The 57,671-nt window shown below is 42.5% G+C and carries 55 protein-coding genes (1 of these 55 running past the window's edge); 21 read left to right on the top strand and 34 right to left on the bottom strand.

Annotation, left to right across the window (positions count from 1 at the left end; all coding sequences use genetic code 11):
* The 10 genes from atpH to mioC all read right to left on the bottom strand — a co-directional run.
* Positions 1-232: the start of a F0F1 ATP synthase subunit delta gene (gene atpH / locus L2747_RS19155; protein ID WP_220782134.1), read on the bottom strand. The gene continues 302 nt to the left of window position 1, outside the view; the window shows 232 of its 534 coding nt (coding positions 1-232); the start codon lies at positions 230-232; the stop codon falls past the left edge of the window.
* Positions 233-248: 16 nt separating this feature from the next.
* Entirely contained in the window at positions 249-719 is a 471-nt protein-coding gene (atpF, locus tag L2747_RS19150; RefSeq protein WP_220764201.1) for a F0F1 ATP synthase subunit B, read from the bottom strand.
* 27 nt (positions 720-746) lie between these two features.
* Positions 747-1,004, bottom strand: a complete 258-nt coding sequence (atpE, locus tag L2747_RS19145) for a F0F1 ATP synthase subunit C (RefSeq protein ID WP_012157432.1) — start codon at positions 1,002-1,004, stop codon at positions 747-749.
* Between the two features lie 32 nt (positions 1,005-1,036).
* The gene (gene atpB, locus L2747_RS19140; RefSeq protein ID WP_220764198.1) at positions 1,037-1,867 is read right to left on the bottom strand and encodes a F0F1 ATP synthase subunit A; all 831 of its coding nucleotides are present in this window, start codon (positions 1,865-1,867) and stop codon (positions 1,037-1,039) included.
* 12 nt (positions 1,868-1,879) lie between these two features.
* Complete coding sequence (locus tag L2747_RS19135) at positions 1,880-2,263, bottom strand: ATP synthase subunit I (protein WP_249000596.1); 384 nt, start codon at positions 2,261-2,263, stop codon at positions 1,880-1,882.
* Between the two features lie 223 nt (positions 2,264-2,486).
* Positions 2,487-3,374, bottom strand: coding sequence for a ParB/RepB/Spo0J family partition protein (locus L2747_RS19130; RefSeq protein WP_249000595.1), 888 nt, complete (start codon positions 3,372-3,374; stop codon positions 2,487-2,489).
* A 9-nt stretch (positions 3,375-3,383) separates the two neighbouring features.
* Complete coding sequence (locus L2747_RS19125) at positions 3,384-4,172, bottom strand: ParA family protein (protein WP_249000594.1); 789 nt, start codon at positions 4,170-4,172, stop codon at positions 3,384-3,386.
* Between the two features lie 226 nt (positions 4,173-4,398).
* Entirely contained in the window at positions 4,399-5,022 is a 624-nt protein-coding gene (gene rsmG, locus L2747_RS19120; protein WP_249000593.1) for a 16S rRNA (guanine(527)-N(7))-methyltransferase RsmG, read from the bottom strand.
* Positions 5,023-5,139: 117 nt separating this feature from the next.
* Positions 5,140-7,029 (bottom strand): tRNA uridine-5-carboxymethylaminomethyl(34) synthesis enzyme MnmG, encoded by a 1,890-nt coding sequence (mnmG, locus tag L2747_RS19115; RefSeq protein ID WP_249000592.1) that lies wholly within the window; start codon positions 7,027-7,029, stop codon positions 5,140-5,142.
* Positions 7,030-7,487: 458 nt separating this feature from the next.
* Positions 7,488-7,928 (bottom strand): FMN-binding protein MioC, encoded by a 441-nt coding sequence (mioC, locus tag L2747_RS19110; RefSeq protein ID WP_249000591.1) that lies wholly within the window; start codon positions 7,926-7,928, stop codon positions 7,488-7,490.
* Between the two features lie 364 nt (positions 7,929-8,292).
* Here mioC and L2747_RS19105 point away from each other — a divergent pair, with 364 nt between their 5' ends.
* Positions 8,293-9,261 (top strand): nucleoside hydrolase, encoded by a 969-nt coding sequence (locus L2747_RS19105; protein WP_249000590.1) that lies wholly within the window; start codon positions 8,293-8,295, stop codon positions 9,259-9,261.
* Between the two features lie 77 nt (positions 9,262-9,338).
* On the opposite strand, the gene L2747_RS19100 is transcribed toward L2747_RS19105, so the two are convergent.
* Positions 9,339-9,983, bottom strand: coding sequence for a LysE family translocator (locus L2747_RS19100; RefSeq protein ID WP_249000589.1), 645 nt, complete (start codon positions 9,981-9,983; stop codon positions 9,339-9,341).
* Between the two features lie 281 nt (positions 9,984-10,264).
* Here L2747_RS19100 and L2747_RS21450 point away from each other — a divergent pair, with 281 nt between their 5' ends.
* On the top strand, positions 10,265-10,780 hold the full coding sequence (locus L2747_RS21450) for a type II secretion system protein (protein ID WP_283107356.1): 516 nt from the start codon (positions 10,265-10,267) through the stop codon (positions 10,778-10,780).
* A gap of 698 nt (positions 10,781-11,478) precedes the next feature.
* On the opposite strand, the gene mnmE is transcribed toward L2747_RS21450, so the two are convergent.
* From mnmE to rpmH, 5 genes are all read right to left on the bottom strand, one after another.
* A complete protein-coding gene (gene mnmE, locus L2747_RS19090) occupies positions 11,479-12,840 on the bottom strand; it encodes a tRNA uridine-5-carboxymethylaminomethyl(34) synthesis GTPase MnmE (protein WP_249000588.1) in 1,362 nt (453 codons plus the stop codon).
* A 178-nt stretch (positions 12,841-13,018) separates the two neighbouring features.
* Positions 13,019-14,656: a membrane protein insertase YidC gene (gene yidC, locus L2747_RS19085; protein ID WP_249000587.1), complete on the bottom strand. Its 1,638-nt coding sequence runs from the start codon at positions 14,654-14,656 to the stop codon at positions 13,019-13,021.
* Positions 14,657-14,659: 3 nt separating this feature from the next.
* Positions 14,660-14,914, bottom strand: coding sequence for a membrane protein insertion efficiency factor YidD (gene yidD / locus L2747_RS19080; RefSeq protein WP_249000586.1), 255 nt, complete (start codon positions 14,912-14,914; stop codon positions 14,660-14,662).
* Complete coding sequence (rnpA, locus tag L2747_RS19075) at positions 14,881-15,237, bottom strand: ribonuclease P protein component (RefSeq protein WP_249000585.1); 357 nt, start codon at positions 15,235-15,237, stop codon at positions 14,881-14,883. The genes yidD and rnpA overlap by 34 nt, the downstream gene beginning before the upstream one ends.
* Positions 15,238-15,251: 14 nt before the next feature.
* Entirely contained in the window at positions 15,252-15,389 is a 138-nt protein-coding gene (gene rpmH, locus L2747_RS19070; RefSeq protein ID WP_011867659.1) for a 50S ribosomal protein L34, read from the bottom strand.
* Positions 15,390-15,833: 444 nt separating this feature from the next.
* Between rpmH and dnaA the strand changes: the two genes are divergently transcribed.
* The 5 genes from dnaA to L2747_RS19045 all read left to right on the top strand — a co-directional run bounded on the left by dnaA (position 15,834) and on the right by L2747_RS19045 (position 23,115).
* Positions 15,834-17,219, top strand: a complete 1,386-nt coding sequence (gene dnaA, locus L2747_RS19065; protein WP_202723631.1) for a chromosomal replication initiator protein DnaA — start codon at positions 15,834-15,836, stop codon at positions 17,217-17,219.
* Between the two features lie 19 nt (positions 17,220-17,238).
* Positions 17,239-18,339, top strand: a complete 1,101-nt coding sequence (gene dnaN, locus L2747_RS19060) for a DNA polymerase III subunit beta (RefSeq protein ID WP_249000584.1) — start codon at positions 17,239-17,241, stop codon at positions 18,337-18,339.
* Between the two features lie 116 nt (positions 18,340-18,455).
* On the top strand, positions 18,456-19,538 hold the full coding sequence (gene recF, locus L2747_RS19055) for a DNA replication/repair protein RecF (RefSeq protein ID WP_249000583.1): 1,083 nt from the start codon (positions 18,456-18,458) through the stop codon (positions 19,536-19,538).
* 16 nt (positions 19,539-19,554) lie between these two features.
* On the top strand, positions 19,555-21,972 hold the full coding sequence (gene gyrB / locus L2747_RS19050; protein ID WP_249000582.1) for a DNA topoisomerase (ATP-hydrolyzing) subunit B: 2,418 nt from the start codon (positions 19,555-19,557) through the stop codon (positions 21,970-21,972).
* Between the two features lie 93 nt (positions 21,973-22,065).
* Positions 22,066-23,115, top strand: coding sequence for an HDOD domain-containing protein (locus L2747_RS19045; protein WP_283107354.1), 1,050 nt, complete (start codon positions 22,066-22,068; stop codon positions 23,113-23,115).
* 63 nt (positions 23,116-23,178) lie between these two features.
* Here the strand turns inward: L2747_RS19045 and glyS are convergent, their stop codons facing one another.
* Together glyS and glyQ are read right to left on the bottom strand one after the other, a co-directional pair.
* Complete coding sequence (gene glyS / locus L2747_RS19040) at positions 23,179-25,248, bottom strand: glycine--tRNA ligase subunit beta (protein WP_249000580.1); 2,070 nt, start codon at positions 25,246-25,248, stop codon at positions 23,179-23,181.
* An 11-nt stretch (positions 25,249-25,259) separates the two neighbouring features.
* A complete protein-coding gene (glyQ, locus tag L2747_RS19035) occupies positions 25,260-26,165 on the bottom strand; it encodes a glycine--tRNA ligase subunit alpha (RefSeq protein WP_249000579.1) in 906 nt (301 codons plus the stop codon).
* Between the two features lie 117 nt (positions 26,166-26,282).
* On the opposite strand from glyQ, the gene L2747_RS19030 reads away from it, so the two are divergent.
* Entirely contained in the window at positions 26,283-26,861 is a 579-nt protein-coding gene (locus L2747_RS19030; protein ID WP_249000578.1) for a DNA-3-methyladenine glycosylase I, read from the top strand.
* Positions 26,862-27,352: 491 nt separating this feature from the next.
* Here the strand turns inward: L2747_RS19030 and L2747_RS19025 are convergent, their stop codons facing one another.
* The 7 genes from L2747_RS19025 to fadB form a co-directional block, all read right to left on the bottom strand.
* Complete coding sequence (locus L2747_RS19025) at positions 27,353-30,568, bottom strand: amidohydrolase family protein (protein WP_249000577.1); 3,216 nt, start codon at positions 30,566-30,568, stop codon at positions 27,353-27,355.
* Positions 30,569-30,891: 323 nt separating this feature from the next.
* On the bottom strand, positions 30,892-31,329 hold the full coding sequence (locus L2747_RS19020) for an MOSC domain-containing protein (protein ID WP_249000576.1): 438 nt from the start codon (positions 31,327-31,329) through the stop codon (positions 30,892-30,894).
* Between the two features lie 36 nt (positions 31,330-31,365).
* Positions 31,366-31,611, bottom strand: coding sequence for a sulfurtransferase TusA (gene tusA, locus L2747_RS19015; protein WP_012153289.1), 246 nt, complete (start codon positions 31,609-31,611; stop codon positions 31,366-31,368).
* A 144-nt stretch (positions 31,612-31,755) separates the two neighbouring features.
* Positions 31,756-32,226: a Cys-tRNA(Pro) deacylase gene (gene ybaK / locus L2747_RS19010; protein ID WP_249000575.1), complete on the bottom strand. Its 471-nt coding sequence runs from the start codon at positions 32,224-32,226 to the stop codon at positions 31,756-31,758.
* 41 nt (positions 32,227-32,267) lie between these two features.
* Complete coding sequence (locus L2747_RS19005; protein WP_249000574.1) at positions 32,268-32,729, bottom strand: GNAT family N-acetyltransferase; 462 nt, start codon at positions 32,727-32,729, stop codon at positions 32,268-32,270.
* A 169-nt stretch (positions 32,730-32,898) separates the two neighbouring features.
* A complete protein-coding gene (gene fadA / locus L2747_RS19000; protein WP_249000573.1) occupies positions 32,899-34,062 on the bottom strand; it encodes an acetyl-CoA C-acyltransferase FadA in 1,164 nt (387 codons plus the stop codon).
* An 18-nt stretch (positions 34,063-34,080) separates the two neighbouring features.
* Positions 34,081-36,234 carry a fatty acid oxidation complex subunit alpha FadB gene (gene fadB, locus L2747_RS18995; protein WP_249000572.1) on the bottom strand — a complete coding sequence of 718 codons (2,154 nt, stop codon included), beginning with the start codon at positions 36,232-36,234 and terminating at the stop codon, positions 34,081-34,083.
* 364 nt (positions 36,235-36,598) lie between these two features.
* On the opposite strand from fadB, the gene pepQ reads away from it, so the two are divergent.
* From pepQ to hemG (L2747_RS18975), 4 genes are all read left to right on the top strand, one after another.
* Positions 36,599-37,921, top strand: coding sequence for a Xaa-Pro dipeptidase (gene pepQ, locus L2747_RS18990; RefSeq protein ID WP_249000571.1), 1,323 nt, complete (start codon positions 36,599-36,601; stop codon positions 37,919-37,921).
* Between the two features lie 55 nt (positions 37,922-37,976).
* Positions 37,977-38,591: a YigZ family protein gene (locus tag L2747_RS18985; protein ID WP_249000570.1), complete on the top strand. Its 615-nt coding sequence runs from the start codon at positions 37,977-37,979 to the stop codon at positions 38,589-38,591.
* Between the two features lie 135 nt (positions 38,592-38,726).
* The gene (locus L2747_RS18980; protein ID WP_249000569.1) at positions 38,727-40,184 is read left to right on the top strand and encodes a TrkH family potassium uptake protein; all 1,458 of its coding nucleotides are present in this window, start codon (positions 38,727-38,729) and stop codon (positions 40,182-40,184) included.
* A gap of 142 nt (positions 40,185-40,326) precedes the next feature.
* Complete coding sequence (gene hemG, locus L2747_RS18975) at positions 40,327-40,854, top strand: menaquinone-dependent protoporphyrinogen IX dehydrogenase (protein ID WP_249000568.1); 528 nt, start codon at positions 40,327-40,329, stop codon at positions 40,852-40,854.
* 57 nt (positions 40,855-40,911) lie between these two features.
* Here the strand turns inward: hemG (L2747_RS18975) and L2747_RS18970 are convergent, their stop codons facing one another.
* Positions 40,912-41,220, bottom strand: a complete 309-nt coding sequence (locus L2747_RS18970; protein WP_249000567.1) for an ArsR/SmtB family transcription factor — start codon at positions 41,218-41,220, stop codon at positions 40,912-40,914.
* A 200-nt stretch (positions 41,221-41,420) separates the two neighbouring features.
* Between L2747_RS18970 and hemG (L2747_RS18965) the strand changes: the two genes are divergently transcribed.
* Positions 41,421-41,960, top strand: a complete 540-nt coding sequence (gene hemG / locus L2747_RS18965; protein WP_249000566.1) for a menaquinone-dependent protoporphyrinogen IX dehydrogenase — start codon at positions 41,421-41,423, stop codon at positions 41,958-41,960.
* Positions 41,961-42,015: 55 nt separating this feature from the next.
* Here hemG (L2747_RS18965) and L2747_RS18960 read toward each other — a convergent pair whose 3' ends face one another.
* The 5 genes from L2747_RS18960 to def all read right to left on the bottom strand — a co-directional run bounded on the left by L2747_RS18960 (position 42,016) and on the right by def (position 47,795).
* Positions 42,016-43,458, bottom strand: a complete 1,443-nt coding sequence (locus L2747_RS18960; protein WP_249000565.1) for a TrkH family potassium uptake protein — start codon at positions 43,456-43,458, stop codon at positions 42,016-42,018.
* Between the two features lie 150 nt (positions 43,459-43,608).
* Complete coding sequence (gene trkA / locus L2747_RS18955; protein ID WP_249000564.1) at positions 43,609-45,018, bottom strand: Trk system potassium transporter TrkA; 1,410 nt, start codon at positions 45,016-45,018, stop codon at positions 43,609-43,611.
* A 7-nt stretch (positions 45,019-45,025) separates the two neighbouring features.
* Positions 45,026-46,306 carry a 16S rRNA (cytosine(967)-C(5))-methyltransferase RsmB gene (gene rsmB / locus L2747_RS18950; RefSeq protein WP_249000563.1) on the bottom strand — a complete coding sequence of 427 codons (1,281 nt, stop codon included), beginning with the start codon at positions 46,304-46,306 and terminating at the stop codon, positions 45,026-45,028.
* 6 nt (positions 46,307-46,312) lie between these two features.
* A complete protein-coding gene (gene fmt, locus L2747_RS18945) occupies positions 46,313-47,278 on the bottom strand; it encodes a methionyl-tRNA formyltransferase (RefSeq protein ID WP_249000562.1) in 966 nt (321 codons plus the stop codon).
* Positions 47,279-47,282: 4 nt separating this feature from the next.
* Positions 47,283-47,795 carry a peptide deformylase gene (gene def / locus L2747_RS18940; protein WP_249000561.1) on the bottom strand — a complete coding sequence of 171 codons (513 nt, stop codon included), beginning with the start codon at positions 47,793-47,795 and terminating at the stop codon, positions 47,283-47,285.
* A 136-nt stretch (positions 47,796-47,931) separates the two neighbouring features.
* Between def and L2747_RS18935 the strand changes: the two genes are divergently transcribed.
* The 3 genes from L2747_RS18935 to L2747_RS18925 all read left to right on the top strand — a co-directional run bounded on the left by L2747_RS18935 (position 47,932) and on the right by L2747_RS18925 (position 50,682).
* Positions 47,932-49,032, top strand: a complete 1,101-nt coding sequence (locus L2747_RS18935; RefSeq protein WP_249000560.1) for a LysM peptidoglycan-binding domain-containing protein — start codon at positions 47,932-47,934, stop codon at positions 49,030-49,032.
* Between the two features lie 154 nt (positions 49,033-49,186).
* Positions 49,187-50,206, top strand: coding sequence for a DNA-processing protein DprA (gene dprA, locus L2747_RS18930; RefSeq protein ID WP_249000559.1), 1,020 nt, complete (start codon positions 49,187-49,189; stop codon positions 50,204-50,206).
* A 2-nt stretch (positions 50,207-50,208) separates the two neighbouring features.
* A complete protein-coding gene (locus L2747_RS18925; protein ID WP_249000558.1) occupies positions 50,209-50,682 on the top strand; it encodes a DUF494 family protein in 474 nt (157 codons plus the stop codon).
* Between the two features lie 77 nt (positions 50,683-50,759).
* On the opposite strand, the gene L2747_RS18920 is transcribed toward L2747_RS18925, so the two are convergent.
* Complete coding sequence (locus tag L2747_RS18920; RefSeq protein WP_249000557.1) at positions 50,760-52,532, bottom strand: collagenase; 1,773 nt, start codon at positions 52,530-52,532, stop codon at positions 50,760-50,762.
* 134 nt (positions 52,533-52,666) lie between these two features.
* On the opposite strand from L2747_RS18920, the gene L2747_RS18915 reads away from it, so the two are divergent.
* The 3 genes from L2747_RS18915 (at position 52,667) to hemF (ending at position 54,820) form a co-directional block, all read left to right on the top strand.
* Entirely contained in the window at positions 52,667-53,230 is a 564-nt protein-coding gene (locus L2747_RS18915; protein ID WP_249000556.1) for a DNA topoisomerase family protein, read from the top strand.
* Positions 53,231-53,317: 87 nt separating this feature from the next.
* A complete protein-coding gene (gene tsaC, locus L2747_RS18910; RefSeq protein WP_249000555.1) occupies positions 53,318-53,881 on the top strand; it encodes an L-threonylcarbamoyladenylate synthase type 1 TsaC in 564 nt (187 codons plus the stop codon).
* A 24-nt stretch (positions 53,882-53,905) separates the two neighbouring features.
* A complete protein-coding gene (gene hemF, locus L2747_RS18905; RefSeq protein ID WP_249000554.1) occupies positions 53,906-54,820 on the top strand; it encodes an oxygen-dependent coproporphyrinogen oxidase in 915 nt (304 codons plus the stop codon).
* Between the two features lie 155 nt (positions 54,821-54,975).
* Here hemF and L2747_RS18900 read toward each other — a convergent pair whose 3' ends face one another.
* Positions 54,976-55,422, bottom strand: a complete 447-nt coding sequence (locus L2747_RS18900; protein ID WP_249000553.1) for a group II truncated hemoglobin — start codon at positions 55,420-55,422, stop codon at positions 54,976-54,978.
* Positions 55,423-55,605: 183 nt separating this feature from the next.
* On the opposite strand from L2747_RS18900, the gene aroE reads away from it, so the two are divergent.
* On the top strand, positions 55,606-56,421 hold the full coding sequence (aroE, locus tag L2747_RS18895) for a shikimate dehydrogenase (protein WP_249000552.1): 816 nt from the start codon (positions 55,606-55,608) through the stop codon (positions 56,419-56,421).
* Between the two features lie 23 nt (positions 56,422-56,444).
* Complete coding sequence (locus tag L2747_RS18890; protein WP_249000551.1) at positions 56,445-56,723, top strand: DUF1488 family protein; 279 nt, start codon at positions 56,445-56,447, stop codon at positions 56,721-56,723.
* Positions 56,724-56,744: 21 nt separating this feature from the next.
* Here the strand turns inward: L2747_RS18890 and L2747_RS18885 are convergent, their stop codons facing one another.
* Positions 56,745-57,299: a gamma carbonic anhydrase family protein gene (locus L2747_RS18885; protein ID WP_249000550.1), complete on the bottom strand. Its 555-nt coding sequence runs from the start codon at positions 57,297-57,299 to the stop codon at positions 56,745-56,747.
* Positions 57,300-57,671 lie beyond the last annotated feature (372 nt).

The raw sequence follows: 57,671 nt of genomic DNA, 5'->3' as shown, positions 1-57,671 counted from the left end.
TTAACAGGTTCTGAGCTTGCTCGTTGATTTGCTCGCCACAAACTCCAATAAAGAGTTCTGCAAGCTTATTGCTGGCCATAGCGCCAGACAGTAATGGCTGCATAGCTTCGTTTTCACTAACTAATGCGGCAAAGTTAAGCATTTCTGCCCAACTTTCTACTGCTTTCTGTTCAAGAGCGAACTCAAAAGCTGCCTTTGCGTAAGGACGAGCGATGGTGGTTATTTCAGCCATAACTCAAGCTCCTTATTTAAAGTTCAGCAACAAGTTTATTAACTATGTCACTGTGTGCGGCTTCATCAATCGAACGTTCAAGAATCTTCTCTGCGCCAGCAATAGCTAATACAGCTACTTGCTTACGTAGATCTTCTTTCACGCGATTACGTTCGTTTTCAATTTCAGCATGTCCCTGAGCGATGATTTTCGCACGCTCGGTATCAGCTTCAATTTTTGCTTCATCAACGATTTGAGCTTTGCGTTTATTTGCTTGCTCAATAATTTCGTTTGCTGTTGCTTTAGCGTCTTTCAGCTGCTCTGTGGCTTTCACCTGAGCTAGCTCTAAATCTTTTGCAGCACGTCCTGCATCAGCTAGCCCATCAGCAATTTTCTTCTGGCGTTCTTCGATAGCGTTCATCAATGGCGGCCATACAAACTTCATGCAAAACCACACAAAGAGAAGAAAAGAAATCGCTTGGCCTAGCAGGGTAGCGTTAATACTCATAACGACAACTCCTTCTAAGGGGGACGATTAGCCTGCCAATTGACCTAAGAACGGGTTAGCGAATACGAAGAATAATGCAACACCAACTGCAATCATAGAGATCGCATCAAGTAGACCAGCTACGATGAACATTTTAGTTTGAAGTGCAGGAGCAAGCTCTGGTTGACGAGCAGAAGCTTCTAGGAATTTACCACCTAGAATAGCAAAGCCAATACCAGTACCTAGCGCTGCTAAGCCGATCATAATTGCAACAGCGATTGCTGTAAAGCTAATTACAGTTTCCATTTTATCTCCGATAAGTATCTAATTTTAATAAATTAATGGTCTTCATGTGCCATGCTTAGATATACAATCGTAAGCATCATGAAGATAAACGCCTGTAGCACAATCACCAAAATATGGAAAATGGCCCAAGGCACTGATAATGCAAACTGAGCCCACCAAGGCATCAGTGCTATCAGAATAAAGATCAACTCACCTGCATACAGGTTACCAAACAGACGAAGCGATAATGAAATCGGCTTCGCAACCAAGGTTACTGTTTCCAAAACAAAGTTGATTGGAATTAGTGCCCAATGATTGAAAGGCTGCATAGTCAGTTCTTTAGTGAACCCACCAACACCTTTAACCTTGATACTGTAGAAAACAATTAACGCGAATACACTTAGAGCTAAGCCCAAAGTAACGTTCAAGTCAGTTGTAGGTACAATCTTTAGGTAAGGTACGCCTAATAATCTGTTTGCGGCCTCAGGTACAAAGTCAACAGGGATCAAGTCCATTAAGTTCATCAGGAAAACCCAGACGAAAATAGTAAGACCTAATGGTGCGATAACTGCATTTTTCCCATGGAATGAGTCTTTTACAATTTTATCTACACCTTCCACGCACATTTCAACGAAACATTGAAGCTTGCCTGGAACGCCAATTGTTGCCTTCTGTCCTACTTTGTAGAATAACCACAAAAATAGAACCCCTAGACCAACTGAAAACAAAAGTGAGTCAATGTGCCAAGTCCAAAATCCAGCATCTTGACATGCATAGTTAAAAGCAATCCCGCCATCAGCGGAACACATTTTCGCATTAGTCAGGTGATGCTGGATATAGTCGGAAGCCGTTATGGTTAACGTGTCATCCCCAGTTGTCGCCATGATTAATCTCACTTAATTTTGTTTGAAGTATAAAGGGGCTGTCCAAGGTACGATTAACACAAGCAAATAACTGGTGAATAACGGCATAAATGACGATTTCATCAAACCAAATGCAAGCGAAAATAACACAATGGTTAACAGCAACTTTACCGCTTCCCCCAGGAAAAAAGACCGTACGACTTTTCCTGATGCTTGTGCTCCCGCATGGGAAAAAGCTAGGGTTGCGAACACAAAATTAGGGAGTACAGCAATAGCACCACCTGCCAAAGCAGATAAGCCATACGGTCCCCCCCACATAGCGAAAAAGAAAACTGAAACACATCCAGTCATCGCTGCCTGTAGCAACACTAATTTATAGGCTGTCCACCGGCCACGACGTGCTAAAACCTTGCTCAATTTAACTTCTCCGCATTATAACTTCTTGTTTCGATGACCGGATTACAAATATCCGTAAAAACTCGAGGTACAAAAAGCTTGCGAAAGTATACCGTTTCAGGCTTTCAAAGCAAGTTTAAGTGTTAGAAAAAGGAGACTTTTAGCGTGATCTACGCCAAAAGTCTAAAAAGGTAAGATTAACGAATGTCACAAAATTACATAATATAGTGTTAACTTTGTTTATTTAGCGAATTTTGCTGATAATACCCTCTAATTCAGCCAGATCTTGGTAGTTTATTACCATTTTACCTTTACCCTTCTTGTTATGGGTTAACGTAACCTTGGCACCAAGTCTTTCAATTAGTTGGGTCTCTAAACGCACTACATCATGATCTTTAGCTGGTTTTTCGACGATTTCAGTTTCGTTTAAGGTTTTGTTGACTAATCGTTCTGTTTCGCGAACTGTTAATTCTTTAGAAACAACCAATCGAGCTAGATTTGTCTGCTCATCACCGCTAATTGCTAGTAGTGCGCGACCGTGTCCCATGTCGATATCACCATATTCAAGCATACGCTTAACAGGCTCATTTAATCCATTGAGTCGTAGTAAATTTGAGACAGTTGCACGAGATTTACCAACAGCATCAGCAATTTGCTGATGAGTTAACTCAAACTCTTCAATAAGACGGTTCAATGCAATCGCTTCTTCCATTGCATTTAAGTCTTCACGCTGAATATTTTCGATTAGCGCGATAGCAACAGCGGCTTCATCAGGCACTTGCTTAACAATACAAGGAATCGATGATAACCCAGCCAGTTGCGATGCACGCCAACGACGCTCACCAGCAATAATTTCATAGCTTTCAGGAGAGACTTTACGCACAACGATTGGCTGTATAACACCTTGGGCACGAATTGACTCAGCCAGCTCTTCCAGCGCTTCAGACGACATATCTTTACGCGGTTGATATTTACCAGGCTGCAGTCTATCTATATCTAAAGTAATTAGATCATCATTCTTGATATCTTGTTCTTCATTGGCAGCAATAGGATCTGCGCGCTTACTTGCAGCTTGGCTGGTACTTAACAGTGCATCAAGCCCTTTACCCAAGCCTCTTTTTTTCAATGTCATTTCTAATCCTTAAACTTGCTCAGCCTGAGTGAGCTGCTCTGCACGACGAATAATTTCGCCTGCGAGTGCTAGATAGGCTTTGGCCCCTGCGCTCGATTTATCATAATACATTGCTGGAGCTCCAAAACTTGGCGCTTCAGCTAAACGAACATTCCTTGGGATCACGGTGCGGTAAACTTTTTCACCAAAATGCTGTTTCAATTGATCAGAAACATCATTAGAAAGTCGGTTACGAGGATCATACATGGTACGTAAGATTCCTTCGATATGTAGACCAGGGTTAACCATAGCACCTAGTTTGCTAATGGTATCCATCAATGCTGTTAAACCTTCCAATGCGTAATATTCGCATTGCATAGGCACTAATACCGAGTCAGCAGCCGACATTGCATTTACGGTAAGCATGTTTAATGATGGTGGACAATCGATGAAAATAAAATCGTAGTCATCTTTAATTGGGGCGAGGGCATTGCGCAGTCGGATCTCGCGAGCAAAAAACTCCATTAACTTGATTTCAGCTGCCGTCACATCACCGTTACCGGCAATCAGATCGTATTTGCCGTTCGTATCTCGGCAGACAACATCTTCAAATGGCTTTTCTTCAACTAACAACTCATAAGCTGTGTTTTCGACAGTATATTTATCAATACCACTACCCATAGTTGCATTGCCTTGTGGATCAAGATCGATCAACAAAACACGGCGTTTAGTTGCAGCCAAGGAAGCAGCTAAATTTACACAAGTTGTTGTTTTTCCGACGCCACCTTTCTGGTTGGCCACGGCAATTACTTTACCCACAATATCACCCTGTAAGTCACTTTTATTATATTTCTAAACAAGCCTTCGCTTAGAAAATTAGCGCACAAATCTAACGGTTATTAGTAATAAGTTGCTTTAAGCACCGAAAGATTGCAACTTCCTAAGCGCTTTAATCACAATAGCTTACTCTATCTAGCCACGATTAATAGCGGCGAAGACAAACAAGCTTACAACCCAAAATTAGATAGGGCTGCATTTTAATGACTTAGTCTTGCTTTATAACGCGCAATAAATGGCGCTGCTCATCAAGCTTTGGCACGTTAAGTTCAATAGTGTCAGTTACCACAAAGCCTGCAGGTAACTGTGACATCTCATCTTCGCTCAATTGCCCCTTTAGTGCATAGAAGCAACCATCGTTTTTTGGTAAGTGATGGCACCAATGCAACATATCTTGAATTGACGCAAACGCACGGCTCAACACACCGTCAAACAACTCTTCTGGTTGGTAAGCCTCTACACGGCTTTCTACTGAAGAAATATTGTTGATCCCCAACTCAAACTGTACCTGCTTTTGAAAACGAATACGCTTACCTAAGCTATCTAGCAATACAAATTCCTTATCAGGATTTAAGATCGCTAACGGGATCCCCGGTAAACCAGGGCCTGTACCAACGTCGATAAAGCGCGATCCTTTTAGGTGCGGTGATACCACTAAGCTATCCATAATATGACGGATCAACATTTGCTCTGGATCGCGCACTGACGTTAAGTTAAACGCTTTATTCCATTTATTGAGCATGCCAACAAAATCTACCAGCTGCTGTTTTTGCTGCTCTGTAGCAGTTAAGCCGACTTCGGCTAAATAATCATTTAATTGGGCAGATAACACAGTGTATCCTCAAAATAAAGCGAATCAGAAATCAATAGGTATTATGAAGTGCTGAAAAGATGAAAGGAAGTCTTGAGACTTCCCTTTATCATGCAAAACTACCGAATATGTGGCGAACTATGCGCTTTTACGTAATAAACCACGTTTTTTAAGATGAACCAGCAAAATAGAAATCGCCGCTGGCGTCATACCTGAAATACGTGAGGCTTGGCCAATTGTTTCCGGTTTATGTTCGTTCATCTTGGCAATCACTTCGTTAGATAACCCAGGTACTTCTTGGTAATCCAGATCTAGCGGCAGTAAGGTGGTTTCATGACGAATAGCTTTGTCGATTTCACCTTGCTGACGTTGAATATAACCCGAATATTTAACTTGAATTTGAACCTGCTCTGCTGCGCGCTGATCTTCAAGTGAAGGACCAAAGCCTTCGATTGACATCAGTTTTGGATAATCCATTTCTGGACGACGTAACAGATCTTCAAACGTCGCTTCACGAGTGATAGGCGTATTCAAATGTGGATTTAATGCTTCGACCAAAGGTGAGTTCGGATGGATCCATTGACCACGAAGACGTTGTAATTCAGTCTCAATTGATTCCATTTTTTCACTGAACATTGCCCAGCGCTTATCATCAACCAAGCCTAATTCACGACCCTTCTCAGTTAAGCGTAAATCAGCGTTATCTTCACGCAGTAACAAACGATATTCAGCACGACTAGTAAACATACGGTACGGTTCTTTGGTACCTAATGTCGATAAATCATCAACCAATACACCAAGGTACGCTTGATCACGACGTGGACACCAAGCATCTTTACCTTGCACTTGTAGTGAAGCATTCATACCGGCCAATAAGCCTTGCGCGCCAGCTTCTTCGTAGCCAGTAGTACCGTTGATCTGTCCAGCAAAGAATAAACCTGCAATGGTTTTAGTTTCTAGTGAATTTTTAAGATCGCGCGGATCAAAATAATCATACTCAATCGCATAGCCAGGACGCATGATCTCTGCATGCTCCATACCTTTGATCGAACGAACTAAATTCAACTGCACATCAAATGGCAAACTGGTAGAAATACCATTTGGATAAATTTCAGTGGTATTTAGACCTTCAGGCTCAATAAAGATCTGATGCGATGTTTTATCGGCAAAACGATTAACTTTATCTTCGATAGAAGGGCAGTAGCGTGGACCAATACCTTCGATAATCCCTGAATACATAGGGCTTCTGTCTAATCCACCACGAATAATATCGTGAGTACGCTCGTTAGTATGCGTGATATGACAAGAAACTTGTTCAGGATGATCGTTTACATCCCCGATGAAAGACATAACAGGCAATGGATCATCACCTTTTTGCTCTGTCATCAATGAAAAATCAATGGTGTTAGCATCGATACGTGGTGGAGTTCCCGTTTTCAAACGGCCAACACGGATTGGTAGTTCTCTTAGTCTGTGAGCTAAGGCGATAGCTGGTGGATCACCGGCACGACCACCACTGTAGTTTTCTAGACCAATGTGGATCTTACCGCCTAGAAAAGTACCTGCAGTTAGTACAACAGCTGGTGCTTCAAACGCTAAACCCATTTGGGTTACTACTCCAACAACTTTTTCATTTTCAACAACAAGATCGTCTACAGCTTGTTGAAAAATACGTAAGTTAGGTTGGTTTTGTAAGATCGCTTGGATCTTATTGCGATACAAGGTTCTGTCCGCTTGTGCACGAGTAGCACGAACAGCTGGGCCTTTGCTTGAATTTAATGTACGAAATTGAATACCTGCAAAATCGGTAGCAACAGCCATTGCTCCACCAAGTGCATCAATTTCTTTAACTAAATGTCCTTTACCAATGCCGCCGATAGCAGGGTTACAGGACATTTGTCCTAAAGTGTCTATGTTATGGGTCAGTAAAAGTGTTTTCGAGCCCATTCTAGCAGAAGCTAAAGCTGCTTCAGTACCAGCATGACCACCACCAACAACGATTACATCAAACCGTTCATGAAATTGCATTTCGACAGCCTTCGATTTTTAAAAGGATAAATTGTTTCTGAGCAGATCATTTTAGCATTTGCTTCGCTGAAGGTGAACGATCTATTTCGCTTGTTTTGATCAGGGTGGATCGCCTTAATAGATCTTAAGATCTTTATATAGATCTCTTATTATGTTTACTATTAGGATCGCTGTTTTCGGTGGATAACTCTATAAATCTATTAAAATCAGTAGTTAGCGTTAAAAAGATCTTGTGATCTGATCGCGATCTAACTGACTTAAGCTTGTGGGTAGATCGCCTAGTTATCCACAAGGTGGATCATTGAGCAGATCGGATGTGAATTAATGCAGAAGTTGATCAGATCTAAATAATAGCTTATCCACATATTTATTAAATTAATAAGTTTTATGTGGATAAGTATGATCTAATCTGTGTGTTATTACTAAGAACCGCAATAATGATCGATTTTTATCGGATCTTAAAGTTGTTCTTGCCAGCCGCTAAGCCATGATAATGCAGGTTCTTCTGGGATCGGAGTATATTGAACATCTATTTGGATCTTATCCACATAGACTTTTGCGCCGCACTGACTTAGCTGCTCAATGAGCTTTTCTGGACCTTGGCAGAAAGTGTCGTAGCTTGAATCACCAATTGCACATAATGCGAATTTTACGTCACTTAGATCGGGGCTATTTAGACTTATTTCGTCGAAAAAAGGCACTATATTGTCTGGAAGATCTCCTGCACCATGGGTTGATGAAACGACAATCCATAATGAATTTAAGCTAAGATCACTTAAATTTGGTGCCAAATGCACCATGGTTTGATGGCCTAAATCACTTAATTGATCGGATATTTCATCAGCAACATATTCCGCACTGCCGAGTGTCGTACCCACTAAAATCTCTACTTTTGCCATTTTCTATCCTAATTATTGATATTAAATAACGCTAAATTGGCTCACTATATTTCAAAATATTGTCATATAGAGCTTAGCGCTTGTGTGCATCATAAGTGAAATTGGATTGCTAATCTTGTCACTTACGCTGATTTACATGCATTAATATCGGTGTATGAATGCCTGAAGTATTGTTAATTTGAGGCTTAGTTAGATTATATAAGCATTTAAACCGCCCCTTTTGGAGGTTGTTTTTTCAGCAAATAAGCTACCTCTATATATGGCTTTTATTAGCTTAAACCCTGCATCACGTTTATAAATCGGTGATAAAGGTATTTTAGTCTGCTACCCATACAAAAAGTAATGTACTGATAGGATTTGGAAAATGATAAATAAAATAATTCTGGATACTGACCCTGGAATAGATGATGCAATGGCTATCTTGTTTGCTGAAGCTCACCCAGCTATTGATTTGAAGGCTATAACTACCGTTTACGGTAATGCTACGATAGAAAATGGAACTAATAATGCTCTGTTTTTAAAACAGAAATATAATTTTAAAGCTGATGTTGCTCAGGGTGCTAGCCAGCCTCTGGTTCGTGAGCCTGTCGGTGCTACTGTGGTTGTACATGGTGAAACCGGATTTGGTGATGTTCATGCACCAAAGGTTACAGATTTACAAGCGGACTCGCGTTCTGCTTACCAATATATTATTGATGCAGTAAAAGCTGAGCCTGGTGAGATTACTTTAGTTGCAGTTGGCCCGTTAACAAACTTAGCGTTAGCACTTGAGGCTGCCCCTGAAATTGCTGATTTGGTTAAAGAAGTGGTTATTATGGGGGGCGCATTTGGTATGAACGGTCACCGTGGTAACGTAACACCGTTTGCTGAAGCCAATATTCACGATGATCCTCATGCTGCTGATATCGTTTTTACTGGGTCTTGGCCTGTTGTTGTTATTGGTCTAGATGTTACGGAAGAGAGCTTCTTTACCAAAGATTATCTTGATCAGTTACGAGATGATGCGGGTGAAGTGGGCCAGTTTATTTGGGATATTAGCCGCTATTATCTTAAATTTTATTCTGAGAAAGTAGGCTTAGAAGGTTGTCATGTACATGATCCATCTGCTATTGCTTATGTTATCGATCCGACTCTATTTACCCTTCGTGAAGGACCTATTCGGGTTGTTACTGATGGACCAGCAGAAGGGCTAACTATTCAAAAGTTTGATGGGCGTAAGCACTTACATGATGATTGGGAATCAAAGCGTGCTCAGCAAGTTGGTGTGGCTGTTAGAGATCAAGAGTTGCTAAAGCTTTACCGTGACACAATTGTCGATTATGGGACTATTTAGTCATTGATCGACTTAGTTTGCATAAAATAAAAAAGCGAGGATTATCCTCGCTTTTTTATGTCAATAATTTGTGTTAATCAGCTAATATTTTGTACTTGTGATGCCAGTAGCCATATTGCTAAAACAAAAAATATTATGCCCATAAACTTATTTTGATAAGTTCTAAACTTTTCATTTTTCAGTAGTGGTTTTCCTACTGAACCCACCAATGCTACTAGCAATAAATTAAATAATAAGCCCATTACGTTTAACAATAGACCGAGTGCCAGCATTTGTTCACCAGAGCTGGCTGTGAGCTGAGTTGAAACAAACTGAGGCAAAAATAATACGAAGAATATTAATGCCTTTGGATTAAGTAAATTGCTAAACACCGCGCGTCGGTATAATAGCTTAGCGAGATCTTTTTGTTGTGTTATTTCAGGCGCTTCGGCCGCAGAGCTGCGCATGCAGTCCCAGCCCATTTTTAATAGATAGGCTCCACCTAAGACTCTTAATATCTCTAATGCTATGGGGTTCATTGCTATTAAGGCTGAAACTCCCATTGCAGCCGCTAATGTCAATATCAACCCTGACGTGGCATTGCCAAAGCTGGCATAAATACCGACTTTCTTACCATAGCTTAAACTTGAGCTGGCTATTAACAGCATGTCTGGCCCAGGGATAAGTAGTAGCGCAACAACTGTTGTTAGGTAAAGTGGTAATAAGGCTAAGTCGATCATCATAAATATATAGGGTCAAAATTTGCGATTGAAACAAGGCGCGGATTCTACATTGATCGAATTGGAATGAAAGTGATACAGCTTGTAAAAGCAGGGACTAAATTGGCAGGCTTTGTTTACGCTAGGTCAAATACTCTAAATTGATTGCCTGACTTTGCTAGATTCTCATATCGTTTTTTGTTTTGGCGCAAGTAAGTGTGAAATAGAAGCGTTAATTAGTTTATAAAAACACGCTATTTTATATAATTATTGCTCCACGACTGTTAAAAAAAATTGTCATTTAAATGCTTAAAAATGGTTTTACTCTTATAGAGTTAGTTGTAACTATTATTATTTTGGCCATTCTTGGAGTGGTTGCAGCCCCTCGTTTTATGGATTTACAAGCAGATGCTCGAGCTTCGTCACTAAAAGGTTTAAAAGCTGAAATGCACGGAGTGATGAATGTACTCTATCCAAAGTCGGTTATACAAGGGCTAGCTGATAAACCTAAAGCTGATAAGAATAAAGGTGAAGAAAACTATATCGTTATTGATGGGGTAAAAGTTGATTTGGTTTATGGCTACCCTGCGGCTGATTCAGCTAATAGTTGGAGTAAGCTTATAATGGCTAAGTTTGAAGACTCACAATTTAACCCTGAACGACCTGCTGATTGGTATTTTCAAAATAACGGCAATGATGATTTCATTCAATTTATGACTCAATCCAAGAAGTTTGTAGGTGATAATTGTTACCTTAAATACACAGAGGCGAAGAGTCCCACAATTCCTCCTGTATTTGAAATTATCGATTCTGGGTGTTAATTAAAAATTGAAAGTGTCGGCTATCTACCAAAGATACTTTATTGTTATAGGTTTATGTTATTGAAAGTAAATAGTAATTTTATATAAGAGATAGGTAATAGGTTTCACGTGGAACTTACAGGGATATTTATCGAAAAAGACTTCGCTAATTTTTTGGGCTATTAGTAGCTCGTTTAATTCGCTGATGAGACACAGGTTTTTTATTTTATTTGGATTAAGCCTCTGCGCTTTTCTGAGGATTTGTTGTCGAGTTTTAGAGCAACAATTTTTGAGTAAAGTAAATCAAAAGTTTGATCAGACTTTAGCTGTCTAAATTATCTTTTGCTGGTTTTTAAATCCTGTGGATATCGAGGTTCGATCTTTTGCCGTTTTTTCTGAGTATAACTTATCTTGAAAGATCTATATTTTTAGTTTATCAAGTAGGTGAACATGTTTTTAATTAGAGTAATATTCCTTTTTAGACAAAGGGTTAGAGTTGTGAGGGCGTTTGGTTATAGATCTATCCACAGATCTATTTAGCTTGTTGATATCTCTGTTGATAGTTATCTATGATTTGGTGATCTCGATCATTATTTTCTGGCTTAGATCATTATTGATCGCACTAATTCAAAGGATCACTATTTAGTGAAACAAAAAGCCACAGTAGGTAACGCTACAGTGGCTTAGTATTTAGCTATATTGTGCTTGTTTTGTGCGCTTTATTTACCAATGCAGAATGAACTGAATATTTTGCCAAGGAGGTCATCTGATGTGAACTTACCAGTGATTTCTGATAATGCCATTTGGCACATGCGTAGCTCTTCAGCCAGTAACTCACCAGCTAGATAAACTTCTAACTGCTCTTTGCCTAGCATTAAGTGGCTGCTTGCTAAATCCAATGCCTCTAAATGACGACGACGGGCGATAAAGCCACCTTCAAGGTTACTTTGATAACCCATTAGTGATTTGAGGTGTTGCTTTAGTTCTTCAACGCCCAAACCTGTTTTAGCTGAAATGCGATAAACGCTATGGCCAGCTTCTTGGGTCACAGCAAGATCTTCACCTGTTAGATCCGCTTTATTGCGAACAACGGTTACGCCTAGATTATTTGGCAGACGATCGATAAAGTCTGGCCAAATTTCATGAGGATCTACGGCTGCGGTTGTGGTGCCATCCACCATAAACAGCACGCGATCGGCGGTTTTAATCTCGTCCCAAGCACGCTCGATACCAATTTTCTCTACGGTGTCGATGGTATCTCGTAAACCAGCAGTATCAATTATGTGTAATGGCATTCCATCTAAATGGATATGTTCACGTAATACATCACGTGTGGTACCGGCTATTTCGGTTACGATTGCCGATTCTTTACCTGCCAGCGCATTCAATAAGCTTGATTTACCAGCATTTGGACGACCCGCAATCACGACTTTCATGCCTTCTCGGATGATTGAACCTTGCTTAGCGCTGGCCTGTACTCCATCTAATTGGCCAATAATGCCATTTAAAGAAGCGGCAATTTTACCATCTGATAAGAAGTCGACTTCTTCATCTGGAAAATCAATGGCTGCTTCGACGTATAAACGTAGGTTAGTGACCTTTTCGACTAAGTCATGTACCTGAGTTGAAAATTCGCCCTGAAGCGAGTTAAGCGCGCTCTTAGCTGCTTGTTCACTGGTGGCGTCAATTAGGTCGGCAATCGCTTCGGCTTGAGTCAGATCGAGCTTATCATTCATAAAGGCTTGTTCACTGAACTCACCTGGCTTGGCGATACGTAAACCTTCGACTTCCATAACACGCTTAATCAGCATATCGAGAACTATTTGGCCGCCGTGACCTTGTAGCTCCAGTACGTCTTCACCGGTGAATGAGTTAGGCCCCTTAAAGAATAACGCGATACCTTGATCGATGACTTCACCGTTATCATCTTTAAAGTCACAGTAATCAGCATAACGAGTTTTAGGTATATGGCCTAAAACTGTCATTGCAACATTGGTGGCTAAGTCGCCTGATACACGAATAATACCTACACCACCGCGCCCTGGTGCGGTTGCTTGTGCCACGATAGTATCGGTTGTCATTACTGTTTTCCTAATCTGATTTTCAGTTATTTGCTTATACTAAGCAGCCACTATTGGTTTGTATCATCTTGGATAATGGTTTTATCAGCTAAGTATATAAAAATATTATGTCTACATAGAAAGCAAAAAAGCGGTCAATACTCAGTATTGACCGCTTTTTGTTAGTCTGAGCTAAGGGTTATTTTAACCCTTTTTTCTCTAGACCCGCATAGATAATTTTTTGCTGAGTAATCGCTACTAAGTTACCTACCAACCAATATAGAACCAGACCTGCTGGGAACCATAGGAAGAATACGGTAAAGATTACTGGCATCCACTGCATCATCTTAACTTGCATTGGGTCCATAGTCGGTGCCATTGGCTGCATTTTCTGCATAACGAACATCGAGATACCCATTAAGATTGGCATTACATAGTATGGATCTTGTACTGATAAGTCAGTAATCCAAAGCATGAACGGTGCGTGACGCAATTCAACACTTTCTAGTAATACCCAATACAGTGCGATGAAAATTGGCATCTGTAGCAAGATTGGAAGACAGCCACCCATAGGGTTAACTTTCTCTTTCTTGTACAGTTCCATCATAGCTTGACCCATCTTCTGACGGTCATCACCAAAACGCTCTTTCAGTTCAGCAAGCTTAGGCTGTAGATTACGCATTTTCGCCATAGAGGTGTATTGCGCTTTCGTTAGCGGGTATAACATACCGCGAACTGTAAGTGTGATTAGAATAATTGCAAGACCCCAGTTACCTACGATTGACTGGAAGAACATCAATAGTTTGTAAATAGGAACTGCTAGCCACCATAGGAAACCGTAATCAACTACGAGATTCAAAGAATCTGATAGCGCAGAAAGAGCTTCTTGATCTTTAGGACCTACATAGAATTCAGCTTTAATGCTTTGCTCTGTACCCGGTGCGATATCATATAGCGCACCACGGAAACCTATGTTAGCTAGGCCACCAGCACTCACACTTGAGAAGATAATGTTCTTATCATTCGCAGGTGGTACCCATGCAGATACGAAGTAATGTTGTAGCATCGCAACCCAGCCGCCAAGTGTTGACTTGTCGAGGTTTTTATCTGCCATATCATCGAAGCTATATTTCTCGTAGCGAGTATCCGCTGTAGAGAATGCACCACCACGATAAGTAGGCATCATCATGCTGCTTTCGCTCTTCTTAATGCTGTGCTTGATTTGTCCATACATTTGAACTTGAAGCTGAGCATCAGAAGTGTTGTTGATTTTATAATCAACAGCGATGTTGTACTTACCACGAGTGAAAACGAAAACTTTGGTATAAGTCACGCCTTTATCACTAACATAAGTTAGTGGCACGTTAAGTGTGTCTTGGCCATCAGCCAATTTGTACTCACGTGAAGCGCTATCAAAGTGAGCTCGACCTTTTACACTGCTGTCGATACCGTCACGACCAATAAGGCCACTTTGCGCGATGTAATAGATATCATTTGTTTGCTCTAGCAGGACGAATGGGTCGTCACCGTTTTCCTCAAGTTTATGAGAAAGTAGTGCAGAATAAACAATATCACCGCCAACTGGATCAATTTTGATTTCTAGTTGGTCAGTAAATACGGTGATTAGTTCTTTAGATGCTGGAGTCGCTTCAGGCACTGCTGAATCAGCGTCAGGTACGTCTGAACTATGGGCGTCAGCTACAGTAGAAGCTGGGATAGAAGATTGTGTTTGAGCTGCTGCCACTGGTTGAGGCGCTTGATCTGCTTGCCACTGTTGCCACAGTAGAAAGCTGACAAACAGCAAACCGATCAGCAATATATTGCGTTGAGATTCCATAACCTATTTATCGCACCTATGTTTTTTGTTAGGGACGGGGTCTTCACCGCCCGGATGTAAAGGGTGACATCTTAATATGCGTTTTGCTGCAAACCAACACCCTTTCACCACTCCATGCAAACGAATTGCTTCGATTGCGTAATGTGAACACGTTGGATTAAAGCGACAACGAGGCCCCAGCATGGGGCTTATGAGTAGTTGGTAACCACGAATAATCGTAGTTGCTAGCCATTGTAACGGCGAGAGAGTTTTCGCCATAGCTTTTCTACTAAGTTTTTAAGTTCTGCGTTTTCCATATCAAGCACGCCATTTCTGACAAGTACAACGATATCCACAGCGGGTAGATCATGCTGGTGTAAACGGAAATTATCTCTAATGACACGTTTAATACGGTTACGTTGATTTGCTTTTTTGACATAACGCTTGGCAACAGTTAGTCCTAAACGAGGATGTTGTTCAGAATTAGGAATTGCAAGTAAGGTTATTTCAGCGGAGGACGCTTTGATAGGTTTGGTAAATACAGATTTAAATTGCGCGGGAGTTAACAAACGTAACTCCCGCGTAAAGGTATAGCTAGTCACTTGCATTTCTACGATTACGCAGAAAGACGAGCGCGACCTTTAGCACGGCGACGTGCGATGACCTTACGGCCACCTACAGTAGCCATACGAGCGCGGAAGCCGTGAGAACGCTTGCGCTTCAGGTTGCTAGGTTGAAAAGTACGTTTACTCATTATGGCAATCCGTCTTTGTTAGGTTAATAATCCTTAAATCCTATAAAATAGAACTAAGGGCAAAAAAGAGGCCGAATTGTAATCACTTTAGTTATGCACGTCAACTATCAATCAGTGCAAGTGATTAAATATTAGTTCCTCAGGAAATACTTCGACTGTTTTACTCCACTATAATGTGTGGATAACTCTGTGAGTTACCACTACATCTTGTGGTTTTGTAGATCAAATAGCAGATCGAAAGCTATTTATTATAGATCGAACTGGATCGCTTTATAAAGCTGGATTTGCTGTGAAATTGATATTTTTTGATCGCAATGGATCTTTTAAGATCGTGATCTTAATGAATAGTTGATCTATCTGGGGATAAATCTATTTAAAGGATAGCGATCAGCGTGATCTCATTATAGAATAGGCCTCTTTTGTATGATCTTTTGGGGATAACTAGTGGCGGTTTCACTTTGGCAACAATGTATCGCAAGGCTGCAAGATGAGCTTTCTGCTCAGCAATTCAGTATGTGGATAAGACCGTTACAAGCAGAAATGGAAGGCGATACGCTCGTCATCTATGCGCCTAATCGTTTTGTGTTGGATTGGGTTAGGGATAAATACCTAAATATCATCAACCAATTTTTTACTGAACAAATGGGTAACGATGCGCCAAGTTTGCGTTTTGATATTGGTAGCCGTCCGTCGGCTAAACCAGTTGTTCAGGCCACTGCTGCAGTAAGAACTAGCAGACCTGCTAGTAGAGAAGTCGCTAAACCTTCTTTTAATACTCCGCACGCAGAGCCAATGGCTAATGCTAATCATCGCAGTAACATTAATCCGACTTACCAGTTTGATAACTTTGTTGAAGGTAAATCAAACCAATTAGGTAAAGCGGCTGCTTTGCAGGTGGCTGAAAATCCTGGTGGTGCTTATAACCCGTTGTTCCTTTATGGCGGCACGGGTCTAGGTAAGACTCACCTATTGCATGCTGTTGGTAATGGAATTATTAAAAATAAGCCAGATGCAAAAGTGGTTTACATGCATTCTGAGCGTTTTGTGCAAGACATGGTTAAGGCGTTACAAAATAACGCTATCGAAGAGTTTAAGCGTTACTACCGTAGCGTTGATGCTCTCTTTATTGATGACATCCAATTCTTCGCTAACAAAGATAGATCTCAAGAAGAGTTCTTCCATACCTTTAACGCATTGTTAGAAGGTAATCACCAGATCATTTTGACGTCGGATAAATACCCGAAAGAGATCGATGGTGTAGAAGATCGTCTTAAATCGCGTTTTGGCTGGGGTCTAACGGTTGCTATTGAGCCACCAGAGTTAGAAACCCGTGTGGCGATCTTGATGCGAAAAGCACAAGAGAGTGGCATTAACTTACCTGATGAAGTGGCTTTCTTTATTGCTAAGCGTTTACGTTCAAACGTACGTGAGCTTGAAGGGGCATTGAATCGTGTTATTGCCAACGCTAACTTTACTGGTCGTCCGATTACTATCGACTTTGTGCGTGAAGCACTACGTGACTTACTGGCTCTACAAGAGAAGTTAGTTACTATCGATAATATTCAAAAAACAGTCGCAGAATATTACAAGATTAAGATGGCTGACATGTTATCTAAGCGTCGTTCACGTAGTGTGGCACGACCAAGACAGATGGCAATGGCGTTATCTAAAGAGTTAACTAACCAAAGCTTACCTGAAATTGGTGATGCATTTGGTGGTCGTGACCACACAACTGTATTACACGCTTGTCGTAAAATTGCGCAGTTGCGTGAAGAAAGTCATGACATTAAAGAAGATTATGCTAACTTGATAAGAACTTTATCTTCTTAATATCAGGGATATTGAACCAATGAAATTTTCAATTGATAGGGACGCCTTACTAAAACCGTTACAACTTGTTAGTGGTGCGGTAGAAAGACGTCACAACTTGCCAATCCTGGCAAACCTTTTAGTTGAAGTGAGTAATCACTCACTTAAGTTGACCGGTACTGATTTAGAAGTTGAATTAGTCGGTGAAGTACAACTTGAAGGCAACATCGTTGAAGGTCGTACAACAGTTCCTGCGAAGAAGTTTTTGGATATTGTTAAGTCTTTACCCGATCAGGTTGAGCTTAAGGTTGAGCAGCAAGAAAACCGCTTATTATTACGCTCAGGTCGTAGTCGTTTTACATTAGCGACTTTGCCTGCTGAAGAATATCCAAATGTAGAAGCATTTGAAGCGGAAATTGAGTTTACGCTCAAGCAAGGTACGATGAAGTCGTTGATTGATTCAACGCAGTTCTCTATGGCTAACCAAGACGTACGTTACTACTTAAATGGTTTGTTACTTGAAACTGAAGGTAATGTACTGCGTGCAATCGCTACGGATGGTCATCGTTTGGCATTAAGCCATCGCCAAATCGAAGCTACGTTGCCTGAAAAGCAAGTGATTGTGCCGCGTAAAGGTGTGCTAGAACTAATGCGTTCATTTGAAGCTGACGATCTAGACGTAACGATTGCAATTGGTGACAATGCGATTAGAGCGACAACTGCTACAGCGGTATTTACCAGTAAGTTGGTTGATGGTCGTTTTCCTGATTACCGTCGAGTGCTACCCAAAGGTGGCGACAAGATAGTGATAGCCAGCCGACTACAGCTAAAGCAAGCATTACTGCGTGCTTCTATTCTGTCGAATGAGAAGTTCCGTGGTGTACGTGTCCAGCTGGAAAACAATTTAATTAAGATCACTGCTAATAACCCTGAACAGGAAGAGGCGGAAGAGATCTTAGATGTTGAATATGAAAACACACCATTAGAGATTGGTTTTAACGTTAGTTATTTACTCGACGTATTGAATAACCTGCCTTCTGATGATGTGCGTATTACCTTGATTGATGGTAACTCAAGTGCATTAATCGACAATCACATAGAACAAGATTCTATGTATGTTGTTATGCCAATGCGTTTGTAGTACTTACGCTGTTATATCTTCGTATATGGTTAACCAGATAAACGACTCTAATGTCTTTATCTGGTTAATTGTATTACTCCCCTTAGCTTTTCCCCCTCGCAGTCATAAGGTTATTAATGAGTCTTAACCGTCTTCATATTGAATCTTTTCGCAATATAACCTCTGCCAAACTAGAGCCGAGTGATGGTTTAAATCTTATTTATGGCCACAACGGTAGTGGCAAGACCAGTATCTTAGAAGCTATTTACTTTCTTGGTATGGGACGTTCTTTTCGCAGTCATTTATCGCAAAGGGTTATCAATAATGACTCAGATGCTTTAACGCTATTTGCTAATATGCAAAGCGGAGAAGAGCTGAGCAAAATTGGCTTACGTCGTTTTAGAAGTGGTGATATTGAAGTTAAAATTAATGGTGATAAAGTAAAACGTTTATCGACATTAGCTGAAACTTTACCTATTCAGGTGATCACCCCTGAAAGCTTTTCTTTACTTTTTGAAGGGCCAAAATCAAGACGGCAGTTTATTGATTGGGGGGCATTTCATTCTGATCCACGCTTTTATGCCGCTTGGGTCAATGTTCGCCGAATTTTAAAACAGCGAAATCAGCTACTAAGAGATGGTTCACCCTATAGTTCAATACAATTCTGGGATAAAGAATTTATTCGCTATGCTGAACTGGTAACTGACATAAGAAAGCAATATGTAGACTCGTTAAATGAGCTACTTAAGGGTATAATCGGAGAGTTTTTACCTCAGGTTGATGTTAAGGTTTCTTTTACCCGAGGATGGGATGCTAAAACCGAGTATGCACAGCTACTCGAGACGCAATATCCTAGAGATTTAGCCACAGGCTATACCGTCAGTGGGCCACATAAAGCCGATTTACGTTTGCGGGTAGGAACCCTACCGGCACAAGACGCTTTATCTCGTGGTCAGCTGAAATTATTAGTCTGTGCATTACGCATTGCACAGGGAAAGTTGCTAAAACAACAAATAGATAAAAAAAGTATTTATCTGGTGGATGACCTTCCATCGGAATTGGATGCAAAGCATAGAAAACTATTGTTACAGCAATTAGCTGATACCGGGGCACAAGTTTTTGTCACGGCTATTGAGCCTGCAGCGATAGTGGATTCGTTAATCACGCCGCCAAGTAAGATGTTCCATGTGGAACACGGTTGTGTAACGGTAATTGAATAACCGACGAGAGAATAATATGTCAGAGAATAGTTATGATTCTTCGAGTATTAAGGTTCTAAAGGGCCTTGATGCGGTACGTAAAAGACCAGGCATGTACATTGGTGATACTGATGATGGTACAGGTCTACATCACATGGTATTCGAAGTAGTCGATAACTCTATCGATGAAGCGTTAGCGGGCCACTGTAACGACGTTATTATCACAATCCATGCAGATGGTTCTGTATCGGTTCGCGATGACGGTCGTGGTATTCCGGTATCTATCCACGAAGAGGAAGGTATCTCTGCTGCTGAAGTTATTATGACCGTACTTCACGCCGGTGGTAAATTCGATGATAACTCTTATAAAGTATCGGGCGGTTTGCACGGTGTTGGTGTGTCAGTTGTAAACGCGCTATCTTCTAAGCTGCAGATGACTATTCGTCGTGACGGCAAGGTATATGAGCAGTTTTACACTCATGGTGTACCTGATGCGCCAATTACTGCTATTGGCGAAGCAACGAAGACGGGTACTGAAATCCGTTTTTGGCCAAGCGCAGAGACTTTCTCTGATGTCTTGTTCCACTTCGATATTTTAGCTAAACGTGTTCGTGAATTATCTTTCCTGAACTCAGGTGTTGGTATTCGTTTAGTTGATGAGCGTGATAACCGCGATGAATTCTTCAAGTATGAAGGTGGTATCAGTGCATTTGTTGACTACTTAAACGTTAATAAAACACCAGTAAACAAAGAAGTGTTTCACTTTATCCAAGAGCGTGACGATGGTATTACTGTTGAAGTCGCTATGCAGTGGAACGATGGCTTCCAAGAAAACATCTTCTGTTTTACTAACAACATTCCTCAGCGCGATGGTGGTACCCACTTAGCTGGCTTCCGTGGTGCGTTGACACGTAACTTGAACAACTACATGGAACGTGAAGGCTATAACAAGAAAGGTAAGACTGGTGCAACGGGTGACGATGCACGTGAAGGTCTAACTGCTGTTATCTCTGTTAAAGTTCCAGATCCTAAGTTCAGTTCTCAGACGAAAGACAAGCTTGTTTCAAGTGAAGTAAAGTCAGCTGTTGAGCAGACAATGGGTGAACAATTGGGTGATTACCTAATGGAACATCCAAACGAAGCTAAGATGATTGTTGGTAAGATTATCGATGCTGCGCGTGCTCGTGAAGCCGCACGTAAAGCACGTGAAATGACTCGCCGTAAAGGTGCATTAGATTTAGGTGGTTTGCCTGGTAAACTTGCTGACTGCCAAGAGAAAGATCCTGGTCTTTCTGAAATTTACATAGTGGAAGGGGACTCTGCTGGCGGTAGCGCCAAGCAGGGACGTAACCGTAAGAACCAAGCTATTCTGCCACTAAAAGGTAAGATCTTAAACGTTGAAAAAGCACGTTTTGATAAGATGCTATCTTCTCAAGAAGTTGCCACGCTAATTACTGCACTAGGTTGTGGTATTGGCCGTGACGAATACGACCCAGATAAGACTCGTTACCATAACATCGTTATCATGACTGATGCTGACGTCGACGGCTCGCACATTCGTACATTGCTGTTGACCTTCTTCTTCCGTCAAATGCCTGAGCTTATTGAGCGTGGTTATGTGTATATCGCACAGCCTCCGCTATATAAGGTTAAAAAGGGTAAGCAAGAGCAGTATCTGAAAGATGATCCTGCATTGACAGAGTACTTAACAACTCAAGCACTTGATAATGCCAATATCTACCCATCGCAAGGTGCACCAGGCATGTCTGGTCAGCCATTAGAGCGTTTGGTTAATCAGTATCGTGAAGTGGAAGCTATCATTGCTCGTTTAGAGCAACGTTACCCAACCAACATCACTGATCTAATGCTTTATCATCCAGCTATTACCAATGAAGTGTTAGCTGATGAAGCACAAGTTAAAGCTTGGGCTGACGTATTTGTTGCTGATCTTATAGATAAAGAAACTGGCGGTATTTTATATAGTGCTGAGCCAGTTCTAGATCCTGAGCGTCAAGTTTATCTGCCTAAGATTACGATTCGTAAGCATGGTATTGATACCCACTATATGTTCTCATACGACTTCTTCCAGTCTACTGATTACCAGCGCATCGTTAAGATGGGTGCTGAAATCAATGGCCTAATTGAAGACGGTGGTTATGTGCAACGTGGTGAGCGTACTAAAGATGTCGTGAGCTTCGTCGAAGCATTAGATTGGTTGATGAACGAGTCTAAGCGTGGCTTATACATCCAGCGTTATAAAGGATTGGGTGAAATGAACCCTGAGCAATTGTGGGAAACTACAATGGATCCAGAATCTCGCCGTATGTTGCAAGTAACAATTGAAGATGCGATTGGAGCTGATCAGCTGTTTACTTGTTTGATGGGTGATCAAGTTGAGCCGCGTCGCGACTTTATTGAAGCTAATGCGCTTAATGTGGCAAACCTCGACGTTTAAGTTTATTTTTGTAGGTAAACTTAACGATAGAGTAAAATCGGTGCTATAGGCACCGATTTTTTTGTTAACAACCCAGTACCCGGTCATAATAAATTGTTCAGTAAAGCGTTCAGAAAACTATTTAATATCAGAGAGCAGGTGGTAATAGAAAAGCCAAAGAGTTTTAGTGGCTCTATGGAGCATTTTCAGCCTATATCGAGTGAAACTCCCCGTGTAACAGTAGCAGCTCAATCTAAAGTTGATAATCCTGTTGTAGCTATCGACCTCTCTGCATTGTTTTATAGCTTACTATTTCCAAGCACACAGTTAAACGGTACCGCTAATGAGCTTGAAAAAAGCGTTTTTAGACGCGTAGAGGCTGCGTTAGCCTCGCCTAAGGCAATTGCTGAGCGCGTACTTAAAATGCCAACTCAGGTTGCCGCATTAGACAAGCAACTTGCGGATGAAAGTAGTGATACTAAAGCGCTATTGGCATTAATAGAGAAAGATCCTGTATTAAGTGTCGAAGTGCTTAAACTGTGCAACTCACCATTATTTAAACGCAGTGATAAAGAAGTCACTAGCCTGCAACTAGCATTGGTTCAGCTGGGAAGAGACCAGATCCGCCGTTTTGTCACTAGCGTTATGATGCGCAAGATTATTGAAGTTAAACCAATATACTTTAGGCGTTTTGGTAGCCAAATTTGGCGTCATTCAATGCAAGTGGCTTACCTCGCAAGTGAGTTAACAGACGAAGATCCTGATAGTGCATTTCTACTCGGCTTACTGCACGATGTGGGTAAGATAGCTATTTTTAAATTATTGTTAGAAGCCTTTAAACAGGCTGAACCTGGTGAACAGCCATGTTCTAGTTTGTTTAGACAGGTTATGACCACTAAGTCTTTAAGTTTGAGCGCCTTACTTGCCCGTTACTGGGAGCTACCATCGTTGTTTGAATCAGAGCTTAGTCGACTTGCAGTTGTTGATACCAAGCCTGCTGGGGGCCTTGCTGACGTGATTTGGCGTGCTAATCTAATTAGTGAATGCTCTATGTTAATTGAGGCGGGTAAGTTACAGCCAGAGCAATTAGATAGGTTGTTATATGATGCAGGTATAGACAGTGATACATTTAATCTATTGCATGAGAAGCTGGTACTATTTTGATAGTGTAACTTAGAACAATAAAAAAACGCGCCTTAGGCGCGTTTTTTTATATCTGCTTATTACTTATTGAAGTAACGAGATATCCGCGGCATGTAAGAACTGCTCGCGTAGGCTAGAAAGTAGTGCTAAACGGTTGTTCTTAAGTGCTTCATCATCAGCCATTACCATCACATCTTCAAAGAAGGTATCAACACTTTCACGTAGACTTGCTAGGAGTGCTAATGCTTCTTGGTAGTTAGCGGCAGCAAATAGCGGCGCCAATTGTGGGTGTAATTCTGCAAGCTTTTCAGCCAGTGCTTTTTCAGCAGATTCAACAAGTAGCTTGTCATCGATAGCAGCTGGTAGCTCACCTTCAACTTTAGCTAAAATGTTAGATACACGCTTGTTAGCAGCAGCTAGAGCAGAAGCTTGCTCAAGTGTTCTGAAGTGAGCAACAGCTTTAATGCGGCTTTCAAAATCTGCAGGAGCAGTAGGGCGACGAGCCAGTACGGCTAAGATCACATCTACACTTACACCCTGATCTTGATACCAAGCACGGAAGCGAGCCATAAAGAACTCAAGCACTTGCTCTGCAACATCATCGTTAGTTAGGTTTTCACCGTGTAGCTCTTGTGCCTTAGCAATTAGGTCTACAAGATCTAGTGGTAAATTGTTTTCTAAACAGATACGAAGCACACCAATTGCAGCACGACGCAGTGCAAATGGATCCGCAGCACCTTTTGGTGCTTGGCCAATACCAAAGATACCTACTAATGTATCTAGCTTTTCAGCTAATGCCACACAAATTGAGATTGGTGCAGTTGGTACGGTATCGCCAGAAAACTTAGGCTTATATTGTTCAGACAGTGCTACAGCTACCGCTTCAGTTTCACCGTTTAGGCGTGCGTAATGCATACCCATGGTGCCTTGAAGGTCAGTAAACTCCATTACCATGTTAGTCATCAAATCTGACTTTGATAATAGACCTGCACGTGCGGCTTCTTCGCTGTTAGCATCAATGCTAGTAGCAATGTAACCTGCCATAGCAGAGATACGCTCAACGCGTTGCTTAATTGTGCCAAGTTGCTTTTGGAAAATAACTGTTTCTAGGCTAGCAAGGCGAGCTTCTAGTGTGTCTTTCTTATCGGTTTCAAAGAAGAACTCAGCATCGGCAAGACGTGGACGAACCACTTTCTCGTTACCTGCAATAATCTGCTGTGGATCTTTAGATTCGATGTTAGTCACGAAGATAAAGTTAGGTAGCAGTTGGCCAGTCTTATCAAATACAGGGAAGTACTTTTGATCACCTTTCATGGTGTAAACCAAGGCTTCTGCTGGTACGTCTAAGAACTTTTCTTCGAAGCTTGCTGTAAGCACAACAGGCCACTCAACGAGTGAAGTCACTTCTTCCAGTAAATCATCTTCTAGATCAGCTACACCGCCAATTTTAGTGGCAGCCGCTTCAGCATCAGTTTTGATAATCGCTTTACGTGCTTCGTAATCTGCGAGTACTTTGCCTTTCTCTTTAAGTGCGATTAAATAGTTGTCTGCATGATCTAGCTCAAAGCTAGATTCACCCATAAAGCGGTGGCCACGAACAACGCGGTCAGATTTAATACCTAGTAATTCGCCATCAACCACTTCACTACCCAGTAGCATAGTTACAGTGTGAACAGGGCGGATAAACTGAGTTGTGTTGCTACCCCAGCGCATTGGCTTTGGGATCGGTAACTTGTCTAATGAGCGCTGCGCCATATCGGCGATTAGGCTTTTAGTTTCAACACCAACAACGCGAGCTTGGTGCAGTAGCCATTCGCCTTTATCCGTCTTTAAACGCTCAGCTTGCTCAACAGTAATACCGTTACCACGAGCCCAGCCCATAGCGGCTTTAGTCGGGTTACCGTCAGCATCAAAAGCTTGAGCTACCGCTGGACCGCGCTTTTCAACCACTTTGTCTGCTTGTGCTAGCGCAAGTTGGTTGATACAAATAGCTAAGCGACGTGGCGCAGCGTGCCATACTGCAGACTCAAAGCTCAATTCAGCTTTAGTTAGCTCTTCAGTAAAATTAGCTAGAAATGATTCAGCTAGTTTACGCAGTGACTTTGGAGGTAGTTCTTCTGTACCGACTTCAATCAGTAAGTTTTCAAAATTCATCAGTTAATCCTCTACTTACCGATAGGGAAGCCAAGTGCTTCACGAGATTGATAGTAAGCTTCAGCCACGCCTTTAGCCATGGTGCGAACGCGTAAAATGTAACGCTGGCGCTCAGTAACTGAGATTGCATGGCGAGCATCAAGTAGGTTGAATGCGTGAGAGGCTTTCATTACCTGCTCATAAGCAGGCAAGGCGAGAGGTTTTTCTAATGTGAGAAGGTGCTGACAAGCAACTTCACAGTCATCAAATGCTCTAAATAAGACTTCAACATTGGCATGTTCAAAGTTATAAGCAGATTGCTCAACTTCATTCTGATGGAAGATATCGCCATACATAACTTTGCCCATTGGGCCGTCAGTCCATACTAGATCATAAACGTTATCCACTTCTTGGATATACATAGCAAGACGCTCTAGACCGTATGTGATTTCACCCGTGACCGGTTTACACTCAAGTCCACCGACTTGCTGGAAGTAAGTAAACTGAGAGACTTCCATGCCGTTCAACCAAACTTCCCAGCCTAGACCCCAGGCACCAAGAGTTGGTGATTCCCAGTTGTCTTCAACAAAGCGAACATCATGGATGTCCATGTCGATGCCTGCAGCTTCTAACGATCCAAGATATAGCTCTTGGATGTTATCAGGAGAAGGTTTTAGTACTACTTGATACTGATAAAAGTGCTGTAGACGGTTTGGGTTGTCACCGTAGCGGCCATCGGTAGGACGACGACTTGGTTGTACATAGGCACAACTCATCGGCTCTGGGCCTAGCGCTCTAAGGAAAGTCATAGGGTGGAATGTGCCTGCACCGACTTCCATATCTAATGGTTGAACAATTGCGCAACCTTGCTGCGCCCAGTATTCCTGTAGGGTCATAATAAAACCCTGGAATGTTTTTACGTCGTGTTTGGTCGTCATATCCGCTTGTCTACTGCCTGGAAGCTTTAATAGAAAATGGTATCGATTATACCTTGTAGAATTACGCTTATGTAGGTTATTTTTTATCTGTTAGGTTAAAAAATTAGGGAAATAGCAATGGAAGTGACACGTTGTGCTTGGGTAGGACAAGATCCTATCTATCAAGAGTACCATGACAAAGTTTGGGGCAGGCCGGTTTATGACAGCCGAGAGCTGTTTGAAAAGCTGTGTTTAGATGGCCAACAAGCGGGATTATCTTGGATTACTATCCTCAAAAAACAGCAAAATTATGAGGCTGCATTTGCTAATTTCGAGCCTAAGATCATTGCGACTTTTGATGATGAGAAAGTTGAAGAGTTAATGCTCAATCCTGGAATTGTACGTAATCGCCTCAAAGTAAATTCAATCATTAAAAATGCTAAAGCCTATTTGGTTTATACCGAGCAGGGCAATGATTTTTCAAAATTCTTGTGGGAGTTTGTTGGTGGTAGTCCCAAGGTGAACCACTTTGAGTCGGTGCAACAAGTTCCAGCACAAACCACTGAATCAGAAGCTATGTCTAAAGCACTTAAAAATATGGGCTTCAATTTCGTAGGGCCAACAATTTGTTATGCCTTTATGCAGGCGGTCGGAATGGTGAATGACCACACCTCTGATTGTTTTTGTTATGGTGAAGAAGGTACTAGGAAAAGCTAAGAAAGATCCTAGGGACTAGGAAAGGCAAAGCAGAGGCGAATGCTTCGCTGACGGATAACTGAACGTTCGCAAACTCGCTAACGGTAAAGAATAAAAAGTTTTATTTTGTAGTTCGGGCTTTAGCCCTTCAATTAAGTGATATATAAATTTTCTCAGGGAATCAGAAAAGAGTCATAGTCCGCAGCACTTACACATTCTTAGAAATTCTAAAAATATAAATGAGTAATAAAGGTTAGGGCTGTTAGATTAATGCTAGAACCTAGAACCTAGAACCTAGAACCTAGAACCTAGAACCTAGAACCTAGAACCTAGAACCTAGAACCTAGAACCTAGAACCTAGAACCTAGAACCTAGAACCTAGAACCTAAATAAAAAAGGATGTTCCACGTGGAACATCCTTTTTCATTTTTAGCTAAAAAGCACATTTTTGAATCAAAAAATAATTTTCCTCAAATTTTAAAATCGTAGCTAAGTTAGCCAGATTTTAAATTTCAAAATGGATTTATTTTTTCGAAGAAGAAGGTTTCTCTTTGCTTACCTTTATTGTTGGAACCACCATTTAGCTGATCCATTGTCTCCGCATTAAATAGTTTGCCGTTAACCATGGTGTAAGTCACACGATCGGTGACGCGGATATCTTCCAGCGGATTACCATCGATAACAATTAGGTCGGCAAGTTTGCCTTGCTTGATTGAACCAATTTGGTGATCCATCGCAAAATGTTTAGCTGGGTTGATGGTTGCTGTTTTTAGTACTTCCAGATTGCTCATACCACCTTGAGCAAACATCCACATTTCCCAATGAGCCGCTAGACCTTCACGTTGACCATGAGCACCTATGTTAGCTTTAATGCCAACTTCATTTAGTTCATTTGCTACACGCGCGACGTTAAAGTGATTGTAATGTTCGTCTGGTGCTGTCGGGCGACGCATTGAGCGAGCATCTAAAATATCTGATGGTACGTACATAGACAAACGAGGGTGTGCCCACACATCGGTTTTGTCATACCAATAGTTTTCACCAGAGATACCACCATAAGCAACAACTAACGTTGGTGTATAGCCAACTTCAGTTTGGCTCCAGAACTGCTTAATGTCGCTATAGATATTCGCTGCCGGTAGCGAGTGTTCTATACCTGTGTGACCATCGGCAATCATGGTTAGGTTATGTTGCAGTAAACTTCCGCCTTCAGGCACTACCATCATTTCCAGCTCGCGTGCTGCTGCGATAACTTGCTGACGTTGGTTACGACGTGGTTGGTTATAACTCTTAACACTGAAAGCACCGACTTTTTTCAAGCGCTCTAAATGGAATTTGGCATCATCGAGTGAATCTATATGAGAGGTATAACCTGGTAGGTTCGCGCCATATAAAATAGTACCGGTAGAGAAAATACGTGGGCCAGCAATATTACCTGCTTTCTGTTGCTCTGCAGCTGCAAAGATTTCTGTGGTGTCATTTGATGGGTCGTGAATAGCTGTAACACCTAGAGACAGATTAGAGTAGAGCTCCCAGTTTTGCTGCGGGATGATTTCATTCTCACCTTGAGCACCATGAGCATGGGCATCGAATAAGCCTGGCATCAGAGTTTTACCCTTGATATCGATGACCTTAGCGTCACTTGGGATATCGATAACAGATGCAGAACCTACACTGACAATGTGATTATCTTTAACGATTACCGTGCCGTTTTCGATAACTTCATCATTTTCCATGGTAATGATTTTTCCACCAACAAAGGCGATTGTTCCACGTGGAACATCAGCTTTTTGGGTGAAGCCAAGATCGGTAATGGTTGGCTCAACTTTAGATACTTCAGCACCCTCTGCTTGCTGCTGGTATTGAGTATCAACACTAACTTGGTAAAGTTCAGGCCCGAGCGTCCAGTACAGTTGGTTACTATCAGTGTTCCAACTAATGCTTTCACCGGCGCGTACGCTTAATTGTTCAACTGGAAGATTACTGGCTTTAGGGCCTATTTGAATCGTTTCACCGTGTTTAGCAAATGGGGTGACAAACACTTTAAAACGTTCAGCAAAAGCGAGTTGATTACCATCAGGTGATACTCTGAATTCGGTGGCGTGTTTACTGGTGTAATGTACACGCTTTTCAAAACCATTGAGTCCAATAGATGCAAGCTGTGGTGTTTCACCACTTTCCATAAAGTAGACTCGGTCGTTGTCTGCGCCAAATTGAGGTTGGTAACCTGCAGCGGTGATCTTAGTATTTTTATCGCCATCAATATCTACTCGATAAAGGCCTGTTTCTTGTGACCATGTGCGTGGAGTGATATAACCACCTTTAGCTTTACGGTACACAACAGTCTCACCATCTGGTGAGAAGGTAGGTTCTACGTATTTACCAGGCTCATCAGTTAGTACTTTTACACGCTTATTGCGCACGGTAGCTAAACTAACAGTACCTTGCTTTTGGTCATCCCAAGTGGTGAATACAACGCGTTTTCCATCGCGTGACCATTGTGGAAACAGTTCACGTAGATCACTATCTAGCTTGGTGAGTCGAGACATCTTGCCGTCGGGTAAACTCTTAACCCAGATCTTACCTAGGGCTTCAAAAGCAACTTTCTTACCATCAGGAGATACTTGCGCCATACGTAGCATCTTTACGTTGAACACATCTTTATCGAGATCTTGGGTAAAACGAACGGCTGGTTGAACAGCTCGTTCGGTTTTAACTGTAAATGGAATTTGCTCTACTGATTTAGATTCAACATCAAGTTTGTTAATTTTACCGTTAGCCCAGAATACGATTTCATCGTTATCGGCTGTCCAACTCATGGTTGGATATACGCCGTGGATAGCCCAGGTTTCTTGCATGTCTCGGTCTAGTTCACCGTATAGTTTTTCTGTTTCACCAGACTTTAAATCGAGAAGATAAAGTGAAGACTGGAAACCATCACGTTTGATATAGGCTAGCTTATTGCCATCTGGGCTTGGCGTTGGTCGAATCGCGCCGCCAGTACCTTGGATCAATACTTCGATATCGCCGGTCTGGGTATCATAACGCTTGATCTTATAGATGCCTTTTACTGAGTCTTTTGAGTAATGGAAGGTCTTACCCGGCGTCGCATCTTGGCTAAAGTAGATATAACGGCCATCTGGCGAGTAGGCAGGTTCACCTAAATCTTTTTGCTCATTTGGGCGCTCAGTTAATTTCACACCGTCGCCGCCAGCAACGTGATACATCCATACTTCACCTGCACCTAGGCTGCGACTACCAGTAAAGTGTTTGCGTGCTACTAGATATTGGCCATCAGGGCTCCAAGCTGGACTATTCAATAAGCGGAATGTTTCTTTAGTGACAGGGCGAGGGTTGCTGCCATCAGCTTCCATTACCCAAATGTTGTCACCACCATCTTCATCAGAAGTGAAGGCGATGTATTTACCATCAGGGCTATATACCGGCTGCATTTGCCATGCAATGCCTTTAGCTAATGGCTTAGCTTCGCCGCCAGAAATTGGCATTTGATAAATGTCACCAAGTAAGTCGAACACCACGTGCTTGCCGTTAGGGCTAACGCTGACGTTCATCCAGGTACCTTCATCGACTTCAATTTTAATTTGTTCTAAAGGCGCGTTTGCTGGCGCATTAACTTGCCAAGACTTTTTGTCTTCTTCTGCCGCGACTGGAACACTAAGGCTTAATGCGATGGCCGCATATAGGGGAGTTAATTTGTTCTTTAACATGATAATCCTAATTATTGTTATCGTTTTAAAGGAGTGGTTTTCAATTTAATTTATTGATTGTTAGGGTTAGCGCTTAATTGGAGATTAATTTGTGCAACAGTTATCGCATAATTTAGTTAACAGTAAAACAAAAATTCTGTTTCAATTAGTTAAGTTAATAGTGGCTTTATACGAGTGAGAGCTAACTAAGGGATAGCTTGCAGGAAATCTTAAATTGCAGTGAAACTTGCGGTTGGTTGCTTGAGATGAATTGTCGCAAGTGAGTGGGTTATGGTGGTATTGAGCAGTTAGCTACTGCTCAAACTTTGGCAAAAATTAAAGCACTAAATTAAAGTGACATTGTCATCCATTTTAATATTTGCTCCAGTCATCACACGGCATGTCACACCACCGCGCCAGTCAGACAATAATGCTCGTTCGAGCCCCGGATAAGACATTTCCATGTTCTTGCAAGGATCTGTCTCACCAGTTATCTCTAAAACGAGTTCACCAATGATAAGTTGTTTACCTACATCTTGAGCAGAGAAACTCATTCCATCAATTAATAAATTTGCTCTACGGGTAAACCAAGGCAAGGTTTTACCGACATCATTACAGGCAAGCTGCCATTGCTGGATAGACATCACTGTAACTTGGCGCTTACCCGGACGGCCAAAGATGTCGTTTTCAACACCTTTAGCTTGGGTCACTTGAGCTTGTTCAACCGTAATCATTTGACCACGTTTTTCAGTTTTAAATGCAATACCAATAAGTGATGCCATGGTAATTCCTTTTATCCATTAGATTTGTACAAGTGGCTATAAGCCTTTTTTTATCAAGTATTGATAAGGTGTCGATTCTGTTTGGCTGGCAATTAAGGTGTGATCCATAAATTCGCAAAAACTAGGAATATCACGAGTGGTTGCTGGATCATCAGCAATAATCAATAAGGTCTCGCCATCGTTCATGCGTCGTACTGATTTGCGCACCATCATCACAGGTTCTGGGCAGCGTAAGCCTAAAGCGTCGAGTTGATGTTGTGCTGCATTAAATAGGTCGTTCATATTTCCTCAGCTGAACGATTAAACAGAAGTGGCTAATATTACTCCAGCAACCGGGTTTATCCAAGTTTGTCGCTTTAATTTGTGAGCTTGGAACATTTGCTTATTTACAGTGTTCCACGTGGAACACTGTAAATTAATAGACTGTTACTCTGCGGTGATTGGAGCAAACTGGGCTTTTAGTAATAACTTTATATCATCGGGTGCAAGTTCAATATCGAGCCCGCGGCGTCCGCCGCTGACGAACATTTTTTCAAGAGTAGCAGCAGACTGATCAATAACAGTTATTAACAGTCTTTTTTGTCCTAATGGACTGACACCGCCAAGCACATAACCAGAGCTACGCTGCACTTCCATTGCTTCGGCCATTACTGCTTTTTTGGCTTTGACTGCCTTTGCTATCAATTTCATACTGAGCTTTTCGGCTACAGGAATAATCGCGACCGCGAGTTGCTTACCATCAAGTTTCACTACTAAGGTTTTAAATACCAACTCAGGTGCCACCCCAATTTTCTCTGCGGCTTCTAAGCCGTATGCTTGGCAAGATGGATCATGCTGATATTCATGAACTTGATGAGCAATCTTGTGTTTAATGAGCAGGTCGATAGCGGGAGTCATTGTGTTACCTATATATGTGGTGCAGGCATTATTGGTGCTAGTTAAAGTAATTTTTCCATAACTTGCACTTCAATACCGTGATAAGTGACCTGTTCTACAGGTTGCCAGCCGAGGCGGGTATATAGACCGCCAGTAGAATCTTGGGTTTGTAAGTTAATACTGTTTACTCCGAGCTCCTTGGCCTTATCTATAATAGCGCTTACTAAGTTATTGGCTATGCCTTTACCTCTATGCTGGGAGGCAACATAAACTCCACCAAGCCAATGCTCTCTCTCGGGGTAGGTATCCATTTCATGGAAACGAAGTTGAGCTGCACCGAGTAGTTCATCACCATCTTGGGCTAAGATAATTAAAGGAAGCTTGTCGTGGTTAAGGTAAGCTTTGAGCTTAAGTTGCAGCTCTTGAGTGCTACGACCTTCACCAATAGAGCCCCATTCATCGTTATACCATTTAGCTATTTGAGGTATGGCTGAGTCATTGTCGGCAAGCAATACTAATTTCATCGCGCATCCTAATGGAGAACAGATGACTTCAGGTTAATGCAGTTGTTGGAAATAGGCTAGCCGGTTTGGACTTTGAGTGACTTATGATTTCTCGTTTGAGGTAAACGGCTTGAATCGAAAACAAAAAAAGCCAGCTTACGCTGGCTTTTTATCTATTTGAGCTGAAGCTTTACGGGCGCTCGAAGATAGTCGCGATGCCTTGGCCTAGACCAATACACATGGTCGCTAGACCATACTTAGCATCTTTAGCTTCCATAAGATTGATTAGCGTCGTTGAGATGCGCGTACCTGAACAACCGAGTGGATGACCGAGTGCAATCGCGCCGCCATTAAGGTTAATCTTGTCATCAACCACATCCATCAAACCTAAATCTTTTACACAAGGTAGAGACTGTGCGGCAAAGGCTTCGTTAAGCTCGATAACGTCTAAGTCATCAACGGTTAGACCTGCACGCTTAAGTGCTTTTTGAGTGGCAGGTACAGGCCCGTAACCCATAATCGCTGCATCACAACCGGCTATCGCCATTGAGCGAATACGAGCGCGAATAGGTAAGCCTAATGCTTTTGCTTTCTCTTCTTCCATCACGAGCATGGCTGAAGCGCCATCTGATAATGCAGAAGAGGTACCCGCGGTAACAGTACCGTTAGCTGGGTCAAAAGCGGGGCGTAGACCTGAAAGAGATTCCATTGATGTTTCTGGGCGGATCACTTCATCGTGCTCAACTTTAATCAAGGCACCGTCGGCATCATGACCTTCAATCGCTACTATTTCATTGGCGAAACGGCCTTCCACTGTGGCTGCATGAGCACGTTGATGTGAACGTACTGCAAAGGCATCTTGTTGTTCACGAGTAATGCCGTGCATCTTGCCGAGCATTTCTGCGGTTAGACCCATCATGCCTGAGGCTTTAGCAACATTGTTAGCAAGACCTGGGTGGAAGTCGACGCCATGGTTCATTGGTACATGACCCATATGCTCAACACCACCAACGATAAAGGTATCGCCTTGGCCTGTCATAATCGCACGAGCCGCTTGGTGGAGAGCATCCATAGATGAGCCACATAAACGGTTAACAGTAACTGCGCCAACTTGCTTAGGAATACCAGCTAGCAAAGCCGCGTTACGGGCAATATTAAAGCCTTGCTCAAGGGTTTGCTGTACACAACCCCACATCACATCTTCAATAGTGTTTGGATCAAGCTTTGGGTTGCGCTCAAGTAGCGCTTTCATCAATTCTGCAGATAAAGTTTCTGCACGTACATTTCTAAATACACCAGCCTTTGAGCGGCCCATTGGCGTACGGATACAATCTACGATAACGGCATTTTTCATTGTTCTAATCCTTCCTGCTTAAGCCTGCTGGTAGTAACTGCCATTATTGGCGGCAAGTTCGCGCATAGTATCGGTTACTTGGTATAGACCACCTAAGTGAGCGTATTTGTCTGCTAGAGCGACAAAGTTAGCTACACCCATAGTATCTAGGTAACGGAAGACACCGCCTCTAAATGGTGGGAAACCAAGACCGTAAACTAGACCCATATCCGCTTCAGCAGGCGAAGCGATAATTCCTTCTTCAAGACAGCGCACTGTTTCGATAATCATAGGGATCATAGTGCGAGCGATGATCTCATCTGATTCAAATGCTTTTTGTTCACCAAACTCAGCTTGTAGTAATTCATAGCTGGTTGGGTCTAAATCTTTCTTTGGCTTACCGCGGCGGTCAACCGAGTATTGGTAGAAACCTTTACTGTTCTTTTGGCCAAAGCGCTCAGCTTCAAACATCACATCAATAGCATCTTTACCTGATTTACCCATACGGTCTGGGAATCCTTCAGCCATTACCGCTTGTGCGTGATGACCAGTATCTAGGCCAACAACGTCAAGTAAGTAAGCTGGGCCCATTGGCCAACCAAACTGCTTCTCCATCACTTTATCAATAGCGGCGAAATCGGCGCCATCGGCAAGCAAGCCACTAAAGCCTGCAAAGTAAGGGAAGAGTACGCGGTTAACAAAGAAACCTGGGCAGTCATTTACCACGATAGGGGTTTTACCCATCTTGCTGGCATAGGCTACAACGGAAGCAACGGTTTCGTCTGAGCTGTTTTCACCACGAATGACTTCGACTAATGGCATTTTGTGCACTGGGTTAAAGAAGTGCATACCACAGAAGCGCTCAGGCTTTTTGAGGCTCTTAGCTAATAGGTTGATTGAAATCGTTGAGGTGTTAGAGGTGATGATGGCATCTTCGCTAACATGTTGTTCAACTTCAGCCAGTACCATTGATTTTACTTTTGGATGCTCAACAACGGCTTCAACCACCACGTCAGCATCTTTTACTGGAGCATAGTCGAGTGCCGGAGTGATGTTATTCAGTACTGCTGCCATCTTTGCTGGCGTTGAACGGCCGCGCTTCACTTGTGCAGTAAGCAGTTTTGCTGCTTCACCTAAGCCTAAATCGAGTGCCGGTTGGGCGATATCTTTCATCACGATAGGTGTGCCTTTGCTGGCACTTTGGTAAGCGATACCGCCACCCATGATACCGGCGCCAAGTACAGCTGCAGAGTCGACTTTCTTAGCGAGTTTGCCAGCTTTCTTAGCTTTACCTTTAACGAGTTGATCGTTTAAGAAGATACCAATCAGTGCTTGCGCAACTTCGGTTTTGGCTAGCTTTACAAACGCTTGATGTTCAATTTGTAAGGCTTCTGCTCGGCTACTTTGTGCTGCTTGCTCGACAACACTAATTACAGCCATTGGTGCAGGGTAATGTTTACCGGCAATTTTAAATACCATGCCTTTAGCTGTAGCAAAAGACATCATGGCTTCAAGCTTAGGTAGGGTTAGCGGCGCTTGTTTCTTAGCGCGGCGAGATTGCCAATCTAGCTTTTCTGCTAGGGCATCTTTAAGCATTTTTAATGCTGCTGGTTTTAATTGCTCTGGAGCGACAACGGCGTCAATAGCGCCAACTTTTAGTGCTGCTTCTGGGCGTTGATCTTTACCTGAGGTGATCCATTCAAGTGCGTTGTCGGCACCGATAACACGTGGTAAACGTACTGTGCCACCAAAGCCTGGGATAATACCTAATTTAGTTTCAGGTAGACCGATGCGAGCTGTTGTGTCTGCGATACGGAAGTCTGTTGCTAGGATGGTTTCACAACCACCACCTAATGCAAAGCCATTAATTGCTGAAATCGTGGGAAAAGGTAAGTCTTCTAGCTTATTGAAAACATCGTTAGCTTGTTCAAGCCATGAGTGCAGTACTGTGTCTTCTTCAGTGAACAGTCCCAGAAACTCAGTGATGTCAGCGCCAACGATAAAGGCATCTTTAGCTGAGCTCAGCATAAGACCCTTGATACTAGAATCTTGTTTGATGCTGTCGAGTGCAGCATTTAACGAATCGATGGTTGCTCTGTCTAACTTGTTCACTGAACCTTGTGCTTTAAAGCATAGGTGGGCGATATTATCTTCGAGTAACTCAACCTCAATTGTAGGGCTTTGGTAGATCATTGCTTGCTTCCTTATAGCTTAAGTTCACTATTCAGATCGTTAATGATTTTATTATCTGAATGTAACTTTCTTTGTCACAGCAGCCTCGGCCATCATTTGACCAGTTGCCATCCAGTGTGCGACTAATCACAAAAAATTACAACACCCAATTTAAACGATCGTTTGGTTTTTTGGTGTGTATAAATAATAACTTTTAATATTCATGGTTTTATTGATTTTTTGCAGGTTTTTTGATTTTAAGTTTATGGTTAGTAACTTGCCTGTAAATGCGAATAATGTGTTTGAAGAAAAATTTTAATTAACGATGTGTTAGACTGAGCCGTCGTCGAAAATTTGGCTAAATAATAACAATAGGGTAACCCTCATGGAACAGTTAGCACATCTCTATCATGACCATCTTCAAGTCTTAAATGGTCGTGTCGCCGAGATTATTTCTCGCGAAAATTTGTCGGGCTTAGTCATTCATTCAGGCCAAGCACACAGACAGTTTTTAGATGATCTAGATTACCCTTTTAAAGTTAATCCACATTTTAAAGCCTGGTTACCGGTGACCGACAATCCTAACTCATGGTTGATCGTAAATGGCACAGATAAGCCAGTGTTAATCTTTTATCGCCCTGTGGATTTTTGGCATAAAGTGGCTGCAGAGCCGACTGAATATTGGTCAGAGCACGTCGATATTAAGTTTTTGACCAAAGCCGATAAAGTTGCCGAGTATCTTCCTAAAGATATTGATAATTGGGCTTATATTGGTGAGCACTTAGATGTGGCTGATGTCTTGGGCTTTAAGGCGCGTAATCCAGATGCAGTGTTAAGCTTCCTTAATTACCACCGTGCAACAAAGACTGACTATGAGTTGGTTTGTATGCGTCAGTCCAACGCAATTGCTGTGACCGGGCATCAGGCGGCTAAAACAGCTTTCTATAATGGTGCGAGTGAGTTTGAGATCTTACAAGTTTACTTATCGGCGGTATCACAAGGTGAAAACCAAGTCCCTTACGGCAGTATTGTTGCGCTTAATGAAAACGCAGCGATTTTGCATTACACGGCACTCGAGCAAAAATCGCCAGCCCAGCGTCGTTCATTCTTAATTGACGCCGGAGCTAACTTTAACGGTTATGCATCTGATATCACCCGTAGCTATGCCTTTGAAAAGAATATTTTCGATGATTTGATTACTGCAATGGACAATTTACAGCTGCAGATCATCAATATGATGAAGCCAGGTGTGAGCTATGTGCAATTGCACGTCGAAACTCATTATAAGTTAGCGCAGATCTTGTTGGATTTTGATATTGTCAGCGGCGATGTACAGGGGCTGGTCGAACAGGGCATAACTAGCGTGTTCTTCCCCCATGGATTAGGTCATATGTTAGGTATTCAGGTGCACGACATGGGCGGTTTCCTTGGTGATGATAAAGGCACTCATATTGCCGCTCCTGATGCGCATCCGTTTTTACGTTGTACTCGAGAGTTAGATGTTAATCAGGTACTGACCATAGAGCCGGGTATTTATATTATTGACTCGCTATTAGCGCCGTTAAAACAAGATAAGCGTCAGTCTCAGATTAATTGGAATACGGTAGATACCCTAAGGCCATTTGGTGGTATTCGTATTGAAGACAACGTGATTGTTCATGGCGAGAGTATTGAGAATATGACCCGAGATTTAGGGTTGAATCGCTAATATTTTTCGCTAACTTGGCTGAGATAATCGCGAATAATCGATTGAGAGAACTATTTTGAGCGAGAGCTATCTCATTCCTGCCGCAGAGCTATTATTTGAAGAAGAGATAAAGCATAGTCGCTTTATCTCTTTTCTATTTCACTGCCAGTCTGCAGAAGAGTTGAAGTGTGTACTTACTAACTTAAAGGTTGAGTATCCGGGAGCAAACCATTATTGCTACGCTTTTGTTGGTGGTGCACCAACGGATAACGTCAATATGGGCTCTAGTGATGACGGTGAACCTTCAGGTAGTGCTGGTCGGCCGATGTTAGCGGCGCTACAGGGCGCTAATATTGGTGAAGTTGGGGCAGTTGTTATCCGCTATTTTGGCGGAACTAAACTAGGCGTGGGTGGATTGGTTAGAGCCTATAGTTCGGGGATTAAACAAGCGATTCCTCAGCTGCAAACTCAACTTAAGCAGATCCGTTATCCAGCGACTCTAGTGTGTGATTATCATCAACTCAAAGATGTTGAGCATATTTTTGCCCAATATGACGTGGTGATTGACGACAAACAGTTTAGCGACAATATCGTGATTCAATTTGCTATACCTAAAGCGTTTAAGGTGCAGCTAAACGTCGATCTAGCCACTATGAGTAAAGGCCAGTTGAAAGCCATATTTGCCGAGTAAGTTAGCCAGTTTTATGTTTGCTGATTTATCGGTAATAAGTGTAACAAGCGCTTTGTATTGCAATTGCTGCGGTACAAGGTCATTAATTATGTGTACAAAAATGCGCTGTAGCATTAGCGCGAGTGATGGGAATCAATGCAATATCGAACAATTATAAGAATTACAGGCCTGCTGATGGGGCTGTTTTCTTTATCTTTACTCCCACCTGCCGTGGTAGCCGTTATTTATAAAGATGGTGGCGGCATGGCATTTATTCAGGCGTTTGTATTGTGCCTGATTTTGGGTTTTAGCCTTTGGTATCCCAACCGTGCTCATCGTAAAGATCTGCGTACCCGCGAGGGCTTCTTGCTGGTGGTATTGTTCTGGGTAGTACTCGGCTCTATTGGTGCTGTGCCATTTATTTTCTCTGGCCAACCCTCACTAAGTTTAACCGACAGTTTTTTTGAGTCGTTCTCTGCGCTGACCACCACCGGAGCCACGGTGATTGTTGGCCTCGATAGCCTACCCAAAGCGATTTTGTTCTATCGCCACTTGCTGCAATGGCTTGGTGGTATGGGAATTATTGTACTGGCAGTGGCTATTTTGCCTGTACTTGGCGTTGGGGGGATGCAGCTATATCGTGCCGAAATGCCAGGACCAGTTAAAGACAGTAAGATGACGCCCAGAATTGCTGAAACCGCTAAAGCGCTTTGGTATATCTATTTAGCATTAACCGTCGCTTGTGCCTTTGCTTATTGGTTGGCGGGGATGGATGTGTTTGATGCGATTTGTCACTCATTCTCAACCATTGCCATTGGCGGTTTCTCTACTCACGACGCCAGTATGGGCTACTTTGACAGCCCTACAATCAATCTGATCTGTGTAGTGTTTCTGCTGATTGCAGCACTGAATTTTAGCTTACACTTTGCGGCATTTTCTCGCCGCGGCATTAACCTTAGAGTTTACTTTAGGGACGCCGAGTTTAAAGTGCTCATTGCGATTCAATTGGTGCTAACTGCCATCTGTTTTGTCACCCTGTATGGCTCAGGCATTTATGACTCGGCAGAAGAAACTTTTGATTATGCACTGTTCCAAGCGGTATCGATTTCCACTACTGCCGGCTTTGGTACCGAGAGTTTTCACGCTTGGCCGCTGTTCTTACCTATCTTGCTAATTTTCTCTAGTTTTATTGGCGGCAGTGGTGGCTCAACAGCAGGCGGTATTAAAGTCATTCGAGTTATTTTGTTGTTATTGCAAGGCTCTCGCGAGTTAAAGCGCTTGGTACATCCACGTGGTATGTTTTCTATTCGTATTAGTGGTAACGCACTGCCAGATAGGGTTATTGATGCGGTATGGGGGTTCTTCTCTGCTTACGCGTTAGTGTTTGTAGTGTGCATGCTTATTTTGATGGCACAAGGGATGGATGCGATTACCGCTTTTAGTGCTACAGCTGCTTGCTTGAATAACCTAGGTCCAGGTTTAGGTGAGGTGGCGAGTAACTACGCCAGTATTGGCGATGGTGAAAAGTGGGTGCTATTGTTTGCCATGCTGTTTGGCCGATTAGAAGTGTTTACTCTGTTAATTTTGTTTACGCCGACCTTCTGGAAAAACTAAATTAAGTGTAAAGATAGTTACTCGATTGCTTAGGCTAAGCTAGCGTTAATTATTGAGTAGTATATTCAAGATATGACAGGCCGTTGGCCATAGTTTGTGTCTAGTTATAACCCTGTATTAATCGGGAAATAGTAGGAAGTAAATGAACAAAACTCTCATTATTTATTCGACTGTCGATGGCCAAACCAAAGCAATTTGTGAGCAAATCAAAAAGATCACCCAAGAACATGATAACGAGGTGACTTTGACCTCATTGGAAAATGCTGAAGCATTGGGCTTAGCTCAGTTCGATAAGGTATTGGTTGCGGCAAGTATTCGTTATGGTAAACACCGACCCGAACTATATCAGTTTATTAATCGTCATCATGCGGTGCTCAATGCCAAACAAAATGCATTCTTTACCGTCAATGTTGTTGCACGTAAACCGGAAAAAAATACTCCAGAAACGAATCCTTATATGAAAAAGTTTTTGGAACTTTCGCTGTGGCAACCACAACAGTTAGCCGTGTTTGCTGGCAAAATTGATTACCCTAAATATCGCTTATTCGATAAGGTAATGATCCGCTTTATTATGTGGATGACCAAAGGGCCGACAGATACAACAGGTACCTTTGAATTTACCGATTGGAATAAAGTCGACGAGTTTGCTCGAGCGTTTTCTGAACGCTAAAGCACCGCAAATTAGACCCAAAAAAGCCTGCTGTTTAGCAGGCTTTTTTGTTTTAGTTTATTGAGCGCAATATTTGCGATGCAGTATTGAAATAACTTCAGTGACTTGCTCATTTTTAAGAGTGTAATAAACCACTTGAGAGCTTTTACGGGTGGCAACTAAGTCTTCAGAGCGTAATACCGCTAAATGTTGTGATAGCGCTGATTGACTAAGGGGAACTGTTTTATTAAGTTCAGTAACGCTTAACTCTTTATCTAGTAATAAGCATAAGATCATTAGGCGGTATGGGTTGGCAATCGCTTTTAGCCATTTAGCCGCGCTTTCAGCATTTGTGACCATTGCATTCGCATCTATTTCTTGCTGCATACTTATGCTTACTCCATAGCCTTCAATTAGTTAATTCTAATTGAGTGGTATTGATAAAACAATATACTTCCAGATTACCATTTTAACAATTTTTGATGCCGATAATATGAGCTATACCTAATTTGTGATCCATTCTCCTTTAAAAACTGCGATTTGCTGTAACAATGTCTTTAAACAACAAATTCTCTATTGGGATTAAGATGAAATCTGTTCTGGTACTCTATTATTCACGTGGTGGTCATACTGCCAGAATTAGCCGTGCGATTGCCGACCACCTAGCGAGTGTTGGTCACAAGTGCGATATGATGCATATCAATGAAGCTAAAGCTGAAGGCATCGATTGGCAAAAGTATGATGTTGTTGCTTTGGGGGCTTGCGTACTTTACGGCACTTACCATAAGACTGTATTTGAATTTGCAGCCCAACATCAAGCTGAGCTAAATGCAAAAGCGACCAGTTTTTTTAGTGTTAACGTGGTTGCGCGAAAACCTGAAAAACGTGTTCCTGAAAATAATAAATATCTGCAGAAGTTTATTGAGCTATCGGCATGGAAACCAAACGACGTAAAAGTGATTGCCGGTAAGGTAGATTACCCATCTTGGCGTTGGTATGACAGAATGATGATCCAACTAATTATGAAGATCACCGATGGGCCGACCGATCCTAAAGCAATAATTGATTACACTGATTGGGAAGATGTGAAAGTTTACGCTGAGCATCTCGTTAGCTTAGCTAAATAGGTGACAGACTTAAAAGCCGCACTTGATGCGGCTTTTTTGTAGCTGAAAAACAGGGTTAATACTTCCAAAAGCTTGGATGGAATAATACTGCAACCGTTAAGATCTCTAAGCGTCCAAGTAGCATCCCAATCGCTAATGCCCATTTGGCCACGTCAGGTAAAGTGGAAAAGTTTCCTGCTGGACCAATAGTGCCACCTAATCCTGGTCCCACGTTGGTAACTGCGGTAATGGCGCCCGTAAAGCTAGTGACAGGGTCTAGCCCGGTAAGCACTAACACTATAGATAGCAGTACGATTACCATCACAAATAATAATATGAAGGTAACTAGGGAGCGGACAATGTCATCTTTAATGATGCGGTTGTTATAACGCTCTTTAAACACGCCATTGGGATGAAACTGTTGTTTTAACTGCTCACGCATAACCACACCGGCTATTTGGAAACGGAAGATTTTTATCCCGCCAGAGGTTGAGCCAGAACAGCTACCAACAAACATTAAAAATAGAAAGGCTATGTTGGCTAGAGCGCCCCAAGCCGTATAGTCAGTTAGGCCATAACCGGTAGTTGTCACAACGGAAACCACATTAAAGCTGGCTAAGCGTAGAGCATCTAAAGCGGCTATTTCTCTGCTACTCCAAAGCCATAATGCTAATGTGCAAGAAACAAAAATAACAAACTTTAAAAAGCCTTTTACCTGAGCGTCATTCCAAATTTTTATTGAGCGATGTTGCACCATATAAACAAACATCAATAAGGGTAAACCACCTGCCAGCATAAAAGTGGTACCAACCCAGTGAGCTTCGTTTGAAAAGGCCGCCATAGATTGGTCGGAAGTTGAATAGCCGCCAGTCGACAGGGTTGTCATGGCGTGGTTTATGGCTTGAAACCAGCTCATGCCGCTGTTGTGATAAGCAAGAAAACATAAAAAAGTCAGCAGGCAATAAACAATAAACAAATTCTTTGCCATAGATTGAGTTCGCGGTGTGGTTTTATCACTCCAATCAGACGACTCGGTTCTAAAAAGCCGCATACCACCGACATTTAAAAATGGCAGTACAGCTACCGCCATTACAATAAAACCTATGCCACCCATCCACTGCAATAGTGAGCGCCAAATAAGGATGCTGTGATCCATGGTATCTAACCCCGACAGCACTGTTGAACCTGTGGTGGTGATCCCTGACATGGTTTCAAAGAATGCGTCGGTATAATTAATGCCGTGATACAAGGTAAAAGGCATCGCTGCAAATAAGCTGACAATAACCCAAGTAAGGCAGGTTAATAAAAACATGTCGCGAATGTTGAGGTGTAACTTAGTGCTTTGGCCTTGATGCATACAAAAACTCGCAGCCGTTCCTGCAACGAGAGATGAGATCATAAAGGCGGCAACAGTTTCTTCACCATAATAAAGGGCAAAGGCACCGGGTATTAGCATAAAGCCTGTCAGTGTCGACAGGAAAATACCTAGAATAAATAGCAGTGGGCGATAGTTCAGCATAATAGGTTATACCAATCTAAGTGAGAAGATGCTCGGCGAGGAGCCTTTCCTGTAGTGCAATTACCAAGTACATTGTTAGCTCCCCTTGATAACCTCGAGTTACAGGCTATAAAGGGGCAATATATTTAAGTGTTGATACAGCAACACGCTTTAAAAGAAAAAGGCGCTCGGTTGGAACAGCTTTTCAACTTCGCCAACAAACTTCTTGTTTACTAAGAAGAGAATGACATGGTCACCTTGTTCGATAACTGTTTTATCGTGAGCCATAAGTACTTCTTCATCGCGCACGATTGCGCCAATAGTCGTACCTGGTGGCAGCTTGATTTCACTAATCTGTTTACCAACAACTTTAGATGTATTTGCATCACCATGAGCAATGGCTTCAATGGCTTCAGCTGCACCGCGGCGTAGTGAGTAAACGTTACAGATGTCACCTTGGCGAATATGAGTTAGTAGAGCTGAAATAGTGGCTTGTTGTGGTGATATTGCAATATCAATATTGGCTTCTTGTACGATATCGACATAAGCCTCACGCTGGATCAACACCATTACTTTTTTCGCACCCATGCGTTTAGCTAAGAGTGCTGCCATGATGTTGGCTTCATCATCATTGGTGACTGCTATAAATACATCAGTTTGGTCGATATGCTCTTCAAGTAGTAGCTCTTGATCTGATGCGTCACCACAAAATACCGTGGTATTTTCAAGCTTTTCTGACAACTCTTCTGCGCGCTCTTGCTTACGTTCAATCAGTTTTACTGAATGATTACGCTGCAGTTGTTTGGCTAGGCCTAAACCAATATTACCACCACCAGCAATCATAATATTACGGTAGGAGTTATCGAGCTTTTGCATCTCACTCATAACCGCACGCACGTGGCGACTATCTGCAACGAAGAATACTTCATCATCGGCTTCGATAATGGTGGTTCCGCGAGGCATGATAGGGCGACCTTGTCTAAAAATAGCAGCTACCCGGGTATCAATATTAGGCATATGTTCACGCAGGGCGGCGAGGGCGTTACCCACTAATGGGCCACCGTAATATGCACGCACTGCGACTAGACTCAGTCTGCCCTCGGCAAATTCAAGCACTTGCAATGCACCAGGATATTCAACTAAGCGACCAATATAAGCGGTAACTAGCTGTTCAGGAGCAATGAGCTCATCAATAATAAAGCCGCCGCGTGGACGGTTTTCAGCGTTCTTGGTTTCGCTATCAATAAAAAGTTTATCGCGCAGACCTAAGTATTGCTCTGAGCGAATTCGGGCAATTTTGGTCGGGGTACCGTACAGTGAATACGCAATCTGGCAGGCTGCCATATTACACTCGTCACTGTTGGTTACCGCAATCAGCATATCTGCGTCTTCGGCACCGGCCTCTTTTAATACACTTGGATGAGCACCGTGACCCACAACCACTCGTAAGTCGTACTTATCTTGTAGCGAACGTAAGCGGTTTTTGTCGTTATCGACAATGGTGATGTCATTGTTTTCGCCAACTAAGTTTTCGGCTAATGTGCCGCCAACTTGTCCCGCACCCAAAATGATAATTTTCATTGCCGTACTAATCCTTCACTAGGCGAGCGTAATAAAAGCCGTCCATATTGTCTTGCCCTGGAACAATCTGCCAACCAATATCATCTGGATTAGCTTGTTCTTCGATAGGCACCAAGGTTGCATCTGGCGTTCTAGCTAAAAATGCACTGACTTGATCTCTGTTTTCCTGAGGCAATATTGAACATGTTGCATATAGGAGTGTGCCACCTGACTTTAACCACTTCCAGCAATGATCAAATATTTGTGACTGTAATTGAGCCAACTCTTCGATGTCGTTGTTCTTTCTTAGCCACTTAATATCGGGGTGACGACGGATCACGCCCGTTGCTGAACATGGGGCATCAAGTAAAATTCGGTCAAACTGTTCGCCTTGCCACCAAGAGTCGATGTCGGCTGCATCACCATGAATACATTCGGCTTTGAGCGATAATCTATCAAGATTTTGCTGCACTCGTTCAAGACGTTTCGCGTCAAAATCAACGGCTACCAATTTAATGTTTGGTGCAAGTTCCAACAGGTGGCAAGTTTTACCGCCTGGTGCTGCACAGGCATCAAGTACCAGTTCATCACCTTGTGGAGCCAATAACGTTGCTGCCCATTGTGCGGCACCATCTTGTACTGAAGCCGCCCCAGTTTCAAAACCAGGTAGCTGCATTACATCACGCGGACTGCTTAATAAAATTGAATCTGGGCTGTTACCCGCTTCAGCTTCAATCTCTAAACCCGCTAATGCTTGTAAGTAGGTTTCTCTTGTTTGTGATTGTTGATTGTTACGCAACCACATTGGAGGGCGCTCATGGCTTTGCTCAATCACGTTTTTCCAGTTATCTGGATAAGCCTCTTTTAAGCGCTTAATGATCCAAGCTGGAGTGTTGTATGCCAGAGTGTCATTGTCAGTTGCTAAAGGCTTTTCTTGGCGTTGAATATTACGTAAAACACCGTTAACTACCTTAACTAAGCCTTCAAACTTTAACTGACGGCAGGCTTCGGCTGTTTCTGATATCGATGCATGACTTGGAATACGAGTGAAATACAGTTGATAGCAACCTACAAGCAATAGCTGGTGGACAATACGTTGCTTGCCTTTCATCTGCTTACTCATGCAGTCACTGACTTGCTTGTCGAGTTGTGGCAAGTAGCGCATTACGCCATAGCAAAGCTCGGCAAGTAGTGCTTTGTCTTTACCATTATCAAGGTGTCTTTGTTGATCTGGTAATGCAACTGACAGAGAAATACCCTTTTCTAGCACCTGAAAAACGACCTTCGCGGCCAAAGCTCTTAAGTTCATTGGTGATTAAGCCTCTTGATTGTCAGAACTAGCTAGCACAGTGCCCGGAGTAAACCAGTCTGCTCTTGAGTTGAGTATGTCGGCAACACTTAATGGTTTTTTGCCTGGCAGTTGCATTTGTGTAATGGTTAATACGCCATCACCTGTGGCAATACTAATACCTGCTTTATCGGCAGATAAAATAGTACCTGGTTGCTTGGAGCTTGTTTCATCGCTCACATGGCTTTGCCATACTTTTATGGTATTGCCTTCGTGCTCGTAGTGACTGACAGGCCAAGGATTGAAAGCGCGGACTTCACGCCATAATGCGCTAGCCGACTTTGACCAATCTAAGCGTGCTTCTTCTTTCGATAACTTTTCAGCGTAGTTAGCTAGTGCCTCATTTTGTTTTTCGGCAGGTAAGCGATCTTCTGCAATAGCAGCTAAGGCTTCAACAAGTGCACTCGGACCTTGCTCGGCTAACTTTTCATAAAGAGTTGCAGAGGTATCTGTATCTTCGATTTTTAGCTGAGTCTTAAGCAGCATGTCGCCGGTATCTAAGCCAATATCCATTTGCATAATGGTGACGCCTGTTTCGGTATCACCTGCCCATAATGCGCGTTGAATCGGCGCTGCACCGCGCCAGCGAGGTAAAATTGAACCATGCACATTAATGCAACCAAGGCGAGGGGTGTCTAATACTACTTTTGGTAAAATAAGCCCGTACGCCACAACAACCATTATGTCTGCATTTAGCGCGGCGAGTTCAGCTTGCGCTTCTTCGTCACGTAAAGATTTTGGTTGGTAAACTGCGATGTCATTTTCAAGCGCTAGTGCTTTAACTGGGCTAGCTTGTAATTTCTTGCCTCGGCCAGCAGGTCTGTCTGGTTGAGTGTATACCGCAATTACATTGTGCTCTGAATCGATTAGCGCTTGAAGATGGCGTGCAGCGAAGTCTGGTGTTCCTGCAAAAATGACATTTAATGGTTTCAAAAATTTATCCTTGTTTTGCTTCTAGACGAGCCGCTTTTTCTAGTTTCTGTTTGATACGTTGGCGCTTTAATGGCGACAGGTAATCAACGAATAGCTTGCCTGATAAATGGTCGAGTTCATGCTGTAGGCAAATAGCGAACAGTCCGTCAGCCTCAAGAGTAAATTCTTTACCATCGCGGTCGAGTGCTTTAATTGTCACAAATTCGGCACGGTCTACTTTAGCGTAAACGCCTGGAACAGACAGGCAGCCTTCTTCATTACAAAAGTCACCGCTCTTAGCAATAATCTCTAGGTTGATGAAAACCGTCGGGCGTTCTTCATCATCTTGAAGATCCATAACGATAAGTTGGTGGTGATAATTAACTTGGGTCGCTGCCAGACCAATACCTTTCTCTTCGTACATTGTTTCGAACATATCGTCGATTTGTGTTTGAAGTGCAGAGTTAAACTCTGTGATTGGCTTGGCAACCGTACGTAATCTTTCATCTGGAAATTGTAAAACTTTTAATAAACTCATATCTAAACTCTTAACAAGTCTGTCAAAATTGAGCCAGTTAGTTATACTGACTTTTGCTAATGGCTCAATTTTAGTCGTTAGCGGCATTCAATAACAGCAAAAGCTCTACTAATACTTTAATAAAAGAGCAAATAGCATGGATACCCTGATGAAACAGTTAATATTCTTGGCTTTACTTACAATTGGTTCCACCTCTGTATTCGCTGATACGTTGACGCTTAAGTCGGGGCACCCAGACTCTTATGTGGTGAAGAAAGGCGATACTCTATGGGATATTTCAGCATCTTTCCTCAAAGATCCTTGGCGCTGGCCTAAACTTTGGGGCGTTAATCCACAAGTCGCAAACCCGCATCTAATTTATCCCGGCGATAAACTCACTTTAGTGTTTATTGATGGCGAGCCTCGTCTAGTGATGAAGCCCCATATTAGAAAGAGCCCACAGGGGCGAATTTCTGCCAAAGATGGTGCAATTCCAGCTATCGACCTTTCGCTAATTCAACCTTATTTGCTACAAAATCGTGTTGTTGATGAGGATTGGTTCGAGCTACAGCCCAAAGTCATGGGAGGCGAGAGCCCGTCTAAGTTCCATGTTGTTTCTGATATTATTTATGTCCAAGGTGAGCTGACAGTCGGTGATAAGTTGGGCGTGTATGCTGATGGACGTACATTTAAGAGCAGTGATGGAGAAAACCTTGGTTTAGAAGTTATTCTATCTGCTTCGGGAAGAGTTATTGAATCAGGCCCTGTTTCTAAAGTCGAATTACTGAGTAATTTACGTGAAACGGCAGCAGGCTATCGGGTGCTGCCTATAGAAGATGATTCATTAATGTCAGCTTACTTTATGCCGCGTGCCGCACATCTAGAACTGCCTGCGTCAGTGCTTGCTTCAGGTAAAGATATTCGAGCAATGGGTAAGCTGGATGTGGTTTACCTTGATCGTGGAGCCGAAGATGGTCTTGAAACTGGGCAGGTTTTTTCAATATTTAAAGATGGAAAAGTGGTGGTGATTGATGGCGATGGCATACCTGTGCAGCCACATGATCGTAATCGTTATGAAAAAATACTTGCTAACGTCTCATCAGATAACGCAATTAAAATGCCGGACCTTTATCGCGGTAAGCTGATGGTATTCAAAGTGTTCGATAAAACCAGTATGGGTATTATATTGGTTAACGAGCGCCCTGTAAGAGTTGCTGATAAATTAGTGACACCTGACTCGCTGATTGGCAGTGAGTAGACTAAGATTAAGATAAGCTTTGATATCGATGTTGAATCGGCATTAGCATCGATTTTTTAAAGGATTATCTATTAACAATAAGCTGGTCGATTGGCTAGTTGTTTCTGCGGTATCTGGGCTAGGACCCGCTCGGATTAAACAATTATTAAACTACATGGATGTAGCAGAGTTAAAGCAAAGGTTAGCGCATGAGCCCCAAGCGTTGCCTTTGCCAGAATCGTTACTCCAGTCCTCGTTATCTCCCGATTATGCTCTGGTTGAGGCTGCATTGTCTTGGCAGCAGTCAGCCGATAATCATCACCTTGTTTGCATTGATGATCCATTTTACCCGCCATTACTAAAGCAAATTACAGATCCTCCTACTGTACTGTTTTTAAAAGGTCATATTGATGGATTACTATTCCCGAGTATCGCTATTGTTGGCAGTCGTAATGCGACCGTCGGTGGCAAGAAAGTGGCCTATGAGTTGGCAGCGCAGCTGGCTGGTCAAGGTTTATCTATTACCAGTGGTATGGCGTTAGGTATTGATGGCGTTGCACATCAAGCGGCCATTGATATAGGTAAACCTAGCCTAGCGGTTTTAGGCACAGGGGTAGATGTGGTTTACCCTAAACGGCATAAGAGTATTTATCAAAATATTCAACAGGATGGTTGTGTTATTAGTGAGTTTTGGCCAGCGGTTAAACCTTTCGCTGGTAATTTTCCGAAACGAAACCGGATTATTAGCGGTCTAACTATAGGAACCTTAGTGGTGGAAGCGGGTTTGAAAAGTGGTTCGTTAATTACAGCGCGCCTAGCTAATGAGCAAGGGCGAGAGGTATTTGCTATTCCTGGTAGTGTACTTAGCGGGCAAAGTGAGGGGTGCCATAAATTATTACGTGAAGGGGCTAAGTTGGTGGAGTCTGTTAGTGATATTTTCGAAGAAGTTACACCTTTATCGCATTATCACCTTGAAGAAGTTAAGTCGTGCCACCATATAGTGGGGGAAAGCGCCTCTGATTTGCCATTTTCCTCGCTGTTAGCTAGTGTAGGCTATGAGACTACAGCAATAAATGATGTGGTCGAGCATAGTGGAAAAACCATAGAGCTAGTATTGGAGCAATTGCTTGAACTCGAGCTGCAAGGTTGGATTACTGCAGTCCCTGGTGGTTATATAAGATTGAAGAGGAGCTAGCCATGTTTGATATCCTCATGTATTTATTTGAAAACTATGTTCATAGTGAAGTTGAACTTCTTGTTGATGAAGACGAACTGACTAAAGAGTTAACTCGTGCTGGATTTCACCAAAGCGAGATTATTAAAGCCCTTGCTTGGTTAGAGCATTTAGCTGATTTGCAAGAAGCGGGTACTCCTTATCTTTGCAATCATGATCAGCACTCATTCCGTATTTATACTGAAGCAGAGATGGAAAAGATTGACGTCGAGAGCCGTGGTTTCTTACTGTTTTTAGAGCAAATTAAAGTGCTTAGCGTGGAAACTCGTGAAATGGTGATTGATCGTGTGATGGAAATTGACGAGCCAACGTTGACCTTAGACGATTTAAAGTGGGTCATCTTGATGGTGTTATTTAATGCCCCAGGCCATGAGTCAGCCTATGAGCAGATGGAAGATCTGATCTTTGAGCAGCCGGATGGACGTTTACACTCATAAATGAGCTGAATACGATAGAACAAAGGAGGCCAGAGCCTCCTTTTTTGTACATGGATGTGCGTAAATAGGAATTATGTTTAGAACTTCAGGTGATTCTCACCATGGGCTAAATGTTTTGGCTGTAGGTAATCGCGATAGTCATACCTACCTTGCTTACGCAAACCAGATTTAGCTTTTTCTTCGCTATCATTAAAGGCATTTACCTGCGTGGTTAACCAATCTGCAAACTGTGGCTGGTGCTTGGTTAATGATGCCATCAACTGCTCATAACCTTCGAAATAGTCCGTTTTAAGGAAATGACTTAATTGGACAAAGTCTGCGTGATGGTTTTCAGCTAAGAAGCGGATAGCCATATAGCTCCATTTATAGGTTCTGTCTTGACCATCTTTATATTCAGTAGCAAAAATCTCTTCTAAAGTCGGGGCTTGTTCTAAATCGCGCTTAATTACGCGCAGAGTAGAAGGATTGTTATCGCCTTTAGCAATATATTCAGCTAAACCCTCTGACCACCACACCATCTTTGCTGGGAAGTGGCCAAATCCGCCATATTTAACGAAGTGTCCATCCAAGTAGTGGACGTATTCATGGTTGAGGTTCCATACCTTAAACTCAGGTTCAATCCACCATTGACGATAAGCAAAGAAAGTTGCTTGGTTACCGGGTTTAGATGGCGAGCCCTCAATATACATACCACCATTATCAGTATGAATATCAAAAATTAGCTGACCGTATAAATGGTATTGGCTCCAATTTTTAAAGGCGACTACTCGTAAAGCATTATTAAAATCATTTGCTGCCGGTTTATGTTCAGTGGCTAATACTTGGTGGAACGTCGACTCTTGTGAGGTGAGCTTAGTGCAGCTTTCATTGAGCTCTGCTTGATTAAGATCTTGCGCGAGAATAAACAGACTGTCAGAACAATAGTACTTGATCGGTAATACTGTTTTCAGTTCTGGAATGCGGCAAATCTCGCTATTCTTCTCACATAACTCTTGACCCGCGAACGTATTCACGTGAAAACCTGCCGTATAGATGTCCTTAGCAGCATTACCACGCAGGCTCACATCATTCTTAGCTATGGTTGCGACTGCAGCGTCTAAGGCCAGCTCTTGCTGTGTTGCTTCACCAGTGTCTGATGAGGGCAAGGTTAGGCGATATAAAGCTAGCGCCCAATAGGCATTTGTTCGTGGCCAATCTTGGTTGGCGCGAATACTTGCAGGATTTGCTGCAAAATCGAGTAAGGCACTATCTAAACCTGTTGCAAGTAAGGTTGTAGCTAGCTCGCCGTCAACATCTTTACGGGCTTTATTGAGTAAGAAACCGTAAGCTTTTAGCGTTTCTAATAGTGCGTAATCGTTAGTGCTGTTTGAGCTGGAGTTGGTGAGTTGTTTTAATTGAATATTGAGTTGTGCCACTAGTGGCGCTAGGGCAAGTGCTGCTTGGTTATCGTCAAAGTAACGGTACAGGGTAACGGCATACTGCTCTTGCAGGCGAGGCTGATCTCGTAATCTCCCTGAATCTGTTAGTTTCTGTAAGGCGCTAGCGAGTGCGTTTATGTCAGTGTCATTAAGTTCATCTGCAGGGCCGTAATAACTAAAGGCTCTAAAGTAATAAAGTAGCTTGTCGATGGTTTGAATATTTTGCTGACTTGCTAATGCCGCAGTTGCTTGTTGAAAGTCATTGATTGTGAGTAATGAGCTTTCAGGGCTAAATAACTGACTTTCAGAGGCTGAAGTAATCTGTTTGATAACTTGAGGATTGATTACGGGCTGCTCAACTGTGGCGCATCCAGATATCGAACCTAGTAGACTGACTATAATAGTAATAGCGAGCTTTGAGGCTGTATTCATTTTTATCCCTTTAGATTTATTTTTATATTATTGAATACAATATATCATCGCTTTTTACGAAATTCTAACACTGGAATATAAAACTTAAGCGATTCCTTGGTAGAATAGCGCCATATAGATGAATTGAGATAATCATGGCTAAAATCGATCAACAACTGTTTACAACGCACGAGCACGCTCTTGAGAAAGAGTTTGAGCTTTGCCCTAAATGTGGCTGCGAGTTGTCGCTGAAACACAGTAAACACGGTGGGTTTATAGGCTGTAATAATTACCCTAGTTGTGATTACACCAGACCTTTGGTGCAACACGAATCGATTGAAACACAAGTCATTCAAGGTTCAGTTTGCCCAGACTGTGGTAGTGAATTGGCGGTTAAGTCTGGTCGTTTTGGAATATTTATAGGCTGTACTAATTATCCAGCCTGTAGTCATATTGAAAAACATGACCAAGCAGATGCAGAAGACGAGATAGCTTGCCCTAAATGTAAATCAGGTCATATTGAGCATAGAACCAGCCGTTTTGGTAAGTCGTTTTATGCTTGTAGCGGTTATCCTAAGTGTAAATTTCTAGTCAATTACCCTCCGGTTGCTGAACCTTGCCCAGACTGTGGTTTTGGTATTTTGGTTGAGCGTAAAGGAGCGGCAGGTATGCGTTTGGAGTGTCCTGAAAAGGCTTGTAAATACAAACGCGCAGTTTAAATCACCATATTAACTTTCACTAATGCCACTTTTGAGTAATCATGGCGGCATATATTTTATGGCCTAGTACAAGGTGAAGAGAGATAAATGTTAGAAGTATTGCCTGCTGACGTTGCTGAGCTTGTTATACAAGGTGGCGTTATCGCTTATCCAACTGAGGCTGTATTTGGCTTAGGTTGCGATCCTGATAATAATGATGCCATTGAACAACTATTACAGATCAAACAGAGACCTTGGCAAAAAGGCCTAATTCTCGTGGCTGGTGAGTATCAACAGTTAAAGCCATATATTGATGAGTCTCAATTAACGGCTGAGCAGTTGCTATTCGCCAAGAGCAAATGGCCAGGACCTTATACTTTTATTATGCCGATTAAGCCTGGGTTATCTAAATTGCTAAGCGGTAGCTTTGACTCTATTGCTGTGCGTGTTACAGCACATGAAGGAGTTAAAGCGCTATGTGCTGCAATCAATAAACCTATAGTGTCAACCAGTGCAAATTTATCAGGGCAAGAGCCTGCACTATCAGCTGCAAGCATCAAACAACAGTTTGACGGCATTATTGCTGGGTTAGTTAAAGGCGAATTAGGCATTCAAGCCTCACCATCAACGATTATTGATGCCAAAACAGGCACCATTTTAAGACAAGGTTAATTAGCCTCTATAAAAAGGAATAATATGAGCATCCCAGATCCGGCAGTAGTAAAAGCTTTCTTACTCGATCTTCAAAATCGTATTTGTAATGGATTAGCAGCGTTAGATGGCGTTGCAACATTTGCTGAAGATTCCTGGAAGCGTGAAGAGGGGGGTGGCGGGCAAAGCCGAGTATTAACCGGTGGTGCAGTATTTGAACAAGCTGGAGTGAATTTTTCCCATGTCATGGGGGCATCTATGCCTGCATCGGCAACGGCGCATCGCCCTGAGCTAGCTGGCCGTAGTTTTGAAGCTATGGGAGTCTCGCTAGTTATTCATCCCAATAATCCACATATTCCAACGACTCATGCCAATGTACGCTTTTTTATTGCCAGTAAAGAAGGTGCGGATCCTGTGTGGTGGTTTGGTGGTGGCTTCGACTTAACGCCTTATTACCCTTATTTAGAAGATGTAGTGGACTGGCACCAAAGTGCTAAGTCTTTGTGTGAACCTTTTGGTGAAGAGGTTTACCCTAAATATAAGCAGTGGTGTGATGAATATTTCTGGTTGCCACACCGTAATGAAACTCGCGGTGTAGGTGGCTTGTTCTTTGATGACCTTAATAAGCAAGGGTTTGAGCAGAGTTTTGCCTTTATGCAAGCAGTAGGTAATGGCTTCCTCACAGCGTATGCTCCTATTGTTGAGCGCCGAAAAGATACCGAATATGGTGAGCATGAACGACAGTTTCAGCTATACCGTCGTGGTCGCTACGTTGAATTTAACCTGGTTTATGATCGTGGCACGCTATTTGGCTTGCAAACTGGTGGCCGCACAGAGTCGATATTAATGTCGATGCCGCCACTTGTTCGCTGGGAATATGCTTATACGCCAGAAGTGGGTAGTCCAGAGTCATTATTGTATAGTGACTTCCTTAAACCAAGAGATTGGTTAAGCCTATAATTCTATGCGTCAATCTAGGTGCGCAGGGAATATGCTTACATGCCAGAAGCGGGTAATCCTGAGGCACAACTCTATAGTGATTACCTTAAGCCTAGAGATTGGCTTAGTCTCTAAGCGAGCATAACCCTACGATAGAAACCAATGATACTAGGGTGTTATTGGTTTCGCATATGATCAGCAAGTGTTGATATCGCACTATATATCGCTTGCTGATGCTGCTGTTCTTCCACTTCTATCTCTATCGCAGCGTTCATACATACTAACCATTGATCTCGCATAGTCTCATCGACTTTAAACGGCATGTGTCTGGCACGTAGTGCAGGATGTCCATGTTTTTGCTGATACAATTGTGGCCCACCAAGCCAACCGCTTAGAAATTCAAATAGCTTTTGTTCTGACTCTTCAATTGGCGCTCTATGAATTGCGAGTAATTCTTGAGTAGTTGGGTTGCTTTGCATCTGAGCATAAAACTGATGAGCAATCGCGCGAATAACCTGTTCACCACCGATACGGTCATAGGCATTAGATTGGTTTGGGTCTCTGTCTTGAGATGTACCTTGATGACTGTCAGGCTTACCAATGATCTTTTTTAACCAGTTCATTTAATTGCTCTACTTCTACTAATGGTTTTATTTTTATAAAAGCTATAGTCAGTTTAACGAGTAACGGGTTTACTCTGCAAACTGTTGCCAGAATATCAAAGCTGAAAATAACTCCAATAGAAGCGATTGCCTAGCTGAGGATCCGAGTTACACTGTTATTTTTCATGGCAAAGAGAAATAGGTATGACTCAACGATACGCAGTATTTGGCAACCCAATTAGCCATAGTAAGTCCCCTAAAATACATACTATGTTTGCTAAAGAGACGACTCAGTCACTTACTTATGAGGCGATTCTTGCTCCTATCGATGAATTTCAGCAGAGCTTTAATGCCTTTACTGCAGCAAACGGTCGTGGCGCTAACGTTACAGTGCCATTTAAAGAGCAAGCATTTGCCTTGTGTGATGAACTCAGCGAGCAGGCAAAGCTTGCTGGTGCTGTGAATACTTTATCTGTAATGGCCGATGGAAAAATTCGTGGTGATAATACCGATGGCTTAGGTTTAGTTGCGGATCTCGAAAGAAACTTAGGCAGTCTTACTGGGCTTAATGTTCTTCTTGTTGGAGCTGGTGGCGCCGCAAGAGGTAGTGTGCTGCCATTAATTCAGGCAGGAATTGCCAAGCTTACTATCGTTAACCGCACACAAGCTAAGGCTGAAACACTCGCTGCACTTTTTTCCAGTTATGGCGAAGTAGAGGCTTTACCGATAAGTCATACGGGCAAAAACTATGATGTGATCATTAATTCAACCTCATCAAGCTTAAGTGGTGAGGTGCCTAATATCAGTCGCGATACGATTACGCCACAAACTGTTTGCTACGATATGATGTATGGCAAGCAGCCAACAACATTCAATGTGTGGGCTAAAGCGCAGGGGGCTAAACATACCATCGATGGCTTAGGTATGTTGGTAGGCCAAGCCGCAGAAAGCTTTAATATTTGGCGCAGAATAAAGCCAAGTGTTGAGCCTGTATTAATTCTGCTACGAGCTGAACTGTAATTTGAGATAAATTTGAGAGAAAAATGAATCAAAGTATTTTATTCCCCGATCTTCAAGACTGGGACTCGGGAAGCCAGGTTGTGGTATTTCCAGCACAGGTACAAGGGGCCAACGTTGAGTGTCGCATTAGTCTGCAAAGATTAGCCTTATTTTCATCAGAAGCACTGACGGCGGAAACCTGTGATATTGAAGCTAAAGCGTTAGCTGTATTTGATGAATACCGTTTTGATATAGAAGAAGAGGTTGAAATGCTCATCGAACAGGAGTCATTCGACGAGCAAGGAAGAGTCGTACTTATCTAAGTCGATAGTAGAAGCCGCTAATTAGCCTTCTTGCAAATATTCATTCTTGAGTCTGACGTAGTTGTCAGCTGATTGGGGCAAGAAAGCGAGTTCAGCATCTGTTAGGGGCCTTGCTTGTTTGGCTGGGCTGCCGACATAAAGAAAACCACTCTTAAGAATCTTACCTGGTGGGACTAAAGACCCCGCGCCTAAAATTACATCATCTTCTAATACCGCGCCATCAAGAATGATTGCGCCCATACCTACTAGAATACGATTGCCGACTTGGCAGCCATGCAGCATAGCTTTATGACCAATGGTGACGTCATCACCAATAATCAATGGATGACCTGCAGGTAAAGATGGGGATTTTCGAGTCACATGTAAAACAGTGCCGTCTTGGATATTAGAACGTTTACCTATGTAGATATGGTTTACATCTCCACGTGCTGCAACTAAAGGCCAAACACTGGCATCTTCATCAAGGGTGATGTCACCGACTAATACTGCAGCCTCATCGATATAAACACCTTCTTTAAGTGTCGGTACGGCACCTTTATAAGATCGTAGTGAGCTATTGTTTCTAGAGTTTGACATCTAAAAGTCCTAATTATGGTGTTTTTAGCATTATAAAGCCTAAAAAGTGGCTAGTCAGTGGGTTTTGTGAGCAAACGATTATAAAAGTTCGATTTTGTTCATTATTGCTCTTGCGCTTTAATCTCACATCCCTATAATGCGCATCCACTGACACGGCACAGCAGGCCAACTACCTAGGTAGCAAGGGACTTGCAGCAGTGTTAGAGGTTCGAGAATCGAAAGAGATTTGAATCAGGTGACAATCGCTTTAGAAGCTCAATCAGATGTGACTTGAACAAAGAATCATCGCTTGAAAAACTTCTTAAAATAAGCGCTTGACGCCGACACTGGGAAGTGTAGAATACGCCTCCTCAGCCAAACGACCTAAGCGTC

The organism is Shewanella marinintestina, from assembly GCF_023283845.1.
In the GTDB taxonomy this organism is placed as follows: domain Bacteria; phylum Pseudomonadota; class Gammaproteobacteria; order Enterobacterales; family Shewanellaceae; genus Shewanella; species Shewanella marinintestina.
The sequence above is the reverse complement of the archived record's forward strand: the minus strand, read 5'-3'. Positions and strand labels throughout refer to the sequence as shown.

Bases quoted from the DNA above. Each gene is read 5' to 3' on its own strand.
- L2747_RS19105 (WP_249000590.1), top strand. From the start codon at position 8,293: ATGATAAATAAAATAATTCTGGATACTGACCCTGGAATAGATGATGCA.
- hemG (WP_249000566.1), top strand. From the start codon at position 41,421: ATGAAATCTGTTCTGGTACTCTATTATTCACGTGGTGGTCATACTGCC.
- L2747_RS19005 (WP_249000574.1), bottom strand. From the start codon at position 32,729: ATGAAATTAGTATTGCTTGCCGACAATGACTCAGCCATACCTCAAATA.
- pepQ (WP_249000571.1), top strand. From the start codon at position 36,599: ATGGAACAGTTAGCACATCTCTATCATGACCATCTTCAAGTCTTAAAT.
- L2747_RS18915 (WP_249000556.1), top strand. From the start codon at position 52,667: ATGGCTAAAATCGATCAACAACTGTTTACAACGCACGAGCACGCTCTT.
- L2747_RS18935 (WP_249000560.1), top strand. From the start codon at position 47,932: ATGGATACCCTGATGAAACAGTTAATATTCTTGGCTTTACTTACAATT.
- L2747_RS18920 (WP_249000557.1), bottom strand. From the start codon at position 52,532: ATGAATACAGCCTCAAAGCTCGCTATTACTATTATAGTCAGTCTACTA.
- ybaK (WP_249000575.1), bottom strand. From the start codon at position 32,226: ATGACTCCCGCTATCGACCTGCTCATTAAACACAAGATTGCTCATCAA.
- L2747_RS19020 (WP_249000576.1), bottom strand. From the start codon at position 31,329: ATGGCATCACTTATTGGTATTGCATTTAAAACTGAAAAACGTGGTCAA.
- dprA (WP_249000559.1), top strand. From the start codon at position 49,187: ATGGATGTAGCAGAGTTAAAGCAAAGGTTAGCGCATGAGCCCCAAGCG.
- mnmG (WP_249000592.1), bottom strand. From the start codon at position 7,029: ATGCAATTTCATGAACGGTTTGATGTAATCGTTGTTGGTGGTGGTCAT.
- L2747_RS18890 (WP_249000551.1), top strand. From the start codon at position 56,445: ATGAATCAAAGTATTTTATTCCCCGATCTTCAAGACTGGGACTCGGGA.
- fadB (WP_249000572.1), bottom strand. From the start codon at position 36,234: ATGATCTACCAAAGCCCTACAATTGAGGTTGAGTTACTCGAAGATAAT.
- L2747_RS18970 (WP_249000567.1), bottom strand. From the start codon at position 41,220: ATGCAGCAAGAAATAGATGCGAATGCAATGGTCACAAATGCTGAAAGC.
- L2747_RS18980 (WP_249000569.1), top strand. From the start codon at position 38,727: ATGCAATATCGAACAATTATAAGAATTACAGGCCTGCTGATGGGGCTG.
- hemG (WP_249000568.1), top strand. From the start codon at position 40,327: ATGAACAAAACTCTCATTATTTATTCGACTGTCGATGGCCAAACCAAA.
- aroE (WP_249000552.1), top strand. From the start codon at position 55,606: ATGACTCAACGATACGCAGTATTTGGCAACCCAATTAGCCATAGTAAG.
- atpE (WP_012157432.1), bottom strand. From the start codon at position 1,004: ATGGAAACTGTAATTAGCTTTACAGCAATCGCTGTTGCAATTATGATC.
- glyS (WP_249000580.1), bottom strand. From the start codon at position 25,248: ATGAATTTTGAAAACTTACTGATTGAAGTCGGTACAGAAGAACTACCT.
- yidC (WP_249000587.1), bottom strand. From the start codon at position 14,656: ATGGAATCTCAACGCAATATATTGCTGATCGGTTTGCTGTTTGTCAGC.
- yidD (WP_249000586.1), bottom strand. From the start codon at position 14,914: ATGGCGAAAACTCTCTCGCCGTTACAATGGCTAGCAACTACGATTATT.
- L2747_RS21450 (WP_283107356.1), top strand. From the start codon at position 10,265: ATGCTTAAAAATGGTTTTACTCTTATAGAGTTAGTTGTAACTATTATT.
- def (WP_249000561.1), bottom strand. From the start codon at position 47,795: ATGAGTTTATTAAAAGTTTTACAATTTCCAGATGAAAGATTACGTACG.
- gyrB (WP_249000582.1), top strand. From the start codon at position 19,555: ATGTCAGAGAATAGTTATGATTCTTCGAGTATTAAGGTTCTAAAGGGC.
- L2747_RS19025 (WP_249000577.1), bottom strand. From the start codon at position 30,568: ATGTTAAAGAACAAATTAACTCCCCTATATGCGGCCATCGCATTAAGC.
- rsmB (WP_249000563.1), bottom strand. From the start codon at position 46,306: ATGAACTTAAGAGCTTTGGCCGCGAAGGTCGTTTTTCAGGTGCTAGAA.
- dnaN (WP_249000584.1), top strand. From the start codon at position 17,239: ATGAAATTTTCAATTGATAGGGACGCCTTACTAAAACCGTTACAACTT.
- mioC (WP_249000591.1), bottom strand. From the start codon at position 7,928: ATGGCAAAAGTAGAGATTTTAGTGGGTACGACACTCGGCAGTGCGGAA.
- L2747_RS18885 (WP_249000550.1), bottom strand. From the start codon at position 57,299: ATGTCAAACTCTAGAAACAATAGCTCACTACGATCTTATAAAGGTGCC.
- tsaC (WP_249000555.1), top strand. From the start codon at position 53,318: ATGTTAGAAGTATTGCCTGCTGACGTTGCTGAGCTTGTTATACAAGGT.
- L2747_RS19130 (WP_249000595.1), bottom strand. From the start codon at position 3,374: ATGACATTGAAAAAAAGAGGCTTGGGTAAAGGGCTTGATGCACTGTTA.
- rpmH (WP_011867659.1), bottom strand. From the start codon at position 15,389: ATGAGTAAACGTACTTTTCAACCTAGCAACCTGAAGCGCAAGCGTTCT.
- recF (WP_249000583.1), top strand. From the start codon at position 18,456: ATGAGTCTTAACCGTCTTCATATTGAATCTTTTCGCAATATAACCTCT.
- mnmE (WP_249000588.1), bottom strand. From the start codon at position 12,840: ATGACAACCGATACTATCGTGGCACAAGCAACCGCACCAGGGCGCGGT.
- L2747_RS18960 (WP_249000565.1), bottom strand. From the start codon at position 43,458: ATGCTGAACTATCGCCCACTGCTATTTATTCTAGGTATTTTCCTGTCG.
- L2747_RS19100 (WP_249000589.1), bottom strand. From the start codon at position 9,983: ATGATGATCGACTTAGCCTTATTACCACTTTACCTAACAACAGTTGTT.
- L2747_RS18925 (WP_249000558.1), top strand. From the start codon at position 50,209: ATGTTTGATATCCTCATGTATTTATTTGAAAACTATGTTCATAGTGAA.
- hemF (WP_249000554.1), top strand. From the start codon at position 53,906: ATGAGCATCCCAGATCCGGCAGTAGTAAAAGCTTTCTTACTCGATCTT.
- L2747_RS18900 (WP_249000553.1), bottom strand. From the start codon at position 55,422: ATGAACTGGTTAAAAAAGATCATTGGTAAGCCTGACAGTCATCAAGGT.
- L2747_RS19030 (WP_249000578.1), top strand. From the start codon at position 26,283: ATGGAAGTGACACGTTGTGCTTGGGTAGGACAAGATCCTATCTATCAA.
- fadA (WP_249000573.1), bottom strand. From the start codon at position 34,062: ATGAAAAATGCCGTTATCGTAGATTGTATCCGTACGCCAATGGGCCGC.
- trkA (WP_249000564.1), bottom strand. From the start codon at position 45,018: ATGAAAATTATCATTTTGGGTGCGGGACAAGTTGGCGGCACATTAGCC.
- atpF (WP_220764201.1), bottom strand. From the start codon at position 719: ATGAGTATTAACGCTACCCTGCTAGGCCAAGCGATTTCTTTTCTTCTC.
- glyQ (WP_249000579.1), bottom strand. From the start codon at position 26,165: ATGACGACCAAACACGACGTAAAAACATTCCAGGGTTTTATTATGACC.
- tusA (WP_012153289.1), bottom strand. From the start codon at position 31,611: ATGAACGACCTATTTAATGCAGCACAACATCAACTCGACGCTTTAGGC.
- atpB (WP_220764198.1), bottom strand. From the start codon at position 1,867: ATGGCGACAACTGGGGATGACACGTTAACCATAACGGCTTCCGACTAT.